Raw genomic sequence first — 56,742 nt, 5'->3', positions numbered from 1 at the left:
CTCACGTCCGCTCCCGGTTGACGAGCTCGAGACGTGGATTGAGGATTATGACACAACGAAAAAGGATTCGCTCCGTTGAGCGGATCCTTTTGAATGGACCGCAGACATGTTACGTGTCTGCGGTTTTTTTGCCGCTCGCGTCAGGCCGGCAACTCGATGCGAATCGTCGTTCCAGACCCGCGCGCACTCGTCACCGTGACAGTGCCGCCGTGCGCTTTGATGATATCCCGGGAAATCGCCATACCGAGGCCGCTGCCGAGTGCGTCGGTCGTGTTCGTGCCCCGGTAGTAGCGCTCGAAGATGTACGGCAGTTCGTTCGCGTCGATGCCGATACCGTTCATTGAGTCGGACGTACACGATTCGGCCCCGGCGGCAATTCCTCTCCCACTTATCGTCGGGCTGTGCCCGGGACACGATTGAAGTAGGGGGTATCCTTGCCGATTAAAGATGGAATGAGGCGTTCACTCGAAATCGACTTGCTCAGGTAAACAAGCGTATAATTAAATCACGAACACTTGAGAGAAAGGAAGCGGGTTATATGTTTGAGCAACTGACGAATAAAAAAGAGCAACTAGATCAAAGCCGACCGCTGCCGACGTATACGCTTCAAAGTTTGAGAGCAAAACTCTTTTTAGAATGGACATATAACTCGAATGCCATTGAAGGAAATACGTTGACAATCAACGAGACCAAAGTGGTGTTGGAAGGTATAACGGTTGGCGGGAAGACGATGCGAGAACATCTAGAAGTAATCAACCACCAAGATGCCATTTCCTACGTCGAAGAAATTGTTCGACGTGAAGAGCCGCTGACGGAGTGGCAAATTAAAAATTTGCACCGTCTCGTCTTGAAAGGCATTGATGATGCGTATGCAGGCGTCTATCGGGATCAGCAAGTGTTTATTGCTGGATCCGCTCATGTGCCGCCGCCTCCTTATCTCATTCAAGAACAGATGGAGCAGCTGATAAATTGGTATGAAACAGAGACGAATACGATGCATCCAGTTGAACGGGGTGCTTTATTGCATGCTAAGTTCGAGGGGATTCATCCGTTCATTGATGGAAATGGTCGTACGTCTCGGTTATTGCTCAATTTGGAGTTGATGAAGTCCGGTTATCCGCCTGTCGTCATCAAAGTCGAAAATCGCCTGAGTTATTACAATGCGCTAGATCGGACGCATACGACAGAAATGTACAACGACTTTATCAATCTGGTCGCTACAGAGGTCGAAACATCGCTTGATTTGTATTTGAGCGCCATCGCCCCTCGTCCATCCAAAAACAGCCCTTCCTGAATCGTCAGGAAGGGCTGTCTCATGTCCGCTCATTCATGCGGCAGTTTGGTTTTTAATTCTAACTGGAGTATGTACGCCAATTCTTTATGGGCCAACTCGGAGAAGTTCGTCTTTTTGACGTGTGTCCGGGGCCGTAGTCCGCATTCCAATGCGATGTCGACGATAGTCCGAATCTGATTTTCCGTATAGAAGCGCTTGCGTCCCATCGTGAACGGGGTCGGTGGCAAGACGCCGTCGGTTTCCCATTTGATCAGCTGTTGCTGGCTACGGGGAATCCCGGCGACATGAAACGCACGGCTCAGTTCTTTTAGTGGATAGACGGTCAATGGGCGTTCGTTGTACAGGAGCGGCTTCGCGTTTTCGGGGCGATAGTCATCCCAGTCAGTCGCGTAAAACGTCAGGTCGGTTTGGTCGAAGTCGAGTTGAGCGGAAGGAATAGGGGTGTTGAGTGCGAAGTCTAAGCTGTTCATCTAGAGTATCTCCTTCTTCAAGTCAAACTGGTCATTTCGAAAATGCCCTCCTCCGTATAGTACCCCATTTTCAAGTAATTAACTGTCAGTTTTTTCAAAGTGGGGAAATGAATTCGTGGGACTTTAGGCGTGTTTTCAAAATTCGGTTGACGCCTATTAAGATACCCTAATTGGTATGTAAATTCAAGGAATAAAGCCGATTCGAGGCGATGAATACGCCTTCATTCAGAATGGGTCTATAGTCGTTACAAAAAGGTAACAAGGAAATATGAGCAAACATTCACCAACTTCGGTTAATAGGGGCGAAGGAGGTGAGACATATGGCAGTGTATCGAGAATACGCAAGCGTCTTTTATCTTGACACGAAGCGGCTCGTTGACGGCAAAGAAAAGCGTCAGCTCGTCCGGTTCGGTCCACTCGGTGCGCGGATGGAGACCGAGGAGATCAAGCAGTTCGGTGATCTGTTGATTCCGCTTCTCGCGGTCGAATCCGCCGCCTACGTCGTGTCGCGTGAGTTCCACGTGACGTTCTAATTGGAGGAACCCCTGATGCGTGTATCGAAGCGTCCCGCCGGAGGCTGTTCCGATGAGCGGGTGGGCCCATGAGCTGGCCCGAACTCATCTCGAACCTAGGCTTCCCGATCGTCGTCTCGCTCTATCTGCTCCACCGGATCGAGACGCGCCTTGAGCGCATGATTCAACTGCTCGAGCGTCTCGACTCGACCTATCCGTCTGAATTGTAATCCATCCCCGAAAGGAGCCATCCCCCATGGCCGTATTGACTGAAAAGAAAGCCACGCTCGTCTTGACGACGCACCACGATTTGAACAGCTTGAAACCGACGAAGAAAACGCAGCGCTTCGGTCCGATCCGGGCGGCGCTCACGGCTGACAATGCCGAGGCGTTCGGTCACCTCATGCTCGACTTGACAGAGCAAGAAGATTTCACCGTGTCGGTCGTTCGCGAATACGATCTCGTCTAATCACACCCACATCCAAGGAGGACTAACCCATGACTGAGACTAAAGTAGAAATCGCATTTTTGGATATGTTCAATAAAGTATCACGCTTCCGTTTGAATAACGTGAAACAGCCGGTCGACGCGTTGAAAGTGCAAGCGCTCGCCGACTTCATGGTCGCCAACGATCCGCTCGGCAAGAGCGTCGTCAAATGGACAGAAATCAAGATGATCGAAGGTACGCAGACCGTGTTGAACGTCCAATAACGAGTCAAGAGATGACTGAGTTTTCAGTCATCTTTTTTTATTTTGGTCAATTCCCTTTAGATTCCTCGACGTCAAGACGATATAGGAAGAAACGTTGCATGCGAGAGGGGAATATACATATGTCAGTGAAACAGAAGTGGACAGCGTTACGGAACCGTGTGAACGTCCGGCGCTTTCAATGGAAACCGAAGTGGCGAAAGTCGAGCACGCGTGAAGGGGAGCGGGTGACCGGCAAGAACCTGACCATCCGTCAAAAGCTGTGGGGACTCGTCATCCTCGCGCTCCTCATGGTCGCAGGGGTCGGCGGCTACTCGCTCTTGTCGCTCGCCGATGCGAACCGGCAAGGCGATGATATCGTCAACAACTGGAGCAAAGGGCTCGACTACGCCCATGAACTGAATACGCTCGCGGCGAACTATCGCGCGCTCGAGCTCGAACACATCGTGACCGAAGACGCGGCCGCGAAAGAAGAATTGATGACCGAGATGAAAGACATTCGGACGCGCATCAATGAGATCGCCCCGAAATACGAACAGACGGCGACGGGCGATACAGACAAAGAGCTGTTCGCCAACTTCAGTCGGCAGTGGGAGATGTATCAGCGCGTATCGGACAACATGCTCATCTTCAGCACGTCCGGCAATAACGGCATGGCCCGCTCGTATTATGACGCCCAGTCACAATCGACATACGATAACTTCACGCAACGCTTAACCGAACTCGTCGACTACAACTCGGAAGGCTCACAACGTGTCGGCGCGAATATGGAACGTGAGTTCGGGCAGTCGCTCATCGCGCTGCTCGTCGTGACGATCGGAGCGTTCGTCCTTCTCTTGTTCCTCGGACTGAGCTTATTGCGCTCAATCATCAAACCGATGCGGGTGCTCCAAGAGAAGTTTGACGAATTGGCCTCACAAGGCGGCGATTTGACGATGGCCATCCCGGTCACGTCGAACGATGAGATCGCTCAAGTGAGCCGCTCGTTCAACACGTTCCTCGCCACGCTACGTGACATCATGGTCGACGTCGACAAGACGGCGAAAGTCGTCCTCGTGTCGTCGAAAGAAGTGGCGACGGAAGTGACACAATTGAGCCGTTATATGGAAGAGACGTCAGGCACGGTCGAAGAATTGACGGCCGGTATGGAAGAGACGGCCGCTTCGTCGCAAGAGATGAGCGCGTCGACGGTCGAGATGGGCGGATCCATCGATACGATCGTCGACCTCTCGAACGAGAGCGCCAAGACAGCGAGCGATGTCGAGCGCCGGGCCCATGCGCTCCGTGAGCAGGCTGTCGCCTCGAAGACGGAAGCGAACACCATCATCGACAAGAAGCGCATCGAGCTCGACGACGCCATCAAAGGGGCGCAGTCGGTCGAACAGATTCGCGTCTTGACGAGCGCCATCTTGACCATCGCCGACCAGACGAACTTGCTCGCCTTGAACGCATCGATCGAGGCGGCCCGGGCCGGGGATGCCGGTCGCGGCTTCGCCGTCGTCGCCTCGGAGATTCGTAAGCTCGCCGAGAACTCGCGCCAGACGGTGAACGAGATTCAAGCGGTATCGCACACGGTCATCGATTCGGTCGCCCGGCTCAATACAAGCTCGGCCGATATGCTGACGTTCCTCGACACGAAAGTGCTCGCGGATTACGACCGTCTCGAGGAGTCGGCCACTCAATATGAGGCAGATGCGACCGTGTTCGGCCAGACGGCAGAGACGTTCGAGACGAACGCGCTCCAACTCCGTCATATGACCGATAGCATCCTCCACGTCATCCAAGAAGTCGCGACGACCGTGACCGAAGGGGCGGACGGGACGCAGTCGATTTCGGAGAAAGTCCAACTGTCCGTCGAGCGTTTCAACGACGTGCAGGCACGGATGCAGGAGACCGAACAACGTGCGGTCGAACTATCGAATCGCGTGTCACAGTTCAAGTTATGAAGCTAGATCGCAGCCATGATGGGCTGTGGTCTTTTTTTGTGACAATAAATGGAACATAAGACTCGTAAATAAGGTCAATCCATTAAAATAATTGGAAACAAATGTGGAAAACCGTTTGCACAAACCGATAGAAATCATGTGATTCCAAAATTTGATAGAAATAGAGGTGTGAGAGGACGCGTTCCTCGAGAAGATGAAAAAAAGGCTAAATCAACTCACATTGACGCAGAAACTGTTTGGCGGGATCGGAATGATTCTTTTACTCGTCGTAATTGGGATGGGTTACAATCTGATGGCGTTGAACGATGCGACGAGCCGATATGAAGAAATGATTTCATCAGATGTCATGCGGATGAAGGCGGCCGATGAATTATCGTTAGGGATGGTCCGTCAGGCGTATGGCCTGCGTGGTTATATTCTTGAACAAGAGCCGGCCCGGCTTGAAGCAGAGCAGCAAGGGTCAGAAGAGAAAAAAGAAGCAATCAATGCCTTGTTAGAACTTTCGCCTTCGACAGAAGAGACGAAAGAACTAGAGAACTTGATGTCATACGCATTAGGTTACGATGACTTAGCACAACAGTTGATTCAAGCAATCGACGCGGATGATCAAGAGACAGTGGACCGACTCGCGCTCCGGTTGTTGCCGGATGTGACGGCATCAATCATTGAGTCAGGAGAGACGATGCAAGCCGAATCGGAAGCCGCGATGTTGGCGAAGCAAGCGCAGCTTGAGAGTCGAGGTCAAAGTGCATTGATATACTCTGCAGTGATCGCCGTCATCATTTTCGTACTCACGCTCGGCGCCGGCTACTTCCTCCAACGCATGGTCACGGTCCCGCTTCGCCAACTATCGGACGAGGTCGGCATCGTCGCCGACGGTGATTTGACACGCGCTGACCTTCAAGCGCTCACGCGCGATGAAATCGGCGAGTTGATGCTTGGCTTCAACCAGATGAAAGGCAATCTCCGCGAACTCATCGACGAAGTGAGCCGGAACGCCCAAGAAATCACGGCGCAGTCGGAAGAACTGTACGCGAGCACAGAAGAGATGTCGTCGCAGACAGAGGAGACGACGCGGATGATTGAACAAGTCGTCGGTGAGACGGTCAACCAGGCGGCGGCTGCTTCGAAGAGCGGACAGGCGGTCGCGGCGGCCGATGAAGGCGTCGAACGAATCGCCACGTCGATCGGGACGATCAGCCAAGACGTCCAGACGAGTCTGAAGCTCGCCGAACGCGGGGAACAGACGATTCAACAAGCGAAACAAGAAGTGCTCGCCCTCGAATCGGAGACGGTCGTGACCGGTCAATCAATCACGGCGTTGAAACAACAGTCAGATGAGATTGCCCTCATTACCGAGGTCATCCAGTCGATCACCGACCAGACGAACCTGCTCGCCTTGAACGCGGCCATCGAAGCGGCCCGGGCCGGGGAGCAAGGGAAAGGCTTCGCCGTCGTCGCCGAAGAAGTCCGCAAGCTTGCGGAACAGTCGAAACAATCGGCGTCTCAAATCGCCGGCTTGATTGAATCGATTCAAACGCAGTCGAATGCGGTGCTCGAGCGTCACGCCATCAGTGCCCGCCGCGTCGAGACGAACACGGCGCTGCTTGAAGAAGCGACGGCGTCGTTCCAACAAATCGTCGGGCAATTGCACGCCTCGGTCGAGAACACGGAACAGATTCGGATCGCCTCGAGCGAGATCGCGACGACGACGAAACAAGTCGCGACAGCGGCAATCCATATGGCGAGTGACAGTGAAGGCACGGCCGAGACGATGCGTAGCGTCGGTGAGACGGCCGACGCCCAGCTCGCGATGATTCAAGAGTTGAACGGTGTCGCCGAGTCGCTCGGCAATATGACCGGAGACTTGCAGACGCTCATCGGTCGCTTCCAAACGTAATGTGGACCGTCCTTTCCTGTCCGGGGGAGGACGGTTTTTGAGTGTTCCAAGGATTGAGGGGGCAAGGTTAGGGGAAATGCCGAAGAGAGATATCAATCTCGATTACAGTGAAAAGGGGACAGGATTATGAAATATACCGTCATCACCGGGGCAAGTTCAGGCATTGGCTATGAAGCGGCGAAATTGCTCGCCAAGCAAGGAAAGTCACTCGTGCTCGTGGCACGCCGCCACGACGAGCTCGAGAAGTTACGAAGTGAGATCAAATCGATTTCACCGAAGAGTGACGTCATCATCAAAGCGAAAGACTTGTCTTATAGCGAGAACGTGTACGGATTGTATGAGTCACTCGCCGATCTCGATATCGAGACGTGGGTCAATAACGCCGGGTTCGGGGACTCGAATCTCGTGAAAGACGTCGAGGTCGGAAAAATCGAGAACATGATCCGCTTGAACGTGGAGGCGTTGACGGTGCTCTCGAGCCTATACGTCCGCGACTATCACAACGTCGAAGGGGCGACGCTTGTGAACATCGCGTCTGTCGTCGGCTATCACATCGCCAAAAAAGGTGTCACGTACAGCGCGTCGAAATTCTTCGTCAGTGCCTATACGGAAGGGCTCGCCCGAGAGCTCATGAACGACGGGGATAAGCTGCGGGCAAAAGTGCTCGCACCGGCCGCGACGGAGACCGGCTTTGCGAACCGTGCCCGTGAAGAAGAGGACTTTGATTATAGCCAAAACGTCGAGAAGTATCATACGGCCGAAGAGATGGCCGAGTTTTTGCTGCAGTTGCTCGAAAGCGACCAGGTCGTCGGCATCGTCAACCACGAGGACTACTCGTTCGAGTTGCGCGGACCGATTCATCCGTATATGGGATAAAAACAAGGGGTCCAGTCACCGACATGCGGTGGCAGGACCCCTTGTTTGTTTACGACGAACGCATCGAGTCCCCGTAACCCCCGGTCAAGCGGTGCGTGAGCCGGTGGTACCAGTAGCGAAGACGTAAGCGATATACATACAGTCTGGACGTGTTCGGCAAGACCACGTTGTCGATATAATCGGCGAACATGGCGCGGAACATATGGTCCTCACTGTCGTCATATGTCGCACTCCACATGCCGTGCTCTTCGACCTCGAGCAGCATCGCAATCGTCTCGTCATCGAGCTGATGATTGTCTTCCGGCAACCGTTTGACGAGCATCTCGACCCGATGGCTGCAAATCGACGCATAGAGCGAGTGGGCGCGCGGGTTGCGCGGGTTCGCGTTCAAGTACCCGATGGCCACCTTGAGGAGCTCATCGTTCATCTCGAGCGGAATCTCATCGAACGCTTGGAAGAATTCGAGCAGCATCGGCACGGTCTCTTCGTTGAACCCGGCGAGCCGGACGTAATGCATCAAGTGGAGTCCGGCCTCCCCGTAAAACTTGCGGTTGAAGTAATGGACGGCGATCGCGCGTTGGACCATCGGCACGTCCGGATAGCGTTCGACGGCGCGAAGGAAATGCTGCTCGGCCTCGAACAAGAAATTCGTATCGTCGCTCAAGATGCCATGGAGACAGTGGATCATGTAATGGTCGCCTTTTGCGCTCGCGGCTTCGAGCACGTCGCGGGCCTGACCGAACTCGCCTTCACGGATGAGCGGATATGCCCGCATCGCCGGAAAAAACGGGTCGTCCGGAAAGTTTGTCTCGCCGCGGACGACGAGCGACTCGATCGCTTCAGCGTTATAGTCGTCAATCATTTCTTCAAGGAGCATCATCTCGAGGAAGGTGCGTTGAAAGTCTGGATGGTGTAAATCGATGGTGTGTTTCATGAGGGTCCCTCCCGGCGTAAATGAGTGTTGCTTCATTATACCGAGCATTCGGACGAACGAGTAGAGTTATTTCAAAAAATGGGAAAAGAATAGGGAAGGATTTCCGAGGAAATGGAGGGATGGAGATGGTCACGTTCACGGGTTATATTGTCGAACTCGAACCGACGTGGATGCGGGTCGCGCCGAATCAAGATGCCGAACCGTTCGATGGCATCGTGTTTCACTGGGAAGAGCCACTTCGAGAGGATGAGACGCCGCTCGCCGTCGGGCAATACGTCCGCGTCGAGCACGATGAAAAGATGACCCGCTCGCTGCCGCCCCAGGCGACGGCGCATCGAATTGATGTGCTATGATGAGACCGAGGTGAACGAAATGGGACAGTCAAATTTCTTATGGATGGGTGTCGTCATCGCCATCAGTGCGCTCATCGTCTGGTTGTTGCAGGACGTGATGCCATTTTGGATGTTGTCGATTATCCTGCTCCTATTCGGGGCCGCGGTCGGCAACGTGCAGCGGCGCTCTCGAAAAGACACATGAAAAAGCACGTCATCATTCCGATGGCGTGCTTTCTTCGTCTTCCACCGGCTCGTCCGGGACATCCTCGGTCGCGTCAGTTGCGTCCGGTTTCTCCTCGGTGACGGGCGGTGGTGCCGGTTTGTCTTTCTTGTCTTGTTTCGGTTTTGTGTCGGGCTGATCTGCCTTTGGTTTTGTGTTCGATTTGTCTTGCTTTTTGACCGGTGCCGCTGCTTCCGCTTCTTTCTCCTGAGCGGCTGGCTTCTCTGGCTCGACCGGTTCCGCCGGTTCGGTCACAGGGACGTCAGGCTCGGTCGGTTGTTCCGTGACGGGAGGCGTCTCGGGTTCTTCGGCCGGTTGTTCCGGCTCGGCTGGTGCTTCCTCTTCAACCGGTACCGGTTCTTCTGCTGGCTCCTCAGTTTCAGTTGGAGCTTCGGGAGCAGCTTCTGGTTCCGGTGTCGGTTCCGGTTCTGGAGCTGGAGCTGGAGCTGGAGCGGGTTCTGCCGGCTCTTCTCGTTTTGGGACCGGTGTGATCGGTGCGACCGGTGCGAGTTCAGCGGCCGGCGTACTGCGTTTTTTCGTCGGTGGCGGGGCCGGCGTGTCCGACTCGAGGAACGACAGTACGTCTTGTTCGAACAAGGCGACCGGGAGCGTCTTCGTCACCAAGTGAAGGCCGAGCACTCGTCCATTGGCCGTGACGATCGGGCTGCCGATGGCGCGGTTCGGTAAATCGAATTCGCGGCGATAGCTGTCTTCTTCGAACGTGAGCGTTCCTTCAATCTGTTCGTCCGGTGCGAGTGTCAACACCGATTCGTCGGGTCCGACAATCGCGTGACTGAACGAGAACGGGGTCGCTTTTACTTTTTCGATGCGGATGACGGCGATGGCGTCAGTTCGGCCGATGACCGTTCCATTCACCGTCTTGTCACCATGTTTCATCGTGACGCGGGTGATGCCGGCGACGTTATGGGCCGCCGTCAATACATCTTGCGGGCTAATCAAAAACCCGGTACCCGTGCCGACGGTATATAGGCTATCTTGCAACGTCTCGAGGTCGACGGTGTTAGCCCCGTTAGCCGAGACCGTATCTTCGGTGATGTTCAAATCGACTTTGTCGGCGAGCGATTCACTCGAGCGCGGAGTGTCGGTGAGATAGGCGTTCGTCAAAAACGAGACGAACGCGATGAGTGCGATGACGATGGGGACAGCAATCCATTTCAAGCGACGTGGGCGATGGCCACACGTCGGACAAACAGTGGTTTTCGAGCGGGTCTTCGCTCCGCAGCGTGGACAAGTCACGGGATGACACCTTCCTTCATACACATAGATGATATGCCTATTCCTCATATGAAGCAGGGGTAAACAAATATTTGTTGGGGCACACACATTTATCTGGATTTGGACTGACTTTTTTTAAAACGGGAATGGGTTAGAGTAACGTTTCAGAAAGGGGAAACCGACATGCAGCCCTTTTGGACGACCCGTGCCTTCCGTTCCTATTCGATGAGTCGAGCAATATGATATGCTGTTGAAAATGACAGTAGGGATGGGATTAGATATGAAGTTCGTCGTATTATTCGGTCCACAAGCCGTCGGCAAGATGACGGTCGGACAAGAGCTCGCCAGCATCACGGATTTAAAGCTGTTCCATAACCATATGACGATTGATCTCGTCAGTCCGTTCTTCAGTTATGGGACGGACGAAGGCCGCCGCCTCGTCCAGCTGTTCCGCCACGAATTGTTCGAAGCGGTCGCGAAAAGTGACTTGGACGGAATGATTTTCACGTTCGTCTGGGCGTTTGATTTAGTAGAGGACTGGGCGTATATCAAACAAGTGACCGACCTGTTCGAGTCGAACGGGGCCGATATCTACTACGTCGAGCTCGAGGCGGACATCGAAGAGCGGCTGATCCGCAACCAAACGGAGAACCGGCTGACACATAAGCCGACGAAGCGGGATATCGCCTGGTCGGAAGGTGAGTTGAAGCAGACGGCGACGCTCTATCGATTGAACTCACAGCACGGGGAACTCGACGTCGACAACTATTTGCGCATCAACAACACGCATCTCGATGCGGCGACGGTCGCTGAACGAATCAAACAACATTTCCAGCTATGACAAAAGCGAGTCCCGCATAAGGACTCGCTTTTGTTATGCCCACCAATCGGGGCGGTGATAGGAGGTGAGCAGGTCTTTCTCGACGAGACGTGCATCGAGGTAAGACGTGACGCTCGGGAGTATGGGATCGAGATCGGCCGGGTGGACCATGACCTCAATCGAGTCTCCAGGTTGAATCGCATCGAGCGTCTCTCGTGTGACGCCATCACCGTAGAACGCGTCCTGAGACGCTTAGAGATGCGAAAAACATCGCCTAAATAAGTTGAATTGTGGTAAACGCGCTTCATACACATCGAATAGCTGAATCAATTTTTACTCATCTTGGATGAGTGGATTCATCAAGCCGGCGGGATAGGCGTCGTGGTGCGAACCTGAGATAATCTCTTGAATCGCGAGTTGTTCAAACGTCTTCAAATTTGTGATGAATCCTTTGATTGGCAGCGGGAGTGACCCGATGGTGATTGGAAGCGGACCTGACTTCGTGATGACGGCGTCGTCAGGTGAATTTTGATGACGATACGGGCAAGATTCGTGAAGTTAACGAGCCAAGCTTCCGGGCAAATTACGGCAATCTCATTGGCGAGCTCAATCAAGACCAGAATCGTACGGAACGCTTTTACCAAGCCGGCTGGCACCGTTCATCGCCGTACAAGGGAAGCGCGGTCGAGTATCGTTCATCCCATGGCAGGTCGCACCGGGCATCACGAAAAACCAGGCCGAGCACTCGCTCTTTCAGACGTTGTCACAAGTCCATGACGTCCATGTCGCCAAGACGACGGAGGCGCTCGAGATTGCCCTCGCTGATGAGAAAGTGAGTGGGCTGCTCGACTGTCCACTCGGTACGCCGTGTTTCTATATCGAGACGGTGACCGAGGACGCCTCTGGACGTACGATTGAATATTCACGTTCCTACTTTAGAGGGGATAAGACGAGCTTCGTCATCGAGCGGAGCTATTCTTGAACACGCCACAGTCTGGCGTATTTTTTTGAATGGATTAAAGGGGTTTCGCATCCGGCAGCCATGGATGTCTCTCATTCATTGAAACGAGAAGCTATGTTGCGTACAGTTAGAAGTAGAAAGGTGGGGGTAGGATGTTATTCAAAAAGAAAACAGCAGAAGAAGCGGCAGGATCGAAACGGTTTCACGTCAAGTTGACGGAACAACTGCCGGAACTTGGACAAATCACCATCCTCGTCGATACGGACACCGGCGTGAACTATATCCAGACGTGGGTCGGGACAGGTGGAGGCATCACTCCGCTACTCGATGCGAATGGTGATGTTGTGGTCGAGGAAGGGTACCGATCGTGATGTCACTCAGCACCAATCGGCTGACGTTACGGCGGGTGACAGCGGACGATGCGCCACACCTGTTGGCATATTTATCGAAACCTGAGGTCGTCCGCCATATGGGACTCGACCCGTTCACGTCGTTAGAGGATGCGTTAGAAGAGATTGCCTGGTACGATTCGATTATCGAGGAAGGGACAGGTGTCCGCTGGGGAATCACGTTGACCGGGCAAGACGAGGTCATCGGCAGTTGCGGATTTTTGAACGTGTCAGCGAAGCACCAGCGAGCCGAAATCGGGTTTGAGCTCAGCTCGAATCATTGGGGAAGAGGCATTGCCGGTGAGGCGCTCCGCGCGGTCGTTCGTCATGGGTTCACACAACTCGGGTTCCATCGTATCGAGGCGCTCGTCGAGCCGGCGAATACCGCGTCACAACAGCTACTCGAGCGGGTCGGATTTACGCGAGAAGGGTTGCTACGGGGGTATGAGTTAACGCAAGGGAAATATGACGATTTGTATATGTATTCATTGCTTGAGACAGACAGCATGACATGATGGAGGACGACACCGATGCAGATTATCGAATTCAAAAACGTGAGTCATGGAGACATTTTACATAATGTGACGGGATATTTCCGGCAAGGACGCATCACGACGTTCGTCGGTCCGAGCGGTGCCGGCAAGACGACGTGCCTGAAGCACATCAACGGCCTGTTATCACCGGACGCCGGTGCGATTTATTTCAAAGGGGAGAACATCGATTCGATTGACGTTATCGAACTGCGCCAGCGAATCGGCATGGCGTTTCAAAGCGCGCCGATGATTGACGGGACGGTGTACGACAATATGAACTTGCCGAAAGCCATCTTCGGTGAGACGCTCGAACGGGAGCGGGCGGCGGACCTGTTGCAGAAAGTCGACTTAGGCGGCATCTCGCTCGACCAACCGATCAAGACGTTGTCGGGCGGGGAACGGAGTCGTGTCGCCATTGCCCGGACGCTCGTCAACAAGCCGGACGTGCTGTTATTGGACGAGATTACGGCGAGCCTCGACTATCGGACTGTGAAAGAGATTGAGAGGTTGATTGTGAGACTGCAAAAAGACTTCGGGGTCACCGTTGTCTGGATCACGCACGACTTGGATCAGGCCCGGCGTGTCAGTGATGACATGTGGTTTTTGCGAAACGGGGAATTGATTGAATTCGGCGACGCGACGTTCATCGACGAGTCCGACAATCCGATGATCGGTCGTTTCGTGAGGGGGGAAGAGCTATGACGTTCATCGAACTGATGACCTCATTGATTTTCGTCGCCATCCCGCTCGGTTTGGCGCTGTTCTTGAAACTCGGGCTCGAACGCGACATCTTGATTGCGACGGTGCGGTCAATTGTTCAGTTGCTCATCATCGGCTACATTTTGACGTTCGTCTTCGAGAGCGACAGCCCGGTGTTCATGTTGCTCATGATTCTCTTGATGATTGGGGCGGCGACACAGAACATCATCAAGAAAGGGGACGGTATTCCTGGCATCACATGGATGATTCTGCTCACGCTCGTCACGGTCGAGACGTTGACGATGGGCCTCATGATTGGACTCGGCATCATCCCGTTTGAGCCGGAGAAAGTCATCCCAATCAGCGGCATGGTCATCGGGAACTGTATGGTGTTGTCGCTCCTGTTCTTGAACAAGTTCAAAGACGAGGTCGAGCGGAGCGATGAAGTGATTGAGCTCATCTTGTCGTTCGGCGGCACACCGAAAGCAGCGATTGAGCGCAGTTTAAAGAGCGCCATCCGCACGAGCATGATTCCGACCGTCGAGGCGCAGAAGACGATGGGGCTCGTCCAACTACCGGGTATGATGAGCGGTCTCATCATCGGCGGGGCCGACCCGATGGAGGCGGTGCTCTATCAATTGCTCATCTTATTCCTGATCTTGACGACCGCATCGATTTCGGCGGTCATGGTCGGCTATCTGGCGTATCCGCGCCTGTTCAACCAAAAACTTCAGTTCGTCGGGTTGACGTATCGAAAGGGGAAAACGACATGATTCAAGGCATCCATCACGTGCAAATCACCATCCCGAAAGGGGAGGAAACACGAGCCCGTGCGTTTTATTGCGGCGTGCTCGGTCTTCCAGAAATCGAGAAACCGGCGTCACTTCAAGGACGGGGCGGGTTTTGGCTCGAGGTCGGCGACCAGAGCGTCCACGTCGGCACCGAGGACGGGGTTGACCGACTGTCGACAAAAGGACACGTCGCCTACGCCGTGACCGATTTGGCGGAATGGGGACAGAAGCTCGAAGCGGAAGGGATTGAGCGGCTCACGGGCATCCCGATTCCTGGATTCGACCGGTTCGAGTTCCGCGACCCGTTCGGCAATCGAGTCGAGATGATTCAAGCCCTCTGAATGGAGAGTGCCCGCTGTGGGTGATCTTTTTTCGTTCAAGAGATCCCGAACAGTTCGATGACAGCTTTCCAATTGGAAGGATAGGCGTTGCTGCCCTCATGTTGATGCAACAGTTTGCCGTGACGGTTCACGGTGAAGTTCCATTGCGTCCCGTCCATCGTGAAGCATCCTTTCTCTTCGAACACGTCAGGCCAGCGATGGGAGACGAGCGACACGAATCGCTCATGGACGCGGAAGGCATCTGTTTCGCTGTACCAACCGGATTTGGGGATCGCCGTGCTCAAGTCGAACTCTTCACGCCAGATGATTTCCCGCTTGACTGCGCCATCTTCAAAAAACGTGAAGGTGGACTCGTTATGGACGCCGAAGCCCCCGACCGTGAACGTGACGGTGACGGTCGGTCGTTTTTTACGGATGGCATCGAGCGGGATGGTCGGCTCGAACGTCAATTTCGCTTCACGCGACGCTTTGAGAGCCAGCTGTTCTTCTACGGAACGCCTCGGACGAACGGATTGAAACCATTGCTTTTTTGTGTGTTGACTCATGTTCATCTTCCTTTCACCTCATCGGATGGCTTGATTATAAGCAAAATGAACATGATGGGTATGTACAAAAATGAACCAGGTACGGTGAAAGGGAGTGTCGATTGGGACACTCCCTTTTGAGGTGACGTATTTAGTGTCGAGAAGGCGGAACGATTGTTCCTTGATGGAACCGCATCTTCCATTGGCCATCAACGTTCACCCAAATCGAACTGCGCAAGGCGATGCGTCCGGTGGAGTGGTCTTCGGTCCGATACGTGGTCAGGACGACGTCGTCTTGAACGTTCTCCAGTGAGAAGTCGGATAAGGTGATGTGAATCTCGCCGAGGTCCATCGTGGCGGCAGATGCCGTCCGATATAACATGCGCCCCGAACTGCCGATTTCAAAAAAATCATCCGTGAGTAGATGGTGCAAGTGCTCAGGCGATGTGCGCACTTCGGTCGTCAGTAACGCCCGTTCCTGTTGTTCGATCAAGTCAGCCAGCATGTGGTTGCTCCTCCTGTTTTCCAAGATTCATGACGATGACGCCGAGTACGATAACGATCAGGCCGATGCTGTTCAAGGTCGACAGCACTTCCCCATACACGAACACCCCGATCAGCCCGGTCGCGACCGTGCCGAGCCCCGCCCAGACGCTATAGGCAATGCTGAGTGGAATGGTCTTCAAGACGATGCCCATCAACGTGAACGAGATGGCGAAGCTGATTAAGAGAACGAGACTCGGGAACGGATTGGTGAATCCGTCCGACAGCTTCAACATCGACGTCCCGAGCACTTCGAACGCAATCGATAACAGTAAGATTCCATATGATTTCATGATTTCCCTCCTCATAGTTTCATCAAGACGAGCCCGATGATGACAAGCCCGATGCCGACAACGGTCTGAATCCGGACTTGTTCCTTGAAGACGAGGAAGCCGATCAGCGCCGTCGCGGCCGTGCCGACCCCGCTCCAGAACGCATAGGCGAAACTGAGCGGGATGGAAAGAAGGGCGAGCGACAACAAGTAAAATGCCGTCACGTAACCGAAGGCGACACCGAGAACGGGCAGGCGGCTCGTTGTCGTCGCGTTCAGCTTCAACATGCTCGAACCGAACAGTTCAGAGACGATGGCACCGACGAGATAGACGAAGCCCATGTTACGATTCTCCTTTTGACAGCGCGTCGCACTTTTGTCGGATGATGCGGGCGGCACGGTCTTTGAACGCAGCGCTATAGCCATATGTCAACGCGAACCAAAACCCGTCACAGAGCAGTCGAAGCTCGAGCACGCGATCAGCGTCAGGACCATCCACGGCGAACTGTTCATCCCAACGTTTGGCGGCGTCATTCCAAAGCTTTCCACTCGCATCTTCTTGGGATGAGATGAAGACGGCAATCAAGTCAGCATCACCTTCGCTATAATCGAGCGTCGCGAGGGCGTAGGCGCGTGTGAACGGATAAGGACCATCCAACCCCGTTTGATGATGGACGATTCGATTTTCAAATTCATCGAGCGCCATTCTATTCATCTGCTGTAACAGGTTGGCCTTGCTTTCAAAGTGGTATAAGACGCCACCTTTCGTGATGCCAGCGCGTTTGGCTAAGTGGTCCATCGACAGTTGTTGAATACCTTCGGTTTGAATGATCTGTGCGGCGGTCCGCAGTAACAATTGTTTTTTACTCATGTGTTTCCTCCCACTATACTGAACGGTCAGTATAGTGAATGTATCAGACTAGAGGTGGGTTGTCGAGATGGATACATGAATGGGATAATTAGGAAAAGGGGGGAGAGATGATGGGTTCACATTTGATGCACCTCGTCATCGCGAATGAGGTGTTGGCGCATTTGATAGATGTCGATCGCACGGCTTTTTTGTTGGGAAATCTTGCGCCCGATGCGACGACGTCTAAACAAAACACTCACTATTACGCGGGACGGCATGAGGATATGACAAGACGGCTCGACCTTAATCAATATTGGATGGACAGTGTGGACGAGAATCAATCGTTCCGCCTCGGCTATTATTGCCATCTCGTCGCGGATGAGATTTGGTTGCAGGGGTTCTATAAATCCTGGCTCAAGCAAGTCATTACGAAAGACCCAGAAAAGCAGGCGATGTATTATGCCGATTTTGATGCGTATAATGCACGCCTAGCTCAACGACTAGGTGTCTTCGATTTCACTTCGGTGAAAAACCATGCGACGAATGAACTACGTGAACTCGTCGTGAAAGTCGAGCGGGATGCGAAGGCAACAGAGGAAGGGACGTATACGATGTTTTTGCCACACCAGCTCGATGGTTACGTCGAGACGTGCATCCTTCGTTGCCGACAGATGGTTCAACAGAAAAGTGAGGTGACCACATGACACAACGCCGCTATGCGCCGCTCTACGTAACGTTTGGACTTTCGATCCTGACAATCGTGGCGCTGTTCACTGTGAACGCTCGTTTTTTTCCGAATTTGGACTTGATAACGGCCATCTGGGCGTATATCGCTTTAGATATCGCCTTGATCGCCACATTGATTTGGGGCCTATTCTCGAAAGAGAAGATGGTACGCGTGTTCAGCCTCGTTGGGAATCTTGGGTTGATCGTGCCGCTATCGATTTGGATTTTTCTGTTGTTGCTTGCTAATGGGATTTCGGAAGCATGAGGGGTGATAAATCAAACGTGCCATTTTTGATGCGTCCTGTTCCGTTTTTCATCTTGCTCGCATTGTGCGGACCGCTCGCATTAGCGCTTGTCTTGATTTATTGGCGCGATTTGCCAGAAGATAGGCGCGGTCCCCATATGATTATGTCTATCTTGTTCTCACTCATGTTCATCTCAAAAATTCTTCCGAACGGTATTTTGCAAATCATCGTCTTCTCACTCACATACACACTTGTTTTATTTATCACCTACAGCATTTGGGGTCGGAAAAGAAAGCGAGAAAAAGAATAGCCGTATAATCTGGAAAGTAGCCACACAAGCTGCTTTCTTTTTTTGTTTGCATTAGATAGAAAGAATAATATTTCCATTTCCAATTTGAAAATTTGGCATTGCACAACCTTTTTTTGTTTGTTATGCTTCTCAATGAAAACGACAATGATAATCATTATCATTGAGAAAGCGTCAGTATCCATACATAGAGCAGAATCGTGAAACTGTTGCGGACTCACTGAGAAGGTCGTCATTCAAAAACAGATACACAGGGGGATGGAAAGAATGGGGAAATGGAAAGCAGCAGTCATGCTCACATCACTCGTCTTCACGCTAGCCGCATGCGGTAGCACGGACGAGACGAAAGACGCAGGAAGCGCGGAAGCGGAGACAGCGCCGAAGACAGTTGAAATCACGGACGCACATGGAACGATCGATGTGCCTGTCAACCCGGAGAAGGTCGTCGCGCTCGACAACCGAACGTTCGAGACGCTCTCAGATTGGGAAATTGACTTGGTCGCCGCCCCAATCGGATTGATTCCAGCGGACTTGCCTTATAAAAATGATAAAGACATCGTGGACGTCGGAATGCACAATGAACCGAACTTAGAAGCGATCGCCGGTGTGGATCCGGATGTCGTCATCGTCGGTCAACGATTCGCCGACTACTACGACGACATTAAAAAATTGGTTCCGGAAGCAGCCGTCATCGATTTGGACATCGAGCTCCCGGAAGATGCGGGCACGCCAGGTGAAATCTTGGTCGAAGGCTTTGAGACGACGACGCGCTCACTCGGACAAATCTTTGAAAAAGAAACGGAAGCAGATGAGCTCATCGCCAGCTTCGAAGCATCGATTGACAGTGTGAAAGAGGCATACGACAGTGAAGACACGGTCATGTCAGTCATCGTCTCAGGCGGAAATATCGGCTTCTCGGCACCGAACACAGGACGTGTCTTCGGACCGATGTATGACATCTTTGACTGGACACCAGCCCTCGAAGTAGCGAAAACGACAGGGGACCATCAAGGGGATGAGGTCTCGGTCGAAGCGATTGCCGAGAGTGACCCGGACTGGTTGTTCGTCCTCGACCGTGATGCGGCCATTTCAAGCATGGAAGACGCAGTGCCTGCAGCGGACGTGATCGATAACGCACCGGCGCTCCAAAAAACGAAAGCCGTGACAGACGAAAAAATCGTGTATGCGCCGAACGATACGTACATCAACGAGTCGATTCAAACTTATTCTGAACTATTCAACGATATCGCAGCCGCGCTTTCGAAATAAGGGAGTCACGTTGTGCAAAAACCAATGACAGCAAGGGTTGAGACATTGTCTCAGCCCTCCTTTTCTAACATTTGGACGAAGTCCTTTATCGTAGCAATGCTCGTGGTGTTCATATTGGCGGGCCTTTCGCTCGTGACCGGCGTCTATGACATTCGTCAAGAAGGCGGGTCGGACATGTTTTGGATCACCCGCGTTCCGCGCACGGTCGCCATCATGTTGACCGGTGCCGCCATGGCGATGTCGGGGCTCGTCATGCAACTGATCACACAGAACCGTCTCGTCGAACCGACGACGACAGGTACACTCGAATGGGCGGGGCTCGGCCTGCTCGCTGTGTATCTGCTCGTCCCGGCTCCGACGCTCATGATGCGGATGACGGGGGCAATCGTCTTTTCATTCATCGGAACGATGGTCTTCTTCTGGTTTCTGCGTTCGGTCAAACTCCGCTCGTCGTTGATTGTCCCGATTATCGGACTCATGCTCGGGGCGGTCGTCTCGGCCGTATCGACGTTTCTCGGTCTATTCTTTCAAGCCAGCCAGACGATCGAAGGTTGGTTCGTCGGGTCGTTCGCATCGGTGCAGGTCGGACGGTATGAATATCTGTGGCTCATCATCCTCGTCACGTTCTTCATCTTCATCCTCGCGAACCGCTTGACGCTCGCTGGACTCGGAGAAGACATCGCGACGAGCCTCGGCGTCAACTACAGCCGTTTGATTTTGATTGCGACGGGATTGATCGCGCTCGCGGTCGGGGTCGTGGCGACGGTCATCGGCAATCTGCCGTTTCTCGGGCTGATCGTCCCGAACATCGTCTCGATGTTTCGCGGGGATGACCTCCGCAGCAACTTGCCGTGGGTATGCGTCATCGGGATGGGAACGGTCCTCGTCAGCGATTTGATTTCGCGGACGATCATCATGCCGTTTGAATTGCCGGTATCGCTCATTCTCGGTACGGTCGGGTCAATCGTATTTATCGTAATTCTCTTGAGACAGCGGAAGACGGGAGGGGTACGATGAGCACACTTATTGAAAATAAGACGAAGCATCGGGAAGCATACGATGTTGATGGTCGGTCCGTGCATACAGACGATCGGTGTGCGACGGCGTTTCGTTCCAAACGAGAACAGCGCAGCTACTGGTTGTTCCTTGCCTTCTTTATCGTCGGAGGATTGTTCTGTGCGTTCGGGTTACTCGTCTATAACAACCCGGTCCCGTTCGACTCGCCGTCGTTCGTCCCGGTCGTCGAGCGTCGGGTCGTCGCCGTCATCACGATGGCGATCGCCGCGCTCTGTCAAAGCATGGCGACGGTCGCGTTTCATTCGGTGACGAACAACCGCATCATCACGCCATCGTTACTCGGGTTCGACGCGCTCTACTCGACGATTCAGACGAGCATGATCTTCTTCTTCGGTGCAGGGGCGTTAATCGGCTTTTCGGGAACCGGTGCCTTTTTGACCCAGGTTGGCCTCATGGTGCTCATGAGTCTGCTCTTGTACGGCTGGCTCTTGTCCGGGAAATACGGCAACCTGCAACTGATGCTTCTCGTCGGGATTATCATCGGGACGGGATTGAATTCGGTGTCCTCGTTCATGCGACGCATGCTCGCCCCATCCGAGTTCGACGTCCTGCAGGCCCGTCTGTTCGGTTCGGTCATGCATGCCGATGCCGCCTACTTCCCGATCGTCATTCCGATTGTGATTGTCGTCGGGACGTTGTTGTATAGTTTCTCGAATCGCTTGAACGTCGTCGCACTCGGGAAAGACGTGGCGACATCGTTCGGGGTGAACCATCGCCGGAGCGTCATCTTTACGCTCGTCTTGATCTCGCTTCTCATGTCGGTATCGACGGCGCTGATTGGACCGTTGACGTTCTTTGGATTCTTGGTGGCGACGCTCAGCTATCAAGTGGCAGCGACGTACGATCATAAATACGTGTTTCCGATGGCGTTCGCGCTTGGATTCTTCGTGTTGACGAGTGCGTATTTCTTTATGTATCACATTCTCAATACACCGAGTGTCGTGTCCGTCATCATCGAACTGTTCGGCGGCGTGATTTTCTTAGCGGTGATTTTAAGGAGAAAATCGCTATGATTCAATTGGAACAAGTACAAAAATCGTATTCGGATGACGTCCAAATCGGACCGATTAATCTCGACATCCCGAAGGCCGGCTTCACGTCGTTGATCGGACCAAACGGGGCTGGGAAATCAACGACGCTCATGATGATTGGCCGTTTGCTCGATTTAGACGCGGGTCAAATCCATGTCGCCGGCATGGACGTGTCGAGCGCGAAATCAAAAGACTTGGCGAAAATCGTCACGATTTTACGGCAAGAGAATCATTTCGTGACGCGTCTCACCGTCCGTCAGCTCGCTGGCTTTGGACGCTTTCCATACTCGAGAGGGCGGTTGACGCAAGAGGACGAACGAATCATCTCGAAATATATCGACTTCCTCGACTTGACGGAGCTCGAGCATCGCTATCTCGATGAATTGTCGGGCGGACAGCGCCAACGGGCGTACGTCGCGATGGTCCTCTGTCAGGAGACGGAATACGTGCTCCTCGACGAGCCGCTCAACAACCTCGATATCGCTCGCTCGGTCCAGATGATGGAATACTTGCGGCACGTCGCCGACGAGTTTGGACGGACGATTGTCACGGTGCTCCATGACATTAACTTCGCGGCGAAATATTCGGACCGCATCTGTGCGATGAAAGACGGAAACATCGCCGCCTTTGGTACGGTCGAAGAGATTATGGACGCCGACATCCTATCTGACATTTTTGAGACGAAACTGGAGGTCATTCAAGGACCGTATGGACCGATCGCGGTCTATTAATAGAAGGAGGGGATCAGCATGCAGATTTATTGGACACCGATTCAACAAGTCGTGCAGGAAGCGCGAGATACATACACGTTCAAACTGGAACTGCCCGAGGGATTCACATGGGAAGAAGGCGCGCACACTCACTTCGCGCTCGAGGGCTTCAATCAAGAAGATAGACCGAACCGGACGTTGATTCGTCATATGTCGATCTCGACGTTGCCGCATGAAGGTGCGATCGGCATCACGACCCGGGTCAAACCGGAATGTTCGACGTTCAAATCAATCTTGCGTGACATGAACATCGGGGACAAGGTCGCCATCTTCAAGACGCATTCGAACGTGCCATTGAAGCGGGAAGGGAAGAACGTCTATCTGTTATCGTGCGGGGTCGGCATTGCGACGTTCCGCCCGCTCGTACTCGCGTATTTGGCGAACGGAGAAGGTGTGCCGCACCTCCACTCGTTGAACGTCGACTCGTCGAAAGAATATTTGTTTAACGATGTGTTCGCGTCAACGAATGGATACACGGCCGAGTTCGTCGACAATCGTCCGGACTATTACCAGCTGGTCGAGACGCTCGCCGCAGACAAAGACGGACTGTTTTACCTTGTCGGCAGCGATGACTTCTTGCATGAGACGATTGCCAAATTGCGTCAAAATGGCGTGACGCCGGACCAAATCATGCTCGACAAACATGACTTCCAAATGGAAGATTTCTTGAAGGCCTGACACTCAGACCAAGGGCACGTTCCTCGGTCTTTTTGTATGGCAAATCTCAACAAACCGCTCGAACAAATCGCGTCCGTCCAGTGTGCCGATCGACTCGGGGTGGAACTGGACGCCGTATGTCGGGTGCGTCGGATGCTCGAGCGCCATGATGACACCGTCGCGCGTGCGAGCGGTCACGACGAGATCCGTCTCGTGGACGACGAGCGAATGATAGCGCATGACCTCGCCCGGGTTCCCGTCGAACAAGGCGCTCGGTGTCGTCTCGATCACGGACGTCTTCCCATGCATGACCTGTTCGGCCCGACCGATCGTGCCGCCGAACGCCTCGGCGATGACTTGATGTCCGAGACAGACGCCAAGGATGGGGATGGTGCCGGAAAAGGTGCGGACGACATCGAGCGAGACACCGGCATCCAGCGGGCCACCTGGACCCGGAGAGATGATAATTCCAGCCGGATTGAGGTCGCGAATCGCGTCGATTGTCAGTTCGTCATTGCGGACGACCAAGACGTCGCTGAACCGGGCGACATCTTGATACACGTTATACGTGAACGAGTCGTAGTTATCGATGAGTAGAATCATGCGAACACCTCCAAGAGTGATTTGGCTTTATGCAACGTCTCTTCATATTCTGACACCGGGTCCGAGTCGTAGACGATGCCGGCACCGGCTTGGACATAGGCCGTGTCACCTTGAACGACCATCGTCCGAATGGCGAGGGCGAAATCATAGCCGCCCCGGACGTCGAGATAGCCGACGGCCCCGGCATATACTTCGCGCTTCACCGTTTCCAATTCGTCAATCAGCTGCATCGTTCGAATCTTTGGGGCGCCCGAGACGGTACCGGCCGGGAGACAGGCCCGCAGCGCGTCAATCGGATTCAAGTCGTCGCGCAGTTCACCTTCGACCTCGGAGACGAGATGCATGACGTTTTTGAAGCGCTCGACTTCCATCTGTTTCGGTATCGTGACCGAGCCGACTTTGGCGACCCGGCCGATGTCGTTGCGACCGAGGTCGAGGAGCATCCGGTGCTCGGCGAGTTCTTTCTCGTCTTGAATCAGATCAGCAGCGTGACGCACGTCTTCTTCGATTGTCTTGCCACGGGGGCGGGTGCCGGCGATCGGGTTCGTCGAGACGCGATTTCCCTCGACGCGGACGAGACTTTCCGGAGACGCCCCGAGGACGATCACCTCGCCGAGATCGATATAGAACAAATACGGGCTCGGGTTTTGTTTCCGGAGCGTCCGGTAAAAGTGGAACGGATCGCCTGTGAACGTCGCGTCGATGCGTTGGGACAAGACAAGTTGGAACACCTCTCCGGCAAGGATGGCTTCTTTCGCCTTCAAGACGCGTTCGACGAACTCCTCTTTGCCGGTCAACACGCGTTCACTCGTGCGGACGACCGGGGCGAGCTCATGTGTCTTCGCCGTCTCGAGGGCTCGTTTGACGTGGTCGAACCGATTTGTAGCATCATCATCCCCGGTGTCGATTACGATGACCTGCTCCTCGACGTGATCATAGAGAACGACCGTCTCATATCGTTGGAACAAGGCATCTGGCAAACCGCGTGTCTCACTCGGGGTATTCGGAATCGGCTCGTAAACCCGCTGCATGTCATAGCCGATATAGCCGACGGCACCGCCGATGAACGGATAGGGGGCGTCCGGTGTGTCTCGCGCAACCAGTTCCGATAACAGGGCGAGCGGATCTTCCGTGTGCATCGTGCCGGATGCGTCGGTCACTTCGTTGCCGTCGGCGCGAATCGTCTCGACCGGGTTCGAAGCGATGATCGAGTAGCGACCGTGCTTGCCTTCGGCGCGACTCTCGAGCAACACTTTCCGTTTACCTTCTAAGCGGTGGAAGATTGCCACAGGTGTCAGTTCGTCGCCGTTGATGATGAGTTGTTTCATATGATCTCCTCCTTGAAATAAAAAAAGTCCCCCGCCCGACATGTCTAAAAAGACATGAAGGACGGGGGACCCGTGGTGCCACCTTCGTTGGGGGAGCTCCCCCCACTCATCGCGAACCATCATTCGCTGTCCTCGGTAACGGGAGGACCCGTCAGAGCCTACGTATCGGTCTGAACGCTCAAAAGCCCATTCACGTGAGACACGTCACCGGTTCGCATCGACCACCGGCTTTCTGGAGACGAATCTTCACGCTACTCTTCTTTCTCATCGCGAGTTCGTATGAATGTTATCGTTACTTTAACGGGCTGAAGTCAGAATGTCAATATCGAAACTATCAGAATGATTAAGGCTCAGGAATGTTTTTCTATCTGGCGCTCGGTCTTCCGTTTACTGAGAAACGTATAGGCGATGAGAAACGAGGGAATCGGGAAAAGCCAATTCCAAGACGATGGAGAAGTGAGCGTCCCGTAGTACACGAGGCCCATCGTCATTTCAATTGCGAGATTGAGCACCAACGTGATGAGCGGGGCGATATAAGCCTTCTCGAATCGTAACGCGATGAGGACACCGGTCCCGATGGTGAGGATAGGGACGATGACGAGTTGCCAGATGAACGGGTCGATCAAATCCATAAGCATCGTCCTTTCTAAATGGGATAAATTGTATATTGATAAGTATACAGGGAATAGGGGATAAGAAAAAGAATAGTACCGATGTGGTTACGTACAATCGAACAATTGAGACGACCATTACGAGTGGGACGACTCGAGTATACGAGTATGTTATGATGGACGCGAAAGGTAGGTACATCAATGGAAACAATCAACTTAAAACAACTTTCTGACGAACGGGCCGCGCTTCAAGTCAAGGGCGACCTGGACGCGATGCGCGGCATCATGCACGACGAGTTTCGTTACGTCGACTCGAGCGGACGTCAGTTCGATAAAGAAACGTTTTTAGATCAGTTCGTCGACCCAACGTCGGTCCAGTGGATCACGCAGGAGACCGTCACGTTCGACGAGACGGTAGCAGGCGAGATCGCCCTCGTGCAACTATTGCTTGAAGAGCGTTTTATCCTCGGAACGAACGCCTACGAAGGCCGGTTCTGGGTGCTGCATGTCTATGTGAAAGAGAACGACACGTGGCTTTGGCAAGGCGGCCAGGCGACGATGATTCATGAAGTATGAGAGGGAGGACTGCTTTGGTACATCCAAAGCAGTTTTTTTTGTGAAATCATTTACCTGATTTTACAAAAAGAAAACCTTTTAGTAGAGATATTATTACAATAGAGTATGTTAACAAACCAAATTAATGTTAAACCTACATAACGGAGGAAAGTCATGAATCATTCATCGTATTTAAAGTTGTTCTTAGCCGGTTCGCTCATCGTCTCGCCACTCTTGCCGCTTCAAGCACAAGCAGAAGGCTCGACGACAGAAGAGCCACCGGTCGTCGAGACGGTCGACGTCACGGCGCCACTTGCACCGGTCGTCTCGACACCGCTCCACACGTCGAAATCAATCGTCATCGAAGGTGAGGCCGGTACGACAGCTTTAATCGGCATCAACAGCAAAGTGTATACGCGCGTCGTCACAGAGGCAGGAACGGCTCAATTCAACATGAGCCCGCAGTCGGTCGGAAAAGTCATCTCGGTCAGTTTGCGTGACGCTGCCGGAAACGTCAGCGAGACGACACAAGTCGTCGTCGCGGTCGATCCGGCCGCACGTCCGGCGACGCCGAAAATCGGCACAGTCAACAGCACGGCCCGTCACATCGTCGTGACCGGCACACCGGGTGCAAAATTGACGCTTCAAGTCGGGAACGCGACGTACACGGCACGTTATGACGCGAAAGGCGTCTATCGCCGCACGACAGCAGTCCTTCCGATCGGCACGGTCATCCGTGCAACGACAGTCGACGCGAAGGGGGCGACGAGCCTCACACGCTCGACGAAAGTCATCAAAGACGGTCGTGCCCCGATGCGTCCACGCGTTACGCAGAGCGTGACGACGACCGCAACGGCAATCACTGGTACAGCCGAAGCGTATGCAACTGTCTATGCGAAGATCGGGACGAAGACGTATAAAGCCCCAGTCATGTCGACCGGGAAATTTGCCATCAAGATCCCGAAACAAAAGCTCGGACAACCGATCGAGTTGTACGTGGTCGACGGAGCCGGCAATAAAGGCGGAGCCCTCAAGCTCGGCGTGCAACATGCGCTATACAACAAGTTCTATCGCTTGCCTGGCCAAATGACGCTTCATAAAGAAGTATTCGATAGCGAAGGGGACGTCCGCTACGCTGAGACGTTCGCGCCTGTCTTCTTCGGGAAGCCATCAAAAGCCAATATGGCGTTTCTCGTCGACATCGAATCAGATGAAGGTTACCTCGATATGGATACGCTCCGCATCCAAGTCGGCAGCAAGTCATACAAAGTGAACATCGACCCGGAAGAGGTCGAGTACATGGAGTATGAGGATGGTTCGGTTGGGGAGTGGTACATCTTTGAGCCGGATGCGAAACTCATTCAGTTCATCAAAACGAACGTCCGTCCGCAAAACCGGATCATCGTCACGGTGGAAGGCAGCGAAGGTGTCGTCAAATGGCCGCTCTACGCTGGCGAGAAACGCGCCTTCATCGAATCACTCAGCTACGCTGGATATTAAAAAGCAATACTTCAGATCGCCCTTCTCAGGAAGGGCGATTTTTGTGTGTGATCATTTAGCAAAATGACAATACAAGAACCATACTCCGATTTCTCGATAACCATTTACTGGATATTTTCTGTCGTATTGAAGAAAAAACGTCTCACCGGCTATGAATCGTCCATGTTCATCTGACCCAAAAGTCCTATTCGAAAAGCGTAATCCGTGCCGGACGAATCAGTAGAAGTTCTTAATTGGTAATGAATTGGTTTATTAAAAAACATTACTTGCATAATTAAATGTAAATTAAAGGTAATATAGGTTTATTAAATGTAAAATCCAAAACGATAACTGGAAATTATATTTTAAGCATTCGTTTCATAAAAATCGAATCCGATGACAGAAGTCTGATCTTGATTAAAAACGTTGATAGCGCTTCCTTTGTTGATTTTATGCGATTTTAATCACACTGGTAATTCCATAATGATGTCTTGAATATTCTAAATAAAAATACGAAAATGCATTATCATTTCCCTTTTTCGATAAAAAGTTGCTTGTTTCAATTGGAAACGTTATGTATATTATGGATGTAAGCAATCTGGGACGATGCATAGGCTAAAAGTCAATGTATGGTTTTAGATACCTGTTTTTGTATGACCCAAGTCCTATCGATGCTATACATAACTCATGGCAGTAAGGGTGCCTTGAGGCGTGATCGAGAGGACGAGGGGGAGTCGAAGACGCAGAAATCGCATTTTACCAAAGGGAGGATTTAAACAAGATGGCAAACAAAAAACAATTTGTCACGGCAGCGGCAGCGTTTGCAGTGACAGCGGCAGCGGTCGCACCAGCAATGTCAGCTTCAGCGGCAATGCCTGTCGTCAAGCTCAGCTCGGACTATGTACGTCAAGGGAACTTGGATGCAGCGCTTGACAAGACGTATCACGGATCAGAGATTCACTGGTACAAGTCTTCAGTCAACATGAACAAGCTCGGTGTCTTCCAAACGGCGGTAGGTTTCGTCAAAGGGAAGGGCATCAAAGTTGAGAAGCGCGTTCGCGTTTTGAACTACGCTCAAGAAGTGATCGGACCGAAAGAAATGCTCGTCTTCGAAAAAGGACAAGCCGTCTCAGGTATCCGCTCACAGCCGGTCAAATTTGCAGACCGCGTCTACATGAAGCCGGGTTCATGGTCTGGTATCGACACGTCGCAAGTCGGCGAGTTCACTGCGACGTTCACTTACTCGAACAAAGCGTATGGAACGGTTTCGAAATCGTTCAAGTATAAAGTCGTCGAGTCAGCACCGATGGTATCAAGCGTCGAGTTGCTCAACGCCAAAGAACTTCAAATCAACTTCTCGAAACCGGTTGACGCGAGCACACTTCTTTATAACGGCATGCTCAAAGATGGAACGGTCGAAATCGATCACATTCCAGATGCACAACGCCTCAAAGGACTTCGCGGCACACTCTCGAAAGACGGCAAAACGCTCGTCGTTCGCGCCGAGAAGACATTCGACGGCCGTTACGCCGTGCTTGCCAGCTCGAAGATCAAAGGTCTTGACGGCAAAGATCTCGTACCGTTCAAAGGAATCTACACGCTCACAGATAACGTGCGCCCAGTCCTTAACGATCCTGAGTACCTTGAAAACAACCGCGTGAAGTTCACGTTCTCTGAGCCGGTCAACGTTGACTCAGAAGAAGCGCTTGAGAAGAAACTTGAGTTGACAGACGCTTCTGGCGCTGGCTACAAAGTTGATGTCGACAAGCTCTCGTGGGACGGTAAGTCGTTCATCCTTGACTTGTCAGACGCTCAGTTCGTCGCAGGAAAAGATTACAAGTTGACGCTCGTCGGTCTCCGTGACTTCGCTGGCAACTTCATCACACCAAACCCAGTGACGAAAGTCGTTCAGAAGAAAGTCGTTGACGGTGTAGCGCCTGCAGTCGTCGGCATGTCGTCTTCGAAACCAGGCTACCTCACAGTGACATTCTCTGAGGCTGTCTACGTGGATCGTTACAACCATGTTGCGAAAATCACGCTTACAAACGGTGACATCGAAGCTGACCTTGACGACAACGCATGGCTCGACGAGTCAGGCAAAGTCCTCACTGTCCGTGACAGCACGTTCATCGGTCAAATCGACGTGAAAGTGTCTGAGTTCCGCGACCTCGCTGGCAACTACGGTGCTGCTTCGACGAAACTCGTCAACTTCACAAACGATGCGACTGCACCGACTGTGACTGGGGCAGAAGTGAAAGTCATCGACGGCAAGAACCACCTCGTCCTCACGTTCTCTGAAGAAGTGAACGCGCTCTACGATGGCGAAATGGTCGGTTCGTACATCACGCCGAACGGTGTCGAGAAGAAAGTCAAAGCATGGACAGACGCTTCGTACTACTCGAAGAACCAAATCAAGACGCCGATCTCGGATCTTGAACTTGGAAACTACTCGGTCACGCTTCCGAAGAACCTCGTAGAGGATGTCGTCGGCAACGCGAGCGCGGCTCAATCAATCAAGTTCTCAATCACATCGAGCCCAATCGAGAAAGAGAAGCCGACGTTCGATGGCTACTACTTCCAAGAGAAGGACAACAGCACACTTTACCTCAAGTTCAGCGAGAAACTTGACCCATCATCACTCTACTTGGGCAACTTCTTGATCGAAGGCAAAGCGATCGCTGAGAAAGCCGTCTTCACGAACGAGAAACGTGACGTCATCAAGTTGACGCTCAAAGAAGGCGCAATCCAGACATCTGGTAAATACGCGTTCACAATCCAAAACGTTAAAGACGTGGCGGGCAACGTCATGGATACACTCGCCTTGAACGAGAAGTTCGCTGAAAACGACCTTCCAGGTCTCACTTCGGCAGTTCTCACGTCGAACAACGTGTCAGGCGACTACGCGATCATCACGCTCACGTTCGATGAGTCGATCGCAGACTACTCAATCGAGGACGGCTATGAAGACTTCAAACTCTTCGTCGGCGACCAAGACCTCGCGAAATCTGCGAAAGTCTCAGAAGTCATGGGATCGCAGTCGAACCAAGTCAAAATCACGGTTGACCGTGTGTTGACTCCGGCTGAGACGGCTCAAACGCTCACGCTCAAACCGGGTGCTGCGTTCGAAGTCCTCGACCTCGCGAACAACAAACACCCATTGTTCACTTCGGTGAACATCGCTAAGTAATTAGCGCTGACATTCATTGACCCTCCCTTAGGGTTAAATAGAGCAAAGCCTTCGGGCGGAGCCATCTTGAAACCGGTAGCGTCTGACGCTGCCGGTTTTACTATGTAGTAAACTGAAAAAAATACATATTAATCCCAATAAATTATGGGAATTTAAAACAAATAAGGTATTATTATATTGGTTCTATTTTCTTTAGGAATAATATATAATTTGGAGGGGTATTATGAGTCGTGCACAACGGAAACAGAGACGAAAGTTCCAATTTCTCGTCAGGACGTTCGTCTTGGTCTGTCTGATTTTATCTGGCGTCATCTATCAACAAAACCAAGAAGCCGAGGCGAAAGTGAAGCTTCATGCGTCTACCTTGGGAAACGATTTGCGATTTAGCGGGATGGCGCTACGGTTAGATGCGAAAGGCCTATACATACACTCGAACAGCAGTCATAAACCGATGGGCTTCACAGGGGCCGAAATCGACCCGAAACGTGGGACGATTGTCGTCCGTCGTGATCGCGGCGATTCGGTCGTCTCTATCATTGCCGAACCGGACGAGACGCTCACGAAACGAGGCATCACGATCGGGGCTTCTGGTGGCGGGAGAGTGACCCACTTGTATTTATATCAAAACGGTGTTCAGCTCAATTTGGCTAAACCGGCTGACTATGCAAAAGCAGCGGGTTCTACCTCTAATATTTGGATGACCATCATCAGTCAATCTCGATGAGTTACCGGCATGTCCGGTGCTCATCTTTTTTCGAGTCGAGGCCAGAATTTACTATAGAATGAGGGAAAACGATGCAAGCTTATCAACGTGGATTTTTAATGACGCCGACACAGACCAAACGTGACGGGTGGGATGTGGTCACTTTGCCGAACGGTGACTTCTTTTACTATGACCCAATCACTCAGGTCGACTTGATTCAAAATGGAAGTCGGTGGATGCTCGCCTTGGGGGATGTCGTTGATATCCGAGCGATGAAGCGTGACCGGATGAACTTGCTTGCGCGACTGAACGCAGAAACGACGGAAGCGTTTCATGAGTCACTCGACTTCATGGGCGGTCGTTATGTGCTCATTCGTGGCGACGAGGCATCCGTCCGGCTCTACCACGATGCGACGGGGATGCGTGGCGTCTACTTCACGACAGAAGCGCCGCTCCGGGCCGCCAGTCATTTAGAGCTGTTGCAAGAAGACGTCCAGTCCGCACCGCACCCGCTCTGTTCAAGCGAGTTGCGTCAACACAACCATTACCACTTGCCGGGTCACTTCACGATCTATGAGACGATCCGGATTCTCGTCCCGAACCATTTCGTCGATGGTTCATGTGTGATGACGCGTTATTATCCACGGCGTCCGCTTGAATCGCTACCAGTCGAGGCGGCAATCGAACCGCTCCGGACGTGGTTCGACAACCAGTTGCATCAGCTGTTCGAGACAGACGAACGTATCATCTTTTCCCTCACAGCCGGGATCGACAGTCGTCTGTCGCTCGCGCTCCTGAAACCGTTCCTCGCTGAGATCGAGGCGTTCACGTACCAAAACGTGGCGCACGTCGAGTCGCTCGACATCGATGCGGAAGTCGCCACGATGATGGCGCGCGACCTCGGGTTCGCCCATCGTATCATCCCGGTCGACGGCCGAGCGTTCGAACAAGCGGACGAGACAAAACCGTTTCGCGATATGATGCGCCAAAGTGTGACATCAAATCACGGTCATGCCCACGCCTATGAATATATGAAGCTGTACAACGACCGGCCGACGCGACATCTACGGTCGAACATCCTCGAGATCGGCCGTGCCTTTTACCGGAAAAACCGTACCCTCCCAGCCGAGTTCACCGTCGAAGGCGCGATTCGTTGCTACTCGTGGAAGTCGCGGGAAGATGACCGCGTCGTCGCGTTATGGAGGTCTTACGTTGAAGCGGTCGGGTTGACCGAAGCGACGCTCCACGGCTATGACCCGTACGACTTGTTATATTGGGAGTACCGGATGGGCATGTGGCACCAGCAAGTGCTCGCTGAGAGCGACGTCGCTTTCGAGACGTACATCCCGTTCAACGCCCGGGCCATCCTTGAGCTGTTCCTCATGCCGGAGTATGGGGACCGTCTATACGCCAAGCTGTTCTATGAAGTAATCGGTCATGAGTGGCCAGTGCTCGCGTTCTGGGGCGTGAACAAACGCGACACGATGCGCGATTATCTGCATCCGACGCTCGACCAAGACTGGATGCCGTTGAACGGGGTCATCACGAGCGGACGGTTGAATGAGTCGACGATCCCGTTGAACGTACGTCGCTTGACGACGAACGTGTCCTATCATCTTGAGGCGAACGCGATGAAAAAAGGCGATCACATGGTCTACACGCAAATTCTACCGACGAAATCCGGACAGACGTATCGCTTGAACTTGAACGTGCTCAACCCGTTCGAAAAGCGGTCGTCCCTTGGCCTAGGACGGATGCGCTACGAGATTTGGGTCGACGGGGTCTTATACTTGTCCGAGGATATCGCGGCCTGGGGCGGCCCGAACCAAGTATGGGTCGAGTTCGATGCGACGGCTGAGACGACCGAGTTCATGGTCCGGACGGTCGCCCTCCGTGACTGTGGACCAAACAAATGGGGCGCGGCCTCAAAGATGCAACTTGAGGCGCTGCGTCTTCAAGAAATCGAGCACGGTCATTTGAAGGCTGGGGCATCGAGTCCGTTCACACAAGTTCATGAGTTGATTGAAGCGGAGTAAGGCTTTTTGCCTAACGTGTTTCAATTTCCAAGGAATCCCTCGATGTTGCAGTCGGGGGATTTTTTGGAAAAGATACACGGAATTAACGAAAAATTAATTGTATTTACTAGTGGAATTGGATATGTTAAGAGAGGAGAGTGGTCTCTGAAACGATAGGTCTGAAGACGGAATAGGGAGCAAGGCCAATTGTCATCCGTCAGACATTGTAAGCGCTATTATTCGTTTTAGTTCTGCTTCACCACATTTGAAAGGGGAAAATCAAATGCTCACACGAAAAACGAACAAGTTGTACGCTTCACTCGCTGTGGCGGCCATCACCGCTTCATCGATCGTTCCGGCAGCGACAGCTGACGCGGCACCGAAAGCGAAGACGGTCAAACTGAAAACGGACTTCGTCCGCGGAGGGGACCTCGACGCGTCACTCGACAAGACATACAAAGGGGCCAAAATCCACTGGTACAAGTCTTCGGTCAAGATGAACAAACTCGGTACATATCAAACGGCGAAAGGAATCGTTCTCGGCAAGGGGTTGAAAGTCGAGAAGCGCGTCCGCGTCTTGAACTATCCGGTCGCCATCGAGCCGGCTGAAGCGCTCTCGTTCAAACAAGGGGAAAATGTGCCGAGCGCACTTCGTCTCGATGTTCGCTTTGCGAACGGTACGGTCGAGCGTCTCGTCCGCGTTCATGGTATCGATACATCGAAAATCGGTTCGTTCACGGCTCACGCGAAATTCACGAGCAACGGCCGCACAATCGAAGCCGAGCTTCCATACTCGGTCGGTGGGAATACAGTATCATTCATGCACACGAACGACACGCACGCTTCACTCGATTTGGCGCCGAAACGCGCGACAGCCGTTAAGCAAGTTCGTGCCGAGAAGCCGAACGCTCTCTTGATCGATGCGGGGGATGTATTCTCAGGTTCGCTCTACTTCAACAAGTTTGAAGGTATGGCTGACTTGAAACTCATGAACTACATGAAATACGATTTGATGACGCTCGGCAACCACGAGTTCGACCTCGGCGGCGACGAAGACGGCAACGCAGAGCTTGCCAAGTTCATCCGCTATGCGAACTTCCCGTTCGTCAGTTCGAACCTCGACTTCTCAGCTGATGCGAACTTGAACCCGCTCTTCCGTGATGCGGTGACGGACAAGCCATACAACGGTCGTCTCTATGAAGGTGTCATCAAAGAAGTAGACGGCGTCAAAGTCGGATTCTTCGGTCTCACAACAGAAGAGACGGCTGACATCGCCAGCCCAGGCGACACGCAATTCCAAGACTACATCGCGGAAGCGAAAGCAGCCGTGGCAGCGTTCGAGGCAGCTGGCGTTAACAACATCGTCGCGGTCACGCACTTAGGCTATGATGACAACGCAGCGGTCGACAACGACCAAATCCTCGCGGAAGAAGTTGAAGGGATCGACGTCATCATCGGCGGACACTCGCATTCGCTTCTCAAGGAACCGGTCGTGAAGAACGCGGATACAGACAACCCGACCATCATCGTCCAGGCGTACCAGTACAGCCAATACCTCGGCACACTCGACGTCACGTTCGACCATGACGGCAAAGTCGTCGCGCATGAAGGTACGGTCATCGACGTGTCAAAACTTGAGGCGGACGCGAAAGCGACGCAACTCCTTGCACCGTTCAAAGAAGACGTCGACGCATTGAAAAACCAACCGACCGGCGCTACAGCGACGGCAGCGTTGACGAACCCAAGATCGGGAGATCCGGACAACACGACAGGTGAGAGCGTCCGTAAAAACGAAACGGCACTCGGTAACTTGATCACAGACGGTATGCTCGCGAAAGCGAAGACGTTCAACGCGGACGTCATCGGCGCGATGCAAAACGGCGGCGGCATCCGTGCAGCCATCGATGAAGGGGGAATCACGATCGGTGAAGTGCTCACGACGCTTCCGTTCGGCAACACGCTCGCCATCGCTGACCTCAGTGGGACAGAGATTTACCAAACGTTCGAGCGCAGCGTCGGACCGCTTCCAAACGAAAACGGCGGTTTCCTTCACGTCGCCGGCTTGAAAGTGACGTACGATAGCTCGAAACCGTCAGGCTCACGCGTGACGAAAATCGAGTACTTGAAAGACGACGCATACGTCCTCGTTGCGAACGACACGACGCGTTATAAAGTCGCAACGAACGCCTTCACGGCGAAAGGCGGCGACGGCTTCGAAGAACTCGGCAAAGCATACGCAGAAGGACGCGTCCAAGACCTCGGTCTCTCGGACTGGGAAAACTTGCGTGACCACGTGGCCGGTCTCAAAACCGTTGAGCCGAAAGTCGAAGGTCGCATCGTCGACACAGCAGCAAACTAAGCAGTTTCACTCTCCTGATCTTTTCAGGGGAGTGTTTTTTTTGTTAATGGTCGTGAAAGTCGGGTATACGACAAGAGGGGCGGGTCAATGGATTGTCATCTGACTGAAATTGCTTGCCTATCTGATATTTGATACTATGACAGAGGGTGTAGGTGTGAAGCCTACGATACGACATGATGAAAGAATGAGGCGAATTTAATGGATGTAAGACGATTATTGTCCGACGTTCAAGCGCACACGAAATGGGTACGTGCCGAACGGGAACGGATTTCACAAAAAGAACCACTAGATGAAGGCGATGTCGTTCTCATTAACGACTTGCCGTCTTTGACGAAGAAAGCCCAGCTCCCATATTGGGACGACGCCAAACTCGAAGCCTACCATACGGCTCTCGAACAAGAATGGGGCACGGCGTCCGAGCGATTCCCGAGCGACGCGTCTTCATTCCCGTCGTCGAACGGAACCGCGTATTATTATAAGAAGAAACTCATCGACGTGGCGTTCGTCGGACCGGTCGAACGGGCCGAGACGTGGCGTAACGTCTGCAACATCCATACGTTCAGTACGGTCACCGAGTTTTTAGAACTCATCAATGCCGGTGTGAACATCGAGTTCCTGATGATCAGCCCGATTCTTCCAGGAGAAGCGGCGACAAGTTTTGAGCATATGGGGACACCACGTTCACATTCGCGCGAATGGCTCGAAAAACTGATTAAACAAGCGAACTATCGGGACATCCCGACCGTGTTCCACACGGAGGCCGATACGAACCATTACGCTCGTTTCGCATCACTCGCGGCAAAATGTGATGTCGTCTTTACGGCCAACGAAGAACGGGTTCAAGATTACACGGAACTGTGCAACCATGACCGTGTCTTCGTCATCAAGCCGTTCGTCAACCAATTGCTTCATAATCCGATCGGGATGACGCGCCCGCGTCTGAACGATGTGCTCGTCACGAACGACTTCCCGATGCGCAACGTGTTCATGGACGACGTCAACAAATTGATGGACGGTGTGTTAGAGACGGACCATCAACTCTTTGTGACGAAGTCGAACCGTGATCAACATACAGAAGTCGCTGAGGCGTATCGTCCATATCTCGTCGCCAGCGAGACAAACATGGATGACTTGAAAAAATCGGTCGACTGGATTCTTCATGTCAACGAAGTGAAGAACAGTCCGACTTACTGCGCCCAAGAGATCTATGATGCACAGGCGCGCGGCAATCTCGTCTTGACGAACTATAATATCGCCGTCAACAACGATTTCCCAAACGTGTTCATCGCGACGGGACGTTTGGACGCAAAACAAATCTTGAGCATGTTCAAGACAGAAGACGAGATGGTCCGCCAGCAACTGTCTGGTGTTCGCACGGTTATGGGCGGCCATACGCTACACGACCGGTTTGAAGAGATGTTGTTCGCGCTCGGACTCGAGACGGAGACGCTCGGGGCACGCCCTGTCCTCGTCGTCGGCTCGGGTGACGAGTCACGTCTCCAAGCGATGATCGACGCACAGACATATGCGAGCGTCCGTTTCCGCATGGCAGACGCCGTGACCGAGACAGATTTACAAGAAACGGCGTTCGTCGCGTTCTTTGACTCGGCCTATACGTATGAGGCGTACTACTTGGAAGACATGATTAACGCCTTCAAATACACGGACGTCTCGTTCGTGACGAAAGCGGCCTACTTCGACGGCAAGACGTTCGTCACGGGCCCGGAACATGACTATGTGACGGACGTGACCGACGTCCACCGTTCGGTGTTCGTCGCCGAACAGTTGTCGCTAAAAGAAGTCTCGACGCGGACGCTCAAAACACGCACGTTAACAGGTTATGCGATTGACCGATACGAGCTCGTCAAAGGCGAGGTCGTCGTGACGCCGAACGCACCACGTGACTATAAACTGTCTGTCGTCGTGCCGGTATATAACAACGGCCGTTACTTGTATAACAAATGCTTCTTCAGTTTGAAGCGGAGCTCGATGTTTGACGACATGGAAATCTGGCTCGTCGACGATGGTTCGACCGACAACGAGACGGCTCGTTACGTCGAGCGCTTGGCACGTGAGCACGCGAACGTCTACACGTACTCGTTCGCGGATGGCGGCAGCGGCAGTGCCTCACGCCCCCGCAATAAGGGCGTCGAACTTGCGACGACTCCGTATATCGCGTTCCTTGATCCGGATAACGAGGCGGTCAACGACGGCTATCATGAGCTGTATCAGTTGATGACACGCGAACCGGGACTCGACCTCGCTGTCGGCAGTATGTTGAAGCTGTCGAACCGTGAGGCGATGATTGAACTCGAAGGGCTCGAAAAAGATGGCATTCGCATGATCGAAGATCCGCGCGCCTACTTGCTCGAGCACAACTTCAAAGTCCAAAGCATCCAAGCGATGGTCATCCGCCGCGACTTCATCGTCGAGAACGGATTGAAGCAAGTGATCGGTGCTGTCGGTCAAGACTCGCTCTTCTTCCAAGAGATGTTCTTGTCGGCAGAACGGGTCGCACTCGTCGATTTGACGATCCACGATTATTACGCGGCCGTGGCCGGGTCGACCGTCAACACGATCACACGCCGTTACTTCGAGAAGTGTCTCTTGCGTGAGACGGCCCGAGCGAAAGCGTTCGAACGTGAAGGTGTGCTCGACGTTTACCGCGAGACGCGCTTTGAACGGTTCTTCGAGCTATGGTATCTCCAGTTCATTCGCCGGTCGCGGGAAGAGGACTTCCTCGGCAATGCGGACCTGTTATATGCCATCTATGAGCAGTTCAAGCCGCTCGAACCGAGAAGCCCGCGCTTCAAACAGTTCATCGATCTGTACGAGAGCGGTCAAAAAAATGAATTGAAACGTCTATATTTCGACGTATTCCGTTGAGGTGACAACCATGAGTGAACAATTGAAACAAGAAAAGAACCTTCTCGAGATGCAGCTCGCTGAACAAATCGAGGAGAACAAACGACTTCAACGTGAATACCGGATCAGGGGTCAACAATACCAACGTCTCTTGCATCGTTACGCCGAACTGCTCTATACGGTAGAGTGGATCTCGAAAGAAGTCGAGAAGGCCGATAAACGCTATCACCAAATGAGTCGGAAATTTACCCAAATCAATCGTAGATATCAAAGTTTGACACAGTCTAAAGTCGGCAAAGTACTCCTTAAAGTGCGGGCCATCCGAAGCCGTGTCGGCAAAAACGTCAAACGAAAATGACCAACCGGGAGCGACATGTGATGTGTCGCTTCCTTATTAGTGAAATCGAGGGGAACATCCCCGCAGTTTGGAGGAAAGACATATGGGTTGGCAAACGAAAGCACGTCGTGCGGCACATCTTGGTTTACAGCGCTCACGTCGCGTCGGGAAACGAATCATCAATAAGACGCGCAATCGCGTGATTTCCCGTAAAGGGGGACCGATCGTCCCGAATTGGTATACCGCATCGAATGCGGTGCACTTAGAAGGAGCGGACGTCATCGTCTCACGGCCGGAAGCGGTCGCACTCGCGTACCGAGCAGATGGGAAAGAAGAGGCGCTTGACCTCAAGCAAATGTTCTCAAAATCAACTCGTCATCTGCACGTCCAGTTTCGGGCGAAGGCGACAGGAGACGTCAATCCCGTCGTCAAAGTGTCGCTCTACCAACGGAACAAGCACTCACGTGACGTGTTCGTCTACAATCAGGCACCGACCGACATCGCCTTGCTCGCGAACGAGACGCGAGTCCGCTTCGCCATCGAGACGGAAGGGAAAGGCTCTTATAGCGTCATCGAGTTGAACGTCAACGGTGTCTCGCTTTGGGATGTCGAAGGTATGGCTTACCATATGCAAGACGCTGATTTCGACTATCGCATCGATTTGACACCAAAACAGCTCGAGTTGATCTCGGCAATCAACCGCGTCGTCGACTTCGAAGACGATAAACTGTTGCTTCACGGCGTCGGCAGCCAGTACGTCCATTTCGGCGTCGGCGAGTCGGCGCTCCCGCACGTGAACACGAAACGTGCCATCGATTTCCCGCTCGGGGACATGGACGATGACGTCTATCGTTTCTATTTAAAAGGGACGGTGACCGGCACGGCGAACGCTTCCCTGTTCGTCGTCACGTACACGGCGGACGGCCAAGACCAGATGATCGAGGTCCCGCTCGGGCTAAGCGGCATTATCCGCCTGACACCGAGCCATACAACGGTCCGCTATTTTGTCCGTTTCTCAGGTCACGGTGAGCTTCATGGATTGAAGCTCGGTATGGTCCGCGAGAAGAGCGTCCGGCGCGAAGAAATCCTGTCGCTCAAACCGTCGATGTGGACGGTGCCGACGCCGGATACGATCAAACTGAAACATAAACACGACCAGCTGGTCGTCAAGTTGAAGACCGGGGAAGGCAATCGCCGTTATATCTCGTACGCCGAGACGAACAACAGCTTCAAACTGTTGCCGGTCGATTTCTTGTTCGACGTCAAATCGAACAGTCGTTACCGGGTCACGGTCGATGGAGAGATGGGTGAAGGGACGAACGTCGTCCTCTATATCATCACGTATTCGACGGAAGGCCGATTGAATATGCAGCAAGTCCAACTCGGTTCAGAGAAAATTTTCGAGTTCGAGAAAGAGGCGCGTCGCCTCCGTTTTGCGCTTCGTGTCGACGGGGACGGGGAAGCGGTCATCGACCGGATTCGTGTCACCGAGGAAATCATCAGCGACCGGACGCGTAGCCCGGAATGGCTCGACGTGCGTGAGGCCCGTCTTTTCCGTGCCGTGCCGCGTGAGCTGCACGAACTGAAAGTCGCGGCCATCTTCGATGAGTTCACGACCGCATCGTACCGTCCGGAATGTGACTTGATCACGTTCACACCGGACAACTGGACGGCCGTGCTTGCCGATGAACAGCCGGACTTCTTGATGGTCGAGTCGGCGTGGAAAGGGAACGCCGGGGCGTGGGAGAAGAAAATCGTCAAATACGGCACGAACACGTGGGAAGAACTCGACGGCCTGCTCGAATGGTGCCGTCATAACAACATCCCGACCGTGTTCTGGAACAAGGAAGACCCGATCCACTACGATCGCTTCATCGAGACAGCCAAACGGTTTGACTACGTCTACACGACCGACGAGAATCGAGTCGAGGATTATATCCGCGACTGCGGTCACGACCGCGTCGGCGCGCTCCCGTTCGCCGCGCAACCGAAAGAGCACAACCCGATTCGCTTGCCGGGTACGCGTGAACCGTACGCGTCGTTCGCGGGCTCGTATTACGCGAACCGTCATGAGTCGCGTCGTCAAGATATGGACCGCCTGTTCGCCGCAGCGAACCGTTACGGCCTCGTCATCTATGACCGCAACTATGAGATGAACCAACGCGGCGAGACGGACCAGCTCCAATTCCCGGAGCAGTTCCGTGACTCGATTCGCGGCAGTTTGAAATATAACCAGATTGCGAAAGCATACAAAGGCTTCAAAGTCATGCTGAACGTCAACTCGGTCAACGATTCGCCGACGATGTTCTCGCGTCGTGTGTTCGAAGGACTCGCCTGTGCGACACCGGTCGTCAGCACGCGTTCGATTGGCGTCAAGCAGATGCTCGGCGATTACGTCTTCCTCGATGAGGGAGATGCCATGCTCGACGAGACGTTCAAGAAGCTGTTGACGGATGACGCGTTCTATGAGGACGTCGCCATGCGCGGGATGCGTCACGTGTTGACGTATCACACGTACACGCAACGACTCGCCCAAGTCGTCGGTGCGATCGGCATCCCGTATCGGGTCGATCACGCCAAAGTCGCCATGGTCGCCATCGTCCGCTCGAAAGAAGAGATGGAGCGTGTCGTGTCGATCTATCAAGCGCAAGACTATGCCCACACGCATCTCGTCGTGTTCCTCGATAAGTTCGACGGTTACATCGACGTCTATAACGAGTACAACACCGAGGAAATCTCGACGTTCATGCTCAGCTATTTGACGCAGTACAACGCCTTGTCCGAGATTTTGGACGGCTTCGAATGGATGGCGTACGTCAACCGGGAAGACTACTACGGCCCGTCGTACGTGTCCGATTATATTTTGGCGGCGCGTTATGCCGACGCCAACATCTTGACGAAAGGCGACCATTACACGTTTGACGGGACGCTCGAGAAACAAGACACAGATGCGAGCTATCGCTACGTGTTCGACGCTGTTCCGACACGTTCGCTCGTCAAACCGGCGGCACTCCGCTTCTATAGCGTGAAAGAGGCACTCGACGTGTTGACGAAAGATGCGTCACTCCAAGAACTGGCCCAGTCCGGGGAGCGCATTTTCAGCATCGACCCGTATCAATACGTCAAAGACGGAGCTAATCTCTCCGACGCAATGGTCCAGGAGGTAACGTTATGACGAAAGCACCGCTCCGCGTCCTCGTCTATGGGGACGTGAACTTGAACTTGATCGACGGGTCGGCCATTTGGCTGACATCCGTCGTTCATATGTTGAAACAAGACCCGTCGATTCACGTCGATATCTTATTGAAACGCTCGATCGTGAAGCCGGAAGTGACGGCGTCGATTCGTGAGTTGCCGAACGTCCGTTTCCTCGACGTGTTCAGCGAGACGTCGCCGAAGAAGGACGAACCTTATTACGAGAAGAAAGTGCTCGAGCCGTCTGAAGCGGCCCAGCTCATCCATGAGCTCATGATGAGCGGGTCTTACGACTTGGCGTTCATCCGCGGCTTCCAGCTCGCCTATAATTTGTCAGCATATGAAGATACGATGGCGAAGACGTGGACGTATATCACGGATTTCACGCACGACCATACGCAGGCGTCGGACGAAGAGCTTGCCCGCTTGAAACAAATCGCCTCACGCTCGGCCCGCATGCTTTGCCAGACGTCGGCAATGAAAGATTATTTTGAGACGTTCCTTCCGACGGAGCGGCCGTTCCTCATCTTGAATCCGATGATTCCGAACGTGAAGGAGGCGACACCGTCGTTCACGAAACCGAACGACCGCCTCGTCTATACCGGCAAATTCGCGCCGCTCTGGTATTCGAGCGAGATTTTGACGGCGTTCACGAAACTGCGCGCCGCGCATCCGGCGGCCGAGCTTCACGTCGCCGGGGACAAGTTCAATCAAGACCCGAACAATCCGAACTTCCGCAAAGACGTGACACATCGACTCGGTCACGATCCAGGCGTGACGTGGCTGAAAGGCATCCCGCGCCGCGACGTCGAGACGTTAATCGAGTCGAGTGCGGTCGGCGTATCTTGGCGCCATCCGGAACTCGATGCCTCGCTCGAGCTGTCGACGAAGCTGCTCGAATACGGGGCGCTCGGAAAACCGGTACTACTCAACCGTAACCCGATGCACGAGCTCATCCTCGGGGCGGACTATCCGCTCTTCGTCAACTCGGAGACGGAGTTCATCGACAAGGCACGCCTCGCACTCACGGACGCAGGCATCTACCGTGAGGCCGCCAAGCGCTTGTACGACATGGCCCAGTACTACACGTTCACGAACACGTACGCGCGTCTGCGCGACGAGTTGTGGGCGATGAAGAAGTTGACGATCGTCTTCGCCGGTCATGACTTGAAGTTCTTGAAGCTGTTCATGAAGCAGTTCTCGGAGAACCCGCGCTTCAACGTACTCGTCGACCAATGGGATGGCCATAAGATTCACAACGTCAACCATAGTAAGGCATGTCTTGAGCAGGCCGACATCATCTTCTGTGAGTGGGGACTCGGCAACGCCGTCTGGTACTCGGAGCATAAGCTGCCGCACCAGAAGCTGATCGTCCGGATTCACCGTCAAGAGAAAGAGACGCCATTCCCGCGCCAATACAACTTGCACAACATCGACAAAATCATCCTCGTCTCGCCGTATATGCTCGAAGAGATGTACCGTCTGTTCCGCATTCCGCGCCATAAGATGACGATGATTTATAACGCCGTCGACGGCAAGCGTTTGGCGCAGCCGAAAGTGAAACAAGATTTGACGTTCCACCTCGGTATGATCGGCGTCAACCCGAAACTGAAACGGCTCGATTTGGTGCTCGATTTGCTCGAGCAGCTGTTACAACAAGACAGCCGCTATAAACTCTTCATTAAAGGACATCACCCGAACGAGATCTACTGGATCAACAAGCGGGAAGAGGAGCGGGCGTATTACGACAAGTTGCTCGCCCGTCTCGAAGAGCCGCAATTCCAATCGAGCGTCCAGTTCGACGGCCACGGCGACGACGTGCCGGAATGGTTGCAAAAGATCGGTTTCGTCCTCTCGATGAGCGATCTCGAGAGCTTCCATTTGGCTCCGGCCGAAGCGATGACGTCGGGGACGTATCCGCTCATCCGTCACTGGACGGGAAGCGAGACGATTTATCCGGACGACTTATTGCTCGAAAATGTGTCCGACGCCGTCGACATCATTCGCTCGTACGCCGACGATTCAGACCGTTTGCTCGAAGCCGCAAAACCGCTTCAAGCCTATGCGTTTGAGCACTTCGCGGTCGAAACACTTGCTAAAAAGCTGGAACAGCTTATACTAGAGGCGTTGTCCGAAACGGAAAAACATTGATTTGTCATTAAAATGTAATTGCTCGGCTGATTTGTTCAAGAGTATAATGAGTATTGTTTTATTGTCGAAACTGAAATAAAATGATGGACATGCTCGCACTGAGAAATCGCAGGGCACACACACACTTGGAGGTTACTACAAATGAAAGTATGTACAGTAGGTCTTGGGTATATTGGTTTGCCGACATCGGCAGTCTTCGCTAAATACGGCGTCGACGTCGTTGGGGTAGATATCTCTCAAAACGTCGTAGATAAATTGAACCGTGGTGAAATCCACATCGAAGAGCCAGGTCTCGGCGAAGTCGTAGCCGACGTCGTTGCAAAAGGTAAATTCCGTGCGTCACTCTCACCGGAGAAAGCGGACGCCTTCATCATCGCCGTCCCGACACCAAACAATGATGACGAGCACAAGTCGTGCGACCTCACTTACGTTTTGGACGCGACACGTAAAGTCCTTCCATTCGTCGAGAAAGGCAACGTCATCATCGTCGAGTCGACAATCGCGCCACGTACAATGGACGATTTCGTCAAGCCGATCGTTGAAGAAGCTGGATTCGTCGTGGGCGAAGACATCTTCCTCGTTCACTGCCCAGAGCGTGTCCTTCCAGGACAAATCTTGCACGAGCTCGTGCACAACAACCGTATCGTCGGCGGCATCACGCCTGCCTGTGCGGAAGCTGGCGCACGCGTCTACGGCACATTCGTCGAAGGCGAGATCGTCAAGACGGATGCGAAGACGGCTGAAATGTCGAAACTCATGGAGAACACGTTCCGCGACGTCAACATCGCACTCGCGAACGAACTCGCTAAAGTGTGTAACGACCTCGACATCAACGTCCTCGACGTCATCGAGATGGCAAACAAACACCCGCGCGTCAACTTGCATAGCCCAGGTCCTGGCGTCGGTGGTCACTGCCTCGCGGTCGACCCATACTTCATCGTCGCGAAGTCACCTGACCTCGCTCAAATCATCAACTTGTCGCGTGAGACGAACGTCTCGATGCCAGCCTACGTGGCCGACAACGTCGAGAAGCTCGTTGCGGGCATCGAAGACGCGAAAGTCGCTGTATTCGGCGTGACGTACAAAGGAAACGTTGACGACATGCGTGAAAGCCCAGCTGTTGACATCTGTGAGCTCTTGCTCGACCGTGGCGTGAACATCTCGGTTCATGACGGTCACGTCGAGAAGTCGACATCGAGCCGTTTCGACCTCGTCTCGAAAGAAGAAGCAATCGCAGGCGCGGACCTCGTCCTCGTCCTCGTCGACCACAACGAGTTCAAGACAATCGATTTCGCTGAACTTAGCGGAGCGATGCGTCGTCCGATGATCTTTGATACGCGCAACATCGTGAAGCCAGCTGGCGAGGATGTGGTAGTCGTTAACTACGGCAACTTGTACAAATTTACAAAGGAAACGAATCTCGTACGTTGATTCAAGGTGAATTCACATGTTTAAATCCGCGAAAGCTATTCTTTCAGAACTGCAATCGAGTAAGTATCTGATCATGCGTCTCGCGACGTATGAGACGAAGAGCAACTATTCAATGCAGTACCTCGGATTTTTATGGGAATTCGTCACGCCATTGCTGCAAATCGCAGTCTATTGGTTTGTATTTGGATTTGGTATTCGAAGCGGCAGGCCGATTGATGGCGTGCCGTTTCTGCCATGGCTCGTTGCGGGGATTGTCGTCTGGTTCTTTATTGCCGCGGCAATCACTTCCACGGCTCGGTCTGTCTATTCGAAGATTGGGTTAGTTTCTAAGATGAGCTTTCCAATCTCAACGATTCCTGCGTACGTCCTGTTATCGTTGTTTTATCGCCATGCCATTTTAGTGGCGGTATCCTACGTGTTAATGTGGGCGTTCGGCTATCCGATGGGGCTGCATTCGCTTTGGTTCATTTACTTGGCGATCAGTGCTCTTGCCTTACTTTACTCGCTAGCGTTAATCACGTCCGCACTGACGACCATCGTGCGCGACTTACAAAACTTATTGCAATCGCTCATGCGAATGCTCATGTACTTGACGCCGATTTTTTGGGTTCCGACCGGCCGTCTCGCAGATATTCTTCAAGTCAACCCATTGTATTACTTGATTGAAGGCTATCGTTCGATGTTCCTCGGTACCGATTGGCTCGCGAACAACTGGGCGTATGGTCTCTACTACTGGGCGATCGTGCTCGTCCTCTTCTTTGTTGGTTCGATGATCCATATGCGCTTCCGTCGATATTTCATCGATTACATTTGAGGAGGCTATCATGTATCAAGTTAAATTTGAAAACGTGTCAAAACGTTATACGTTATACAACAAGCCGACCGACAAATTGAAGGAGATTTTCCTCAATAAAACGAACGGGAAGCAATTCTATGCGCTCCGGAACGTCACGTTTGAAGTGCCGCCGGGCGAAGTCGTCGGCATCATCGGCATCAACGGGTCAGGGAAATCGACGATGTCGAACCTGCTCGCGGATGTGATGCCGCCCACCCACGGTCAAATCCAGTTAAAAGGCAAGACGGCGCTCATCGCAATCTCGTCTGGCTTGAACGGGAACTTGAGCGGGATGGAGAATATCGAATTGAAAGGGCTCATGCTCGGGATGACGAAACAACAAATCGCCGAGCTGACGCCACAGATTGTCGAGTTCGCCGATATCGGTGACTTCATCTATCAACCCGTCAAGACATACTCGAGCGGGATGAAGTCGCGTCTCGGATTTGCGATTTCGATTAATATCGACCCTGACATCCTCGTCATCGATGAGGCGCTCTCGGTCGGTGACCAAACGTTCACCGACAAGTGTCTCACGAAGATGAACGAGTTCAAGGATCAAGGCAAGACGATTTTCTTCATCAGCCACTCCGTGTCACAAGTCCGGCAGTTCTGTACGCTGGGACTTTGGCTCGAGTTCGGCGAGGTCCGCGAATACGGACCGGTCGAAGAAGTCGCACGTGAATACAACAAGTTTTTAAAATGGTTCCGTAACTTATCGAAAGACCAACAAGACGCGTTCAAAGCGGATAAGTTGAAACGCCGGACAACCGTTGTCGAATCTACAGAGCTCGGCGAGACGTATATCTTGCCGCCGCTCACAGAAGAGGAGTTAGCGAATCGATGAAAAAAGTAATGACTGTCTTCGGGACACGCCCGGAAGCGATTAAAATGGCACCACTCGTCCTCGAGTTGAAGAAACGTGAAGGGGTCGAACCAATCGTCGTCGTCACGGCGCAACACCGTCAAATGCTCGACCAAGTGCTCGAGTTGTTTGAGATCAAGCCAGACTACGACTTGGATATCATGAAAGACAAACAAACGTTGTATGACGTGACGTCACGCGTGCTCAAAGGCATGGGTGAAGTCATCGCTGAAACGAAACCGGATATCGTCCTCGTCCATGGTGACACGACGACGACGTTCGCGGCATCGCTCGCGGCGTTCTATAACCAAGTCGCGGTCGGACACGTCGAAGCGGGTCTTCGCACGTACAACAAGTACTCACCGTTCCCGGAAGAGATGAACCGTCAGCTCACAGGCGTGATGGCCGACCTTCATTTCGCACCGACGGAAACGTCGAAAGAGAACTTGCTTCGTGAAAACAAACCGGAAGACAAGATTTTCGTCACGGGCAACACGGCCATCGACGCACTCAAAACGACGGTCCGTGAAGACTACACGAACGAGTTGCTCGACTCAATCCGTGAATCAGGCCGCCGTCTCGTCTTGCTCACGGCCCACCGTCGCGAGAACCTCGGCGAGCCGATGCGCAACATGTTCCGCGCCGTCCGTCGTTTGATCGAGAAGTATGATGATATCGAAGTCGTCTATCCGGTCCATATGAACCCGGTCGTCCGTGAACTCGCCAACGAGATCTTACACGACATCGATCGTGTTCACTTGATCGAGCCGCTCGACGTCTTCGATTTCCACAACTATGCGTCAATCTCGCACTTGATCCTCACGGATTCAGGCGGCGTGCAAGAAGAAGCACCGTCACTCGGTGTTCCGGTCCTCGTCCTTCGTGACACGACGGAACGTCCGGAAGGCGTGGCCGCTGGTACGTTGAAACTCGCTGGTGTCGAGGAAGAAGTCATCTTCGGTCTCGCTGATGAGCTTCTTTCGGATGCAACGGCTTACGAGAAGATGTCGAAAGCTTCGAACCCTTACGGTGACGGGGAAGCGTCACGACGCATCGTCGACGCCATTTTGGCAACGGATTTCTAATAACTTAATGTAAAAGAATAAGAGTTGTCTCGTACATGCGTACGGCGACTCTTTTCTTATAAACGGAGGAAACGATATGGCAGTCAAACGAATTCGCCCTGCGATTTATCATTATTATCCGCGCGGCTTTCAAAAAGACCATTTACGGATGCGTGAAGAAGGGTATAAGACAGAAGTTACGTTCATGCCGGAGAGTGAGTCCGACTCAATTTATGTGCAACTGTTCGATTTGAAATTTGAAATCCCGCCGTCACAAATGTTTTTACCCGACGCCAAGATGGACCCTTGTAACACAATTGGCCTCGATACACAGATTCACGTGCTCAGCGATGCGACCGTGAAGCTCGAGATGTATTTCATGCAATATAAAGATAAGGAACGTGTCTCGAACAAACGCTTCAAGTTGACGCTCAACCCGGGCGTCAACCAGATTGAGGAGTCGATTCCTCAAGTCGAAGGTGCGGAGTATTTCAAACTCTCTTACAAGTATGTGATTGAGACGACGGAGCCCCGGACCATTCGACTCGACGATTTATATCTCTCGTTTGAGGAGTAATCTTGTAGGAAGGGACTAACTCAGATGCTATTTAGTTCAACCGTCTTTTTATTCTATTTCTTGCCGATCGTCATCGGTTTGTACTTCATCTCGCCGCGTCCCGTCAAAAATATGGTTTTGCTTGCCGCGAGTCTGTTTTTCTATGCATGGGGCGAACCGCGATTCGTCTTGATCATGCTCGCGTCGATCGTGATGAACTACGTCTTCGGACGGCTCGTCGATCGTGACCGACAACATGAAAAGAAAATCAAGTTATGGATGACGTTCATGGTGCTCGGGAACTTAGGGATGCTCGGGGTGTTCAAATATGCGAGCTTCTTCGTCGAGAACGTCAACAGCGTCCTCGGCTTCTCGCTGAACGACCCGGAAATCCCGCTCCCGCTCGGTATCTCGTTCTTCACGTTCCAAGCGATGAGTTATGTCATCGACGTGTACCGCAAAGACGGTCAAGTCCAGCGCAACATTTTCGACTTGGCACTTTACGTCTCGTTCTTCCCGCAATTGATTGCCGGACCGATCGTCCGCTATCAGACGGTCGCCGATGAAATTGTCGACCGGCGCGAGACGATCGATGACTTCGTGTCTGGGATTCAGCGCTTCGTCATCGGTCTCGGAAAGAAGATGATTTTAGCGAACAGTGCCGGCTACGTCGCCGACCAGATTTTCGGCATGCCGGCCGGCGAGATGTCGACGACACTCGCCTGGATCGGGGTCATCGCCTATTCGCTCCAAATTTACTTCGATTTCTCAGGTTATTCGGATATGGCCATCGGGCTAGGGCGCATGTTTGGGTTCCACTTCTTAGAGAACTTTAACTACCCGTATATCTCACGTTCCGTTTCGGAGTTTTGGCGCAGATGGCACATGTCTCTCGGAAGCTGGTTCCGAGACTACGTCTACATCCCGCTCGGCGGAAATCGCCAAGGCGAGTGGAAGACGTATCGTAACTTGGCCATCGTCTGGCTCTTGACCGGTGTATGGCACGGGGCGAGCTGGACGTTCATCGCCTGGGGTGTATACTATGGAGTATTCATCATGCTCGAACGTGCATTTCTTGGGAAATGGTTGAAAGCGATGCCGTCTTGGCTGTCGCTATCGTTCACGCTGTTCGTCGTCATCATCGGTTGGGTGTTCTTCCGAGCCGACGATTTCCCATATGCGATCAGTTATTTACAGGCGATGTTCGGTCTTCACGGCGGTCCGCTGTTCGACCAACAAGCGCTCTATTACTTGGTTCAATACGGTGTCGTCCTCACGATCGCCATCATAGGGGCAACGCCAATCCCGCGCATCGTCGTCGGGAAACTATTGAGCCAAGAACTCGATGAGACGAAATCGATGACGACTCGTCGCATCGTCGGACTTGTCCGTGTGACGGGCGTGACCGTGCTCTTCTTCTTATCGATTTCGTATATCGTGTCGAGCACGTTCAATCCATTTATCTACTTCCGCTTCTAAAGAGAAAGGAGCAATACGATGCAGAAGCCGTTAGATTCTCGAAAGCCTGGTCCACGCCCGATCAAAGAAAAACCAAAAGGGCTCGAAAAGTCCTGGTTCGCTGACTTTCTATTGCTCGGTGTGTTTCTAGGCGTACTTTTTCTCGGTCTGGCCACGTATTGGTTCGGTCAAGATCGGGAAGTGTCCGTGTTAGAAGGGCGTGAACTCGCACAACAACCGGAAGCATCGGTCAAGGCCGTGCGCGATGGCTCCTATATGGAAGCGTTTGAAACCTATTCGAGTGACCAAGTGTTCCAACGAGACCGTTGGATGGGGCTCCAGGCCGGTTTCCAAAAGAACGTTTTCCGACAACAAGTCAATAACGGGGTGCTCGCCCTCGATAATGAGGTGCTCATCAGTCCGGACGAGCCGGTGCGCGAGTTTGACAACATGAAGCGATTGTTCCCGGAATTCGGGGCGGCGATGCAAGAACAGGACGTCCCGGTCTACTTTGCCTCAGCTCCAAGTAAACCGGCTTTCGCCTCTAAAAATGAGTTGACCCCGGATTACGTCATGAGCGGGGACTTGGAGAGCCGCGGCAATCTACATGACGCGGTCGAAGGGGCCGAGTTCGAACTGATTGACCTCGGCGAGACAATCTTCAATCAACCGATGGAAGACATCTATTTCTACAATGACCACCATTGGAACGTCCACGGGGCTTTCCTTGGGTATCAACAAATCATCGAGCGGCTCCAAGAAGACTATAAGGATGTACCGAAACTTGAGGCGTCCGATATGGAGACGTTCAAGATCGACCAACCGTACTTCGGCTCGCACGCCCGTGAAATCTCACTCCCGTACGTCGAGAGACTCGACTACTTGGAATGGTTGGAACCGAAAGATGGCTTCACAACTGAAGTGTGCCGGAACGGAGATGACTGCGGCCACTCTGTCGTCGTGCGCGAAGAAGCCGAAGAGACGGCTCGGTTCTCTGACTTCTATCGTGTATTCATGGGAGACAACTACGGACAGCTGCGCATCGAGCAGAAAGATCCGGTCAACGACTTGCACGTGCTCGTCTTGAAGGATTCGTACGCCAACCCGGTGCTCGGCTTCCTCGGTGAATCGTTCGGGACGGTGTCGGCGATTGACGTCCGCTACGCGGAAGGCAAAGTCGATATCACGGACTACGTCGAAGAGAACGATGTCGACCTCGTCTTGTTCATGCATAACGACCGCATCTCCGGGATGTCTGGGGACTACGAAGATTCGTTCTAAGCTGTATATCACACGAAATTGAGAAGGGATCAATCAAATGAGGATTCTGTTACCTGTATTTTTCCACTCGGCGATGGGTGGGCTGCACCTTCACATTTTAGCGTCGGTCCGCCATTTACGTAAACATGGACACGATATCACGGTCGTCTCGAAACCAGGTCCGTTTGCGGATGAGATTCGCTCGCTCGGCGGGACCGTCATCGAGACGGACTATACGAACGAGAATGTCAAAGACGTGATCGAGCAGTTGATTGAATTGCCGTTCGACGTCGTCTATGCCCACCCGTTCAACTCTCGCCAACTCGGTGTAGCGGTGGCGGAGGCAAAGAATATTCCGTTCGTGCTCGTCATTCATGGGATGTATCACGATGACATCGATCAGTACCATACGAGTATCTCAAAAGTCATTGCTGTGTCTGACAAGATCGCGGAGTATTTGGTGGACCATTGTCCACAGATTGCCCCGAAAGTAGAAGTCATCTTGAACGGGGTATCGGATTTGTTCCAACCGAAAAAACCAGCGCGTAAGAAAGAACGTCTCGTCGGGATGTTCTCATCCCGCATTGACCCAGATAAGCTGTTTATTCTAGACGTCTTTTTAGACGGTTTGAAAGATGAGCGCGTCCAACAAATGCCGATCGATTGGTATGTGATTGGAGACGGGACTCAGCGCGAGAAGTACGAGGCTCGGTATAAAGAGACCGTTGAAGGGACGAACCAAAAAATCGAATGGCTCGGCTGGCTCAGTCAGGAAGAGCTTCCAGAGACGATGAGCGAAGCCGACTTTATTATCGCTCCAGGTCGAGCGGCACTCGAAGCCATGGCTGTCGGAAAGCCAACGATTGCCGTCGGCAGTAAAGGCTACCACGGCTTGATCACTCCAGAGTCATGGCGTGACGCTGCAAAAATTAACTTTGGCGGTATCGGAAAAAAGTATGACGGCTATAAGAGCGGCTCGATTGGTGATGAAATCAAGCGCCTACAGGACGAGTCATATCGGGCTGAACTCTCGACATTCTCAGCCGAGTTGGTCGACCAAGAATTCCGAGACGTGGTCCCCCAAACTCGTCTGGAGCAATTGCTCCAAGAAGTGATTGCCGAAGGCGGACCTGCTGTCGAAGTGGAGGCGGTGTATCCGTACAGCCGTTACGAACAGCTCAACTATTACCGGGCGGCCCAATTGTTAGAAGGGAAGCTCGATAAGAAAGAAGCGCTCCGGAAGCAGACGAAAGAAGAACGAGATCAAGCCCGTAAGAACACGAACCAAGTGAAACGTGACTTAATTGCGGCGAACCGTTCGAATCGTGACAAGGACAAGCAAGTGACCGCTCTCGAAGCCACGACGCAACAACTCGAATCTGAAAATGAACGTTTGGCTAAAGAAGTCGAGACGTTGAAGCAACAACTCGACAAAGCGAAATCACATCCGATTGGAAAGTTCTTTATGTGACGGGTCGACTATAACGGAAGGACCGGTGGAATCCCCACCGGTCCTTCGTCGTCCTATGATTGAAAAAGATTGATATAATCATCCCGAGGCAGGTGAATCAAGTGAAACGACAAAACGCTGACGGCACGTATCGTTACGTGCTCGTCCTCGGTGCGAAAGTGAACGGGATTCAACCGTCCCGGGCCTTGATGCACCGGATTGAAGCGGCGGCCGCATATGCGAACAGACATCCACACGTCGAGTTGATCGCCTCCGGCGGGCAAGGACCCGATGAAGGGATGGCGGAAGCGCGCGTCATTGCCCGGGAGTTGATAGCACGTGGCGTCGACGCGGCGCGAATCCATATCGAGGCGGAGTCGACGTCGACGTACGAGAACTTTCTGTTCAGCCGTCCGATTTGGGATGGGGAACCTGGACTAACGATCGTCACGAACGATTTTCACGTCAGGCGGGCCCGGCTCGTCGGTAAGCTGTATTTTGGCCTAGCGATCGATGCGCTCTACGCAAAGACGCCCCCGGCAACGAAATTGAAGTACGTCGTCCGCGAGCAGCTGGCGTACGTGAAGCTATTCATCAACTATATGCGCTGGAAATGGCGGCCATGACAAAAGAGACTTCGCAATGAAGTCCCTTTTTCGTGTTATAACGTGCCGATGATCATCCCACCGATGACCCCGACGATGACGAGCGCCCAAGGCGGCATCTTCCAATACGCGATCATGGCGAACAAGAAAGCAGCGAAGACGAAGTCGACCGCACCGTTCACCGTGCTCGTGAAGATCGGCTGATAGAAGGCGGCGATCAAAATCCCGACGACGGCAGCGTTGACGCCGATGAGCGCGCCGGCGACTTTCGGGTTACGACGGAGCGCATCCCAAAACGGCAAGGCACCGAGGATCAACAGGAACGCCGGCAAGAAGATGGCAAGCGTGGCGAGCAGACCTCCCGGCACGCCATTGATGACCGTCCCGAGATAAGACGCGAACGTGAAGAGCGGTCCTGGGACGGCTTGGGCGGCCCCGTAACCGGCGAGGAACGCCTCTTCACTCAAGAAACCGGCCGGTACGAGCTCACGCTCGAGCAGCGGCAAGACGACGTGGCCGCCGCCGAAGACGAGGGCCCCCGCGCGGTAAAAGCTATCGAACATGGCGACCGATTGACTCTCAATCGTCTCCCGTAAGATCGGCAAGATGACGAGGAGCGCCCCGAACAGGCCGAGGAGCGTCGCCCCGAGTCGTTTCGAGAGCGGGAACGAAGCCGACTTGACGTCGAGGTTTTGCGGTTTGAACAGCAAGAACCCGGCAAGTCCGGCGAGCAAGATGACGAGCACTTGGCTATAGGTCGTCTGCCATAACAGGACTCCGGCGAGTGCGAAGAACGCGATTGTCCGCGTCTTCGCGTCCGGCGTCAATTTACCGGCCATCCCGAGAATGGCGTGGGCGACGATGGCGACGGCGACGACTTTCAATCCATAAAGCCAGCCCGCGTCTGAGACGTCGAGTCCCGATACCAATAGGGCGAATAAGATGAGGGCGATGACGGACGGGGCCGTGAACCCGATGAACGACGTAATCCCGCCGAGGATGCCGCCACGGACGATCCCGATGCCGATACCGACCTGGCTGCTCGCCGGACCCGGCAAGAACTGACAGAGGGCGACGAGGTCGGCATAGGCGCGTTCGTCCATCCATTTGCGACGGCGGACGTACTCCTCATGGAAATAGCCGAGGTGGGCGACCGGTCCGCCGAACGAGGTCAGGCCGAGCCGGGTCGATACGAATAAAATCTCAAGTAACGTTTTGAACGTTACGCGTTGGTTGGACATGTGCTTCACTCCTTAATTTCTTTGAATAGTTCATACGCTTTTTGACGGGCTTCCGCCAAGACGACGAGGCCTTTTTCGGTCGTCGTGTAATTCTTCCGGATATGGCCTCCGACGAGCTCATTGGTCCGGACGAGCAGGCCATCCTGCTCCATCGTGTGTAAAATTGGGTATAGCGTGCCGGCGCTAATCGAGTAGCCGTGCTCTCGAAGTTCTTCGACCATCCACGCGCCATATACCGGATGTTCGGCAGCATGATGCAAGATGTGAATATGAATAAAGCCGAGGAACAGCTTGCGAAGGACGCGGTCTTCCACATACATCATCTCCTTGAAATCGATTTTCGATATCGGTTTTCGTAATCATACTAACAATCGAGATGGGGAGGTGCAAGCCGAGAGGTGTCATTTACAAAAACTTAATGTGCGCATATTGGCGAGAATCGATTCGGAAAATATAGGGAATTTGTAAGAAATGAGGTAAACTGAAAAGTAGAATTGAACGGAGGAGGGACCGACGTGGCAGACTTAGACCAGACCAAATTTCAATCCTTGTTGCGCCATATGCCCCAAGGCTACGTCGAGTTTAAAGTGCTCTACGATGAGGCGGGGGAGCCCGTCGATTACGAATTTCATGAAGTGAACGAAGCGTTCGAGCGCATCATGAAAGCAAAGCGCGAACAGTTTCTCGGTGGACGGATCACCGACAAGTTGAAAGATTTTGAATACAGCGAACGGGAATGGATCGTCCAAGTCGCGAGTGCTGTCAGTAGTGGCGAAGCCATCACGTTCGAACATTTCTCACGTCGCAACAAGGCCTGGTATGAACTGTCTGTCTTTAGCGAGCGTCCGGGTCATGTGTCGACGCTGTTCCACGACATCACACCGCACGTCCAAGAAAACAATGCGCTGAAACAACTCGTCAACGTGTCGCACCGCTTCGTGACGACCGGACGAGAATTGTTGATGAACCAACATTTCCTAGACCAGATTCGAGGGTTCACCGGTGCCAAGGCCGTGATGCTCAATTTAGTCGACGATGATGGACAGACGTACTCGACCGTAGCGCTCTCGTGCATTGATGAACTGCTCGAGCGCAGTCTCGATGTGCTAGGCTTCCATCCGGTCGGCCGCAAATGGCCGATGAGCCCGAAACGGTCCAAGTTACTCGAGGCACCGAGCCCAATCGTGTTCGACGACATTTTACCGCTCGTCGACGGGGTGTTGCCGAAACGACTGATCAAAAATATTTTACGGATTTTTGACCTTGGCCAAGTCGTCTTGTTTAAAATCGAGAAGGACGGTGTCTTTTACGGGGATTTGACGATTGTCATGCAAGGAAATAAAGAGGCGAGCCG

59 protein-coding genes, 2 pseudogenes and 1 other annotated feature (2 of these 62 only partly in view) are annotated in these 56,742 nt (G+C 53.0%); of the genes and pseudogenes, 45 read left to right on the top strand and 16 right to left on the bottom strand.

Features of this window, described 5'->3' with window-relative positions; genetic code table 11:
• On the top strand, positions 1-79 hold the final stretch of the coding sequence (locus KNP74_RS04380; protein ID WP_214763529.1) for a sensor domain-containing phosphodiesterase. Its footprint begins 1,775 nt before the window's first position; the window shows 79 of its 1,854 coding nt (coding positions 1,776-1,854); the start codon falls outside the window, past its left edge; the stop codon is at positions 77-79.
• 61 nt (positions 80-140) lie between these two features.
• Here the strand turns inward: KNP74_RS04380 and KNP74_RS04375 are convergent, their stop codons facing one another.
• Positions 141-341 (bottom strand): sensor histidine kinase, encoded by a 201-nt coding sequence (locus KNP74_RS04375; protein ID WP_214763527.1) that lies wholly within the window; start codon positions 339-341, stop codon positions 141-143.
• Between the two features lie 197 nt (positions 342-538).
• On the opposite strand from KNP74_RS04375, the gene KNP74_RS04370 reads away from it, so the two are divergent.
• Positions 539-1,294, top strand: a complete 756-nt coding sequence (locus KNP74_RS04370) for a Fic family protein (protein ID WP_214763526.1) — start codon at positions 539-541, stop codon at positions 1,292-1,294.
• A 29-nt stretch (positions 1,295-1,323) separates the two neighbouring features.
• On the opposite strand, the gene KNP74_RS04365 is transcribed toward KNP74_RS04370, so the two are convergent.
• Positions 1,324-1,764 (bottom strand): MerR family transcriptional regulator, encoded by a 441-nt coding sequence (locus tag KNP74_RS04365; protein ID WP_138858918.1) that lies wholly within the window; start codon positions 1,762-1,764, stop codon positions 1,324-1,326.
• A gap of 320 nt (positions 1,765-2,084) precedes the next feature.
• On the opposite strand from KNP74_RS04365, the gene KNP74_RS04360 reads away from it, so the two are divergent.
• The 7 genes from KNP74_RS04360 (at position 2,085) to KNP74_RS04330 (ending at position 7,706) form a co-directional block, all read left to right on the top strand.
• Positions 2,085-2,297 carry a hypothetical protein gene (locus KNP74_RS04360; RefSeq protein ID WP_029594867.1) on the top strand — a complete coding sequence of 71 codons (213 nt, stop codon included), beginning with the start codon at positions 2,085-2,087 and terminating at the stop codon, positions 2,295-2,297.
• A gap of 68 nt (positions 2,298-2,365) precedes the next feature.
• Complete coding sequence (locus KNP74_RS04355; protein ID WP_021066374.1) at positions 2,366-2,506, top strand: YvrJ family protein; 141 nt, start codon at positions 2,366-2,368, stop codon at positions 2,504-2,506.
• 26 nt (positions 2,507-2,532) lie between these two features.
• Positions 2,533-2,745, top strand: a complete 213-nt coding sequence (locus KNP74_RS04350) for a hypothetical protein (protein WP_058764453.1) — start codon at positions 2,533-2,535, stop codon at positions 2,743-2,745.
• Positions 2,746-2,774: 29 nt separating this feature from the next.
• Positions 2,775-2,987: a DUF2922 domain-containing protein gene (locus KNP74_RS04345; RefSeq protein ID WP_021066376.1), complete on the top strand. Its 213-nt coding sequence runs from the start codon at positions 2,775-2,777 to the stop codon at positions 2,985-2,987.
• Between the two features lie 119 nt (positions 2,988-3,106).
• The gene (locus KNP74_RS04340) at positions 3,107-4,930 is read left to right on the top strand and encodes a methyl-accepting chemotaxis protein (RefSeq protein ID WP_214763522.1); all 1,824 of its coding nucleotides are present in this window, start codon (positions 3,107-3,109) and stop codon (positions 4,928-4,930) included.
• A gap of 193 nt (positions 4,931-5,123) precedes the next feature.
• A complete protein-coding gene (locus tag KNP74_RS04335; protein WP_214763520.1) occupies positions 5,124-6,830 on the top strand; it encodes a methyl-accepting chemotaxis protein in 1,707 nt (568 codons plus the stop codon).
• 126 nt (positions 6,831-6,956) lie between these two features.
• On the top strand, positions 6,957-7,706 hold the full coding sequence (locus tag KNP74_RS04330; RefSeq protein ID WP_214763518.1) for an SDR family NAD(P)-dependent oxidoreductase: 750 nt from the start codon (positions 6,957-6,959) through the stop codon (positions 7,704-7,706).
• Positions 7,707-7,755: 49 nt separating this feature from the next.
• On the opposite strand, the gene KNP74_RS04325 is transcribed toward KNP74_RS04330, so the two are convergent.
• Positions 7,756-8,640 carry a tetratricopeptide repeat protein gene (locus tag KNP74_RS04325; RefSeq protein WP_251130073.1) on the bottom strand — a complete coding sequence of 295 codons (885 nt, stop codon included), beginning with the start codon at positions 8,638-8,640 and terminating at the stop codon, positions 7,756-7,758.
• A gap of 125 nt (positions 8,641-8,765) precedes the next feature.
• On the opposite strand from KNP74_RS04325, the gene KNP74_RS04320 reads away from it, so the two are divergent.
• Together KNP74_RS04320 and KNP74_RS04315 are read left to right on the top strand one after the other, a co-directional pair.
• Complete coding sequence (locus tag KNP74_RS04320; protein ID WP_214718167.1) at positions 8,766-8,993, top strand: DUF3221 domain-containing protein; 228 nt, start codon at positions 8,766-8,768, stop codon at positions 8,991-8,993.
• Positions 8,994-9,012: 19 nt separating this feature from the next.
• Complete coding sequence (locus tag KNP74_RS04315) at positions 9,013-9,177, top strand: hypothetical protein (RefSeq protein ID WP_034778922.1); 165 nt, start codon at positions 9,013-9,015, stop codon at positions 9,175-9,177.
• 12 nt (positions 9,178-9,189) lie between these two features.
• On the opposite strand, the gene KNP74_RS04310 is transcribed toward KNP74_RS04315, so the two are convergent.
• A complete protein-coding gene (locus KNP74_RS04310; protein WP_214763515.1) occupies positions 9,190-10,452 on the bottom strand; it encodes a hypothetical protein in 1,263 nt (420 codons plus the stop codon).
• A 259-nt stretch (positions 10,453-10,711) separates the two neighbouring features.
• Between KNP74_RS04310 and KNP74_RS04305 the strand changes: the two genes are divergently transcribed.
• Positions 10,712-11,272 (top strand): AAA family ATPase, encoded by a 561-nt coding sequence (locus tag KNP74_RS04305; RefSeq protein WP_214763514.1) that lies wholly within the window; start codon positions 10,712-10,714, stop codon positions 11,270-11,272.
• A gap of 312 nt (positions 11,273-11,584) precedes the next feature.
• Here the strand turns inward: KNP74_RS04305 and KNP74_RS04300 are convergent, their stop codons facing one another.
• Positions 11,585-11,707, bottom strand: coding sequence for a hypothetical protein (locus KNP74_RS04300; protein ID WP_371816317.1), 123 nt, complete (start codon positions 11,705-11,707; stop codon positions 11,585-11,587).
• 122 nt (positions 11,708-11,829) lie between these two features.
• Positions 11,830-11,907, bottom strand: a pseudogene (locus KNP74_RS15085) (hypothetical protein); the annotation flags it as partial.
• Here KNP74_RS15085 and KNP74_RS04290 point away from each other — a divergent pair.
• From KNP74_RS04290 to KNP74_RS04265, 6 genes are all read left to right on the top strand, one after another.
• Complete coding sequence (locus tag KNP74_RS04290) at positions 11,901-12,233, top strand: GntR family transcriptional regulator (protein WP_251128866.1); 333 nt, start codon at positions 11,901-11,903, stop codon at positions 12,231-12,233. The pseudogene KNP74_RS15085 and the gene KNP74_RS04290 sit on opposite strands and share 7 nt — an antisense overlap.
• 131 nt (positions 12,234-12,364) lie before the next feature.
• On the top strand, positions 12,365-12,583 hold the full coding sequence (locus KNP74_RS04285) for a DUF6440 family protein (RefSeq protein ID WP_138858929.1): 219 nt from the start codon (positions 12,365-12,367) through the stop codon (positions 12,581-12,583).
• Entirely contained in the window at positions 12,583-13,116 is a 534-nt protein-coding gene (locus tag KNP74_RS04280; protein WP_214763611.1) for a GNAT family N-acetyltransferase, read from the top strand. Before KNP74_RS04285 ends, KNP74_RS04280 begins: the two co-directional genes overlap by 1 nt.
• Positions 13,117-13,131: 15 nt before the next feature.
• Positions 13,132-13,836, top strand: coding sequence for an ABC transporter ATP-binding protein (locus KNP74_RS04275; protein ID WP_214714166.1), 705 nt, complete (start codon positions 13,132-13,134; stop codon positions 13,834-13,836).
• Positions 13,833-14,606 carry an ABC transporter permease gene (locus KNP74_RS04270; RefSeq protein WP_214763512.1) on the top strand — a complete coding sequence of 258 codons (774 nt, stop codon included), beginning with the start codon at positions 13,833-13,835 and terminating at the stop codon, positions 14,604-14,606. Before KNP74_RS04275 ends, KNP74_RS04270 begins: the two co-directional genes overlap by 4 nt.
• A complete protein-coding gene (locus tag KNP74_RS04265; protein ID WP_214718149.1) occupies positions 14,603-14,965 on the top strand; it encodes a VOC family protein in 363 nt (120 codons plus the stop codon). The genes KNP74_RS04270 and KNP74_RS04265 overlap by 4 nt, the downstream gene beginning before the upstream one ends.
• Before the next feature lie 35 nt (positions 14,966-15,000).
• On the opposite strand, the gene KNP74_RS04260 is transcribed toward KNP74_RS04265, so the two are convergent.
• The 5 genes from KNP74_RS04260 to KNP74_RS04240 form a co-directional block, all read right to left on the bottom strand.
• The gene (locus KNP74_RS04260; protein ID WP_214763510.1) at positions 15,001-15,510 is read right to left on the bottom strand and encodes a hypothetical protein; all 510 of its coding nucleotides are present in this window, start codon (positions 15,508-15,510) and stop codon (positions 15,001-15,003) included.
• Between the two features lie 130 nt (positions 15,511-15,640).
• Positions 15,641-15,994, bottom strand: coding sequence for a nuclear transport factor 2 family protein (locus KNP74_RS04255; RefSeq protein WP_214763508.1), 354 nt, complete (start codon positions 15,992-15,994; stop codon positions 15,641-15,643).
• Complete coding sequence (locus KNP74_RS04250) at positions 15,984-16,325, bottom strand: DMT family transporter (protein WP_214763507.1); 342 nt, start codon at positions 16,323-16,325, stop codon at positions 15,984-15,986. Before KNP74_RS04250 ends, KNP74_RS04255 begins: the two co-directional genes overlap by 11 nt.
• An 11-nt stretch (positions 16,326-16,336) precedes the next feature.
• Positions 16,337-16,645, bottom strand: coding sequence for a DMT family transporter (locus tag KNP74_RS04245; protein WP_058764429.1), 309 nt, complete (start codon positions 16,643-16,645; stop codon positions 16,337-16,339).
• Between the two features lies 1 nt (position 16,646).
• Positions 16,647-17,174 carry a TetR/AcrR family transcriptional regulator gene (locus KNP74_RS04240; protein WP_214763506.1) on the bottom strand — a complete coding sequence of 176 codons (528 nt, stop codon included), beginning with the start codon at positions 17,172-17,174 and terminating at the stop codon, positions 16,647-16,649.
• Positions 17,175-17,284: 110 nt separating this feature from the next.
• Between KNP74_RS04240 and KNP74_RS04235 the strand changes: the two genes are divergently transcribed.
• The 7 genes from KNP74_RS04235 (at position 17,285) to KNP74_RS04205 (ending at position 23,256) form a co-directional block, all read left to right on the top strand.
• Positions 17,285-17,857, top strand: a complete 573-nt coding sequence (locus KNP74_RS04235) for a zinc dependent phospholipase C family protein (protein ID WP_214763504.1) — start codon at positions 17,285-17,287, stop codon at positions 17,855-17,857.
• Positions 17,854-18,144 (top strand): hypothetical protein, encoded by a 291-nt coding sequence (locus KNP74_RS04230; protein WP_214763502.1) that lies wholly within the window; start codon positions 17,854-17,856, stop codon positions 18,142-18,144. The genes KNP74_RS04235 and KNP74_RS04230 overlap by 4 nt, the downstream gene beginning before the upstream one ends.
• 554 nt (positions 18,145-18,698) lie before the next feature.
• Positions 18,699-19,700 (top strand): siderophore ABC transporter substrate-binding protein, encoded by a 1,002-nt coding sequence (locus tag KNP74_RS04225; protein ID WP_205729353.1) that lies wholly within the window; start codon positions 18,699-18,701, stop codon positions 19,698-19,700.
• Between the two features lie 24 nt (positions 19,701-19,724).
• Positions 19,725-20,717, top strand: coding sequence for an ABC transporter permease (locus KNP74_RS04220; protein WP_251126376.1), 993 nt, complete (start codon positions 19,725-19,727; stop codon positions 20,715-20,717).
• On the top strand, positions 20,714-21,790 hold the full coding sequence (locus KNP74_RS04215) for an iron chelate uptake ABC transporter family permease subunit (protein ID WP_214763501.1): 1,077 nt from the start codon (positions 20,714-20,716) through the stop codon (positions 21,788-21,790). Before KNP74_RS04220 ends, KNP74_RS04215 begins: the two co-directional genes overlap by 4 nt.
• Complete coding sequence (locus KNP74_RS04210; protein ID WP_214763500.1) at positions 21,787-22,539, top strand: iron ABC transporter ATP-binding protein; 753 nt, start codon at positions 21,787-21,789, stop codon at positions 22,537-22,539. The genes KNP74_RS04215 and KNP74_RS04210 overlap by 4 nt, the downstream gene beginning before the upstream one ends.
• Positions 22,540-22,557: 18 nt before the next feature.
• Entirely contained in the window at positions 22,558-23,256 is a 699-nt protein-coding gene (locus tag KNP74_RS04205; protein WP_214763499.1) for a ferredoxin--NADP reductase, read from the top strand.
• A gap of 3 nt (positions 23,257-23,259) precedes the next feature.
• Here the strand turns inward: KNP74_RS04205 and KNP74_RS04200 are convergent, their stop codons facing one another.
• The 3 genes from KNP74_RS04200 to KNP74_RS04190 form a co-directional block, all read right to left on the bottom strand.
• A complete protein-coding gene (locus KNP74_RS04200) occupies positions 23,260-23,838 on the bottom strand; it encodes an anthranilate synthase component II (RefSeq protein ID WP_214763498.1) in 579 nt (192 codons plus the stop codon).
• Entirely contained in the window at positions 23,835-25,166 is a 1,332-nt protein-coding gene (trpE, locus tag KNP74_RS04195) for an anthranilate synthase component I (protein WP_214763496.1), read from the bottom strand. The genes KNP74_RS04200 and trpE overlap by 4 nt, the downstream gene beginning before the upstream one ends.
• Positions 25,167-25,220: 54 nt before the next feature.
• Positions 25,221-25,443: a binding site (T-box leader), on the bottom strand.
• 73 nt (positions 25,444-25,516) lie between these two features.
• On the bottom strand, positions 25,517-25,798 hold the full coding sequence (locus KNP74_RS04190) for a hypothetical protein (protein ID WP_052090159.1): 282 nt from the start codon (positions 25,796-25,798) through the stop codon (positions 25,517-25,519).
• Positions 25,799-25,978: 180 nt separating this feature from the next.
• Here KNP74_RS04190 and KNP74_RS04185 point away from each other — a divergent pair, with 180 nt between their 5' ends.
• The 19 genes and pseudogenes from KNP74_RS04185 (at position 25,979) to KNP74_RS04095 (ending at position 54,168) form a co-directional block, all read left to right on the top strand.
• A complete protein-coding gene (locus KNP74_RS04185; protein ID WP_214763495.1) occupies positions 25,979-26,353 on the top strand; it encodes a nuclear transport factor 2 family protein in 375 nt (124 codons plus the stop codon).
• Positions 26,354-26,506: 153 nt separating this feature from the next.
• Positions 26,507-27,832: an Ig-like domain-containing protein gene (locus KNP74_RS04180; RefSeq protein WP_214763493.1), complete on the top strand. Its 1,326-nt coding sequence runs from the start codon at positions 26,507-26,509 to the stop codon at positions 27,830-27,832.
• Positions 27,833-28,592: 760 nt separating this feature from the next.
• A complete protein-coding gene (locus KNP74_RS04175; protein WP_214763491.1) occupies positions 28,593-30,998 on the top strand; it encodes an Ig-like domain-containing domain in 2,406 nt (801 codons plus the stop codon).
• A gap of 223 nt (positions 30,999-31,221) precedes the next feature.
• Positions 31,222-31,722 (top strand): hypothetical protein, encoded by a 501-nt coding sequence (locus KNP74_RS04170; RefSeq protein WP_214763490.1) that lies wholly within the window; start codon positions 31,222-31,224, stop codon positions 31,720-31,722.
• 71 nt (positions 31,723-31,793) lie between these two features.
• Positions 31,794-33,737: an asparagine synthetase B family protein gene (locus KNP74_RS04165; protein ID WP_214763489.1), complete on the top strand. Its 1,944-nt coding sequence runs from the start codon at positions 31,794-31,796 to the stop codon at positions 33,735-33,737.
• Positions 33,738-33,999: 262 nt separating this feature from the next.
• Entirely contained in the window at positions 34,000-36,075 is a 2,076-nt protein-coding gene (locus tag KNP74_RS04160) for a bifunctional metallophosphatase/5'-nucleotidase (protein WP_214763488.1), read from the top strand.
• A gap of 198 nt (positions 36,076-36,273) precedes the next feature.
• Positions 36,274-38,961 (top strand): glycosyltransferase, encoded by a 2,688-nt coding sequence (locus tag KNP74_RS04155; RefSeq protein ID WP_214763487.1) that lies wholly within the window; start codon positions 36,274-36,276, stop codon positions 38,959-38,961.
• A gap of 10 nt (positions 38,962-38,971) precedes the next feature.
• Positions 38,972-39,298, top strand: coding sequence for a hypothetical protein (locus tag KNP74_RS04150; protein ID WP_214763486.1), 327 nt, complete (start codon positions 38,972-38,974; stop codon positions 39,296-39,298).
• An 82-nt stretch (positions 39,299-39,380) separates the two neighbouring features.
• Positions 39,381-42,452 carry a CgeB family protein gene (locus KNP74_RS04145; RefSeq protein WP_214763485.1) on the top strand — a complete coding sequence of 1,024 codons (3,072 nt, stop codon included), beginning with the start codon at positions 39,381-39,383 and terminating at the stop codon, positions 42,450-42,452.
• Positions 42,449-44,623 carry a glycosyltransferase gene (locus KNP74_RS04140; RefSeq protein WP_214763484.1) on the top strand — a complete coding sequence of 725 codons (2,175 nt, stop codon included), beginning with the start codon at positions 42,449-42,451 and terminating at the stop codon, positions 44,621-44,623. Before KNP74_RS04145 ends, KNP74_RS04140 begins: the two co-directional genes overlap by 4 nt.
• A 141-nt stretch (positions 44,624-44,764) precedes the next feature.
• Positions 44,765-46,054 carry a nucleotide sugar dehydrogenase gene (locus tag KNP74_RS04135; protein ID WP_214763482.1) on the top strand — a complete coding sequence of 430 codons (1,290 nt, stop codon included), beginning with the start codon at positions 44,765-44,767 and terminating at the stop codon, positions 46,052-46,054.
• Between the two features lie 16 nt (positions 46,055-46,070).
• Positions 46,071-46,868, top strand: coding sequence for an ABC transporter permease (locus KNP74_RS04130; RefSeq protein ID WP_034778846.1), 798 nt, complete (start codon positions 46,071-46,073; stop codon positions 46,866-46,868).
• A 7-nt stretch (positions 46,869-46,875) separates the two neighbouring features.
• Positions 46,876-47,652 (top strand): annotated as a pseudogene (gene tagH, locus KNP74_RS04125) (teichoic acids export ABC transporter ATP-binding subunit TagH); the annotation flags it as partial.
• Positions 47,653-47,732: 80 nt separating this feature from the next.
• A complete protein-coding gene (gene wecB, locus KNP74_RS04120) occupies positions 47,733-48,839 on the top strand; it encodes a non-hydrolyzing UDP-N-acetylglucosamine 2-epimerase (RefSeq protein ID WP_034778842.1) in 1,107 nt (368 codons plus the stop codon).
• Between the two features lie 76 nt (positions 48,840-48,915).
• On the top strand, positions 48,916-49,395 hold the full coding sequence (locus tag KNP74_RS04115; protein WP_214763480.1) for a hypothetical protein: 480 nt from the start codon (positions 48,916-48,918) through the stop codon (positions 49,393-49,395).
• Between the two features lie 24 nt (positions 49,396-49,419).
• The gene (locus KNP74_RS04110; RefSeq protein ID WP_214763479.1) at positions 49,420-50,853 is read left to right on the top strand and encodes an MBOAT family O-acyltransferase; all 1,434 of its coding nucleotides are present in this window, start codon (positions 49,420-49,422) and stop codon (positions 50,851-50,853) included.
• Positions 50,854-50,871: 18 nt separating this feature from the next.
• Positions 50,872-52,113, top strand: a complete 1,242-nt coding sequence (locus tag KNP74_RS04105) for a DHHW family protein (RefSeq protein ID WP_214763478.1) — start codon at positions 50,872-50,874, stop codon at positions 52,111-52,113.
• A 37-nt stretch (positions 52,114-52,150) separates the two neighbouring features.
• Positions 52,151-53,563, top strand: a complete 1,413-nt coding sequence (locus KNP74_RS04100; protein WP_214763477.1) for a glycosyltransferase — start codon at positions 52,151-52,153, stop codon at positions 53,561-53,563.
• 92 nt (positions 53,564-53,655) lie between these two features.
• On the top strand, positions 53,656-54,168 hold the full coding sequence (locus tag KNP74_RS04095) for a YdcF family protein (RefSeq protein ID WP_371816313.1): 513 nt from the start codon (positions 53,656-53,658) through the stop codon (positions 54,166-54,168).
• Between the two features lie 35 nt (positions 54,169-54,203).
• On the opposite strand, the gene chrA is transcribed toward KNP74_RS04095, so the two are convergent.
• Together chrA and KNP74_RS04085 are read right to left on the bottom strand one after the other, a co-directional pair.
• Positions 54,204-55,388 (bottom strand): chromate efflux transporter, encoded by a 1,185-nt coding sequence (gene chrA, locus KNP74_RS04090; protein WP_034778831.1) that lies wholly within the window; start codon positions 55,386-55,388, stop codon positions 54,204-54,206.
• A 5-nt stretch (positions 55,389-55,393) separates the two neighbouring features.
• Complete coding sequence (locus KNP74_RS04085; protein WP_021066441.1) at positions 55,394-55,702, bottom strand: PadR family transcriptional regulator; 309 nt, start codon at positions 55,700-55,702, stop codon at positions 55,394-55,396.
• Between the two features lie 201 nt (positions 55,703-55,903).
• Here KNP74_RS04085 and KNP74_RS04080 point away from each other — a divergent pair, with 201 nt between their 5' ends.
• A protein-coding gene (locus KNP74_RS04080; RefSeq protein WP_371816312.1) for an HD domain-containing phosphohydrolase crosses the window boundary here: on the top strand, positions 55,904-56,742 show its 5' portion. Its footprint extends 1,846 nt past the window's final position; 839 of the gene's 2,685 nt are visible here — the first part of the coding sequence; it begins with the start codon at positions 55,904-55,906; its stop codon lies beyond the right edge, outside the window.

It is taken from the genome of Exiguobacterium sp. s141, from assembly GCF_018618085.1.
Classification (GTDB): domain Bacteria; phylum Bacillota; class Bacilli; order Exiguobacteriales; family Exiguobacteriaceae; genus Exiguobacterium; species Exiguobacterium mexicanum_A.
The sequence above is the reverse complement of the archived record's forward strand: the minus strand, read 5'-3'. Positions and strand labels throughout refer to the sequence as shown.

Excerpts from the sequence above, each read along its gene's own strand:
- KNP74_RS04350 (WP_058764453.1), top strand. The coding sequence starts at position 2,533 with ATGGCCGTATTGACTGAAAAGAAAGCCACGCTCGTCTTGACGACGCAC.
- KNP74_RS04180 (WP_214763493.1), top strand. The coding sequence starts at position 26,507 with ATGAATCATTCATCGTATTTAAAGTTGTTCTTAGCCGGTTCGCTCATC.
- KNP74_RS04325 (WP_251130073.1), bottom strand. The coding sequence starts at position 8,640 with ATGAAACACACCATCGATTTACACCATCCAGACTTTCAACGCACCTTC.
- KNP74_RS04365 (WP_138858918.1), bottom strand. The coding sequence starts at position 1,764 with ATGAACAGCTTAGACTTCGCACTCAACACCCCTATTCCTTCCGCTCAA.
- KNP74_RS04285 (WP_138858929.1), top strand. The coding sequence starts at position 12,365 with ATGTTATTCAAAAAGAAAACAGCAGAAGAAGCGGCAGGATCGAAACGG.
- KNP74_RS04165 (WP_214763489.1), top strand. The coding sequence starts at position 31,794 with ATGCAAGCTTATCAACGTGGATTTTTAATGACGCCGACACAGACCAAA.
- KNP74_RS04225 (WP_205729353.1), top strand. The coding sequence starts at position 18,699 with ATGGGGAAATGGAAAGCAGCAGTCATGCTCACATCACTCGTCTTCACG.
- KNP74_RS04355 (WP_021066374.1), top strand. The coding sequence starts at position 2,366 with ATGAGCTGGCCCGAACTCATCTCGAACCTAGGCTTCCCGATCGTCGTC.
- KNP74_RS04235 (WP_214763504.1), top strand. The coding sequence starts at position 17,285 with ATGGGTTCACATTTGATGCACCTCGTCATCGCGAATGAGGTGTTGGCG.
- KNP74_RS04170 (WP_214763490.1), top strand. The coding sequence starts at position 31,222 with ATGAGTCGTGCACAACGGAAACAGAGACGAAAGTTCCAATTTCTCGTC.
- KNP74_RS04220 (WP_251126376.1), top strand. The coding sequence starts at position 19,725 with ATGACAGCAAGGGTTGAGACATTGTCTCAGCCCTCCTTTTCTAACATT.
- KNP74_RS04105 (WP_214763478.1), top strand. The coding sequence starts at position 50,872 with ATGCAGAAGCCGTTAGATTCTCGAAAGCCTGGTCCACGCCCGATCAAA.
- KNP74_RS04110 (WP_214763479.1), top strand. The coding sequence starts at position 49,420 with ATGCTATTTAGTTCAACCGTCTTTTTATTCTATTTCTTGCCGATCGTC.
- KNP74_RS04230 (WP_214763502.1), top strand. The coding sequence starts at position 17,854 with ATGACACAACGCCGCTATGCGCCGCTCTACGTAACGTTTGGACTTTCG.
- KNP74_RS04150 (WP_214763486.1), top strand. The coding sequence starts at position 38,972 with ATGAGTGAACAATTGAAACAAGAAAAGAACCTTCTCGAGATGCAGCTC.
- KNP74_RS04250 (WP_214763507.1), bottom strand. The coding sequence starts at position 16,325 with ATGAAATCATATGGAATCTTACTGTTATCGATTGCGTTCGAAGTGCTC.
- KNP74_RS04100 (WP_214763477.1), top strand. The coding sequence starts at position 52,151 with ATGAGGATTCTGTTACCTGTATTTTTCCACTCGGCGATGGGTGGGCTG.
- trpE (WP_214763496.1), bottom strand. The coding sequence starts at position 25,166 with ATGAAACAACTCATCATCAACGGCGACGAACTGACACCTGTGGCAATC.
- KNP74_RS04370 (WP_214763526.1), top strand. The coding sequence starts at position 539 with ATGTTTGAGCAACTGACGAATAAAAAAGAGCAACTAGATCAAAGCCGA.
- KNP74_RS04190 (WP_052090159.1), bottom strand. The coding sequence starts at position 25,798 with ATGGATTTGATCGACCCGTTCATCTGGCAACTCGTCATCGTCCCTATC.
- KNP74_RS04175 (WP_214763491.1), top strand. The coding sequence starts at position 28,593 with ATGGCAAACAAAAAACAATTTGTCACGGCAGCGGCAGCGTTTGCAGTG.
- KNP74_RS04205 (WP_214763499.1), top strand. The coding sequence starts at position 22,558 with ATGCAGATTTATTGGACACCGATTCAACAAGTCGTGCAGGAAGCGCGA.
- KNP74_RS04345 (WP_021066376.1), top strand. The coding sequence starts at position 2,775 with ATGACTGAGACTAAAGTAGAAATCGCATTTTTGGATATGTTCAATAAA.
- KNP74_RS04265 (WP_214718149.1), top strand. The coding sequence starts at position 14,603 with ATGATTCAAGGCATCCATCACGTGCAAATCACCATCCCGAAAGGGGAG.
- KNP74_RS04115 (WP_214763480.1), top strand. The coding sequence starts at position 48,916 with ATGGCAGTCAAACGAATTCGCCCTGCGATTTATCATTATTATCCGCGC.
- KNP74_RS04245 (WP_058764429.1), bottom strand. The coding sequence starts at position 16,645 with ATGGGCTTCGTCTATCTCGTCGGTGCCATCGTCTCTGAACTGTTCGGT.
- KNP74_RS04305 (WP_214763514.1), top strand. The coding sequence starts at position 10,712 with ATGAAGTTCGTCGTATTATTCGGTCCACAAGCCGTCGGCAAGATGACG.
- KNP74_RS04330 (WP_214763518.1), top strand. The coding sequence starts at position 6,957 with ATGAAATATACCGTCATCACCGGGGCAAGTTCAGGCATTGGCTATGAA.
- KNP74_RS04145 (WP_214763485.1), top strand. The coding sequence starts at position 39,381 with ATGGGTTGGCAAACGAAAGCACGTCGTGCGGCACATCTTGGTTTACAG.
- KNP74_RS04155 (WP_214763487.1), top strand. The coding sequence starts at position 36,274 with ATGGATGTAAGACGATTATTGTCCGACGTTCAAGCGCACACGAAATGG.
- KNP74_RS04160 (WP_214763488.1), top strand. The coding sequence starts at position 34,000 with ATGCTCACACGAAAAACGAACAAGTTGTACGCTTCACTCGCTGTGGCG.
- KNP74_RS04240 (WP_214763506.1), bottom strand. The coding sequence starts at position 17,174 with ATGAGTAAAAAACAATTGTTACTGCGGACCGCCGCACAGATCATTCAA.
- KNP74_RS04315 (WP_034778922.1), top strand. The coding sequence starts at position 9,013 with ATGGGACAGTCAAATTTCTTATGGATGGGTGTCGTCATCGCCATCAGT.
- KNP74_RS04280 (WP_214763611.1), top strand. The coding sequence starts at position 12,583 with ATGTCACTCAGCACCAATCGGCTGACGTTACGGCGGGTGACAGCGGAC.
- KNP74_RS04135 (WP_214763482.1), top strand. The coding sequence starts at position 44,765 with ATGAAAGTATGTACAGTAGGTCTTGGGTATATTGGTTTGCCGACATCG.
- KNP74_RS04185 (WP_214763495.1), top strand. The coding sequence starts at position 25,979 with ATGGAAACAATCAACTTAAAACAACTTTCTGACGAACGGGCCGCGCTT.
- KNP74_RS04140 (WP_214763484.1), top strand. The coding sequence starts at position 42,449 with ATGACGAAAGCACCGCTCCGCGTCCTCGTCTATGGGGACGTGAACTTG.
- KNP74_RS04130 (WP_034778846.1), top strand. The coding sequence starts at position 46,071 with ATGTTTAAATCCGCGAAAGCTATTCTTTCAGAACTGCAATCGAGTAAG.
- KNP74_RS04340 (WP_214763522.1), top strand. The coding sequence starts at position 3,107 with ATGTCAGTGAAACAGAAGTGGACAGCGTTACGGAACCGTGTGAACGTC.
- KNP74_RS04270 (WP_214763512.1), top strand. The coding sequence starts at position 13,833 with ATGACGTTCATCGAACTGATGACCTCATTGATTTTCGTCGCCATCCCG.
- KNP74_RS04335 (WP_214763520.1), top strand. The coding sequence starts at position 5,124 with ATGAAAAAAAGGCTAAATCAACTCACATTGACGCAGAAACTGTTTGGC.
- KNP74_RS04375 (WP_214763527.1), bottom strand. The coding sequence starts at position 341 with ATGAACGGTATCGGCATCGACGCGAACGAACTGCCGTACATCTTCGAG.
- wecB (WP_034778842.1), top strand. The coding sequence starts at position 47,733 with ATGAAAAAAGTAATGACTGTCTTCGGGACACGCCCGGAAGCGATTAAA.
- KNP74_RS04210 (WP_214763500.1), top strand. The coding sequence starts at position 21,787 with ATGATTCAATTGGAACAAGTACAAAAATCGTATTCGGATGACGTCCAA.
- KNP74_RS04255 (WP_214763508.1), bottom strand. The coding sequence starts at position 15,994 with ATGCTGGCTGACTTGATCGAACAACAGGAACGGGCGTTACTGACGACC.
- KNP74_RS04215 (WP_214763501.1), top strand. The coding sequence starts at position 20,714 with ATGAGCACACTTATTGAAAATAAGACGAAGCATCGGGAAGCATACGAT.
- KNP74_RS04320 (WP_214718167.1), top strand. The coding sequence starts at position 8,766 with ATGGTCACGTTCACGGGTTATATTGTCGAACTCGAACCGACGTGGATG.
- KNP74_RS04275 (WP_214714166.1), top strand. The coding sequence starts at position 13,132 with ATGCAGATTATCGAATTCAAAAACGTGAGTCATGGAGACATTTTACAT.
- chrA (WP_034778831.1), bottom strand. The coding sequence starts at position 55,388 with ATGTCCAACCAACGCGTAACGTTCAAAACGTTACTTGAGATTTTATTC.
- KNP74_RS04200 (WP_214763498.1), bottom strand. The coding sequence starts at position 23,838 with ATGATTCTACTCATCGATAACTACGACTCGTTCACGTATAACGTGTAT.
- KNP74_RS04260 (WP_214763510.1), bottom strand. The coding sequence starts at position 15,510 with ATGAGTCAACACACAAAAAAGCAATGGTTTCAATCCGTTCGTCCGAGG.
- KNP74_RS04360 (WP_029594867.1), top strand. The coding sequence starts at position 2,085 with ATGGCAGTGTATCGAGAATACGCAAGCGTCTTTTATCTTGACACGAAG.